Origin of the sequence: Ancylobacter sp. (assembly GCF_965249975.1) — a bacterium.
In the GTDB taxonomy this organism is placed as follows: domain Bacteria; phylum Pseudomonadota; class Alphaproteobacteria; order Rhizobiales; family Xanthobacteraceae; genus Ancylobacter.
The window spans coordinates 399,167-455,049 of record NZ_CBDFNE010000020.1; the positions used below are offsets into that span (position 1 = coordinate 399,167).

Here is a 55,883-nt window from a genome sequence, read left to right on the forward strand (position 1 = left end):
TCGCGCCCGAGGCTGGTGATGATGAGGTTCAGCACGTTGCGCGCGGCCTGCGCGCCGGTGTTGAACCGCATCATGATTTCGGCGGTGTGGCTGCCCGAGAAATAGGTCACGTCCTGCATCAGCAGGCGGTCGAGCACGCGCTTCTGGTTGTCGGCGACGATGCGATTGCCGACCTTGGCCAGCGCCACCGCCTGCCCATAGGCGGAAAATCCCTTGATGACCGACAGCGCGACGACGGCTCCGGAGAGAATCCAAATCGCGTTGGAATTCTGCTCGACGAAGATGCGGTTGATCACGTCGCCCATGAGATAGGCGAGGCCGGAGGTCGTGCCGGCCATGATGCCCATGAAGAGGAAGGAGATGGCGTACCCCTTCCAGTGGCGCCGCCCGTCCTGAAGGAACAGCCGGCTGACCGTGTCACGCGTCTCCGCGCTGATAATGTTGCGGAACGCATTTGCCATCTTCGGAGGCAGCATCGTCGAGAATCCTCTGCACGGGCCCGGCCGGATCGGGCGTCGCCCTTCGCTCCGCCTCTCCTGCGACGGAGCGCGGATCATCAACGACGATCATGGCTTGTTGTCAAACCCATGACGGCGGCTGGGCCGGCGGCCGATAAGGCGGTGACGACACCCGCCGCCGGCGCTTTTTTCAACGCCGGCGGCGGGTGCGTGAACTGGAGGCCACGCCCGGAATCGAACCGGGGTGCACGGATTTGCAGTCCGCTGCGTAACCACTCCGCCACGTGGCCCGACCCAGGCTACCCATAAGGCGCCTGACAGGGCCGGCGCGGCTCATAACAGAGCTCGGGCCGATGAGCAACGCGCGAGGCAGCGGAAGATGGGGATGATCGATGCGGGCAAGTGCCGGGAGGAAGGGCCGTCCAGCCCCCTGAAGCGGCATTCCGCCGCGCCATCACGCGCGTCCCCGGCGCCCGCAGGGGTGATGCGGGCCTCTAAGTGCGGGCCGTGAGTGCGACGTGGCTGCGCGCTGGCATGCCAGGCTGGAAATCTTCGAGGCTGCGCGCCGAGAAGGCTTGCAATGAGGGCGCCGCTGCCGCAATTCTGACGCCGTTCGCTCGCGCCTCCTGGGTGCGCGCCCGTCGCGCGATCCGCGCGCGGCCTTGCCTGTCTGCTTTCGAGGTTGTCGCCGAATGATCGATTTCGCCGAACTGCGCCGCGCCATGGTGGACGCCCAGGTGCGTGCCAACGACGTCACCGACCTGCGCATCGTCGCCGCCATGCTGGAGACGCCGCGCGAGCGCTTTGTTCCGGCCAGCCTGCGCAACTTCGCCTATATCGATGACGACGTGCTGGTGAAGGAAGGCGCGCCGGCGCGCTACCTGATGGAGCCGATGGTGCTGGCCAAGCTGCTGCAGGCGGCTGAGATCGGCCCGGACGCGCTGGTGCTCGATGTCGGTGCGGCGAGCGGCTATTCCACCGCGGTGCTGGCCAAGCTCGCGGGTCAGGTGGTGGCGCTGGAGGAGGATGCCGAACTCGCCGCGCGGGGCTCGTCGCTGCTCGTCGAACTCGGCCTGCTCAATGCCGCCTATGTGCAGGGGCCGATGGCCGCTGGCTGGCCCGGCGAGGCGCCCTATGACGTGATCCTGGTCAATGGCGGCGTCGATGCGGCGCCCGAATCGCTGCTCGCTCAGCTGAAGCCCGGTGGACGTCTCGTCGCCGTCGTCGGGCGCGGGCGCGCCGGGCGGGCAACGGTCTACACCCATACCTCTGGCGGCATCGGCTCGCGCGTGGTGTTCGACGCCGCCGTGCCGACCCTGCCGGGCTTCGAGGCGCGCCCAGGCTTTGTGTTCTAACGGTTTTTAGTACCCCTGTGGCTCATCTGCCGCGTGTGCGACGAAATCGTTCGCCGCACCAAACCGAGCGGTTCACAGTCCATCTTCGAGCACCTATCCTGCGTTCACGTCAGTAACAGAGTGAGAGAGTCGCCCGGGGGCAGGTGATTCCCATCAGATTAGCGTTCGCAGAGGTTGGACATGTGGCTGTCGGCTACCGGGGGTAAGGTCGTCGCGTGGGCGGCGGTCGCGTTTGTCGTTGGCATTTCGGTGCCGGCAACGGCTCAGACCCTCGATCAGGCGCTTGTGGCGGCCTATCGCAACAATCCCACATTGAACTCGCAGCGCGCCGCCACCCGCGCGACCGACGAGTATGTGCCGATCGCCCTGTCCGGCTATCGCCCCCAGATCTTCGGCACTGCCTATGCCGGAGCGCAATGGGCCGAGACCCGGGTCGATCCCGGCAGCGTGACGACGGGGACGGGTTCGCTCTCCGTCGCCAAGACCTATCCCACCGGCGTCGGCATCACCATCAGCCAGACCATCTATAATGGCCTGAAGACCGCCAATTCGGTGCGCAGCGCCGAATCGCAGGTGCGCGGTCAGCGTGAATTGCTGCGCAACACCGAGCAACTCGTGCTGCTCGATGCCGCCACCGCTTATATGAATGTGCTGCAGAACGCGGCGCTGGTGGAACTGCAGAAGCAGAATCTCGAAGCGCTGAAGGAAGAGCTTCGCGCCGCGCGCGACCGCTTCTCGGTCGGCGAGATCACCCGCACCGACGTCGCCCAGGCGGAAGCCAGCGTCGCCAATGCGCAGAGTGAACTCGCGCTCGCCGAATCGAACCTCAACACGGCCAATGCCGTGTTCTACCAGGTGATTGGCCTGCGCCCGACCAAGCTGAGCCCCGGCCGGCCGATCGATCGCCTGCTGCCCAAGAGCGAGAAAGCCGCCGTCGAATCCGGGATCACCAGCCACCCGGCGGTGAAGTCGGCCGAGTTCGCCGTCGATGCCGGCGTGTCGAATGTGAAGGTGGCCGAGGCGGCCCTGTCGCCGACGCTCACCCTCAATGGCGCGGCCTCGTCCGACTATAACAGCACGCTGAATATCGAGCGCCAGACCTCGGCCTCGGCGACGCTGAACCTCACCGTGCCGATCTACCAAGGTGGTGGCGAGTACGCGACGATCCGGCAGGCCAAGGAAACGCTCGGCCAGCTGCGGATCGAAGTGGACGTGAACCGCGAGCAGGTGCGCGCCAATGCGGTGCAGTACTGGGGCTCGCTGGAAGCGGCGAAGGCGGCCATCGAATCGGCGCAGGCTTCGGTTGCGGCCAACGAGATCGCGCTGCGCGGCGTGCGTGAGGAATGGCGTGTCGGTCAGCGCACCACGCTCGACGTGCTGAACGCGCAGACGGCGCTGTTCAACGCCCGCGCCAGCCTCGTCATCGCCCAGCGTGACCGCGTGGTCGCCTCCTACGCCGTGCTCTCGGCGTCGGGCCGTCTCAGCGCCACCACGCTCGGCCTCAAGGTTCCGGTCTACAACCCGCAGATCCACTACGATCAGGTCCGCGACGCCTGGATCGGCGTGCGCACTCCCGGCGGGCAGTAATGGCCTAAGCCGCCGCCGAGGGCCTTCACCGGCCGCCTCGGCGGTGATCAAGGCGAGAGGCGGCTTGCAGTGGCCGCGAACGCCGTTAACCTTAGATTGCGAACCTTGTTCATCCTCTCGGGTTGCATCTTGGCGTGCCGCCCCCGGCGGTCCAGACTTCATGAAGTGTTAACGGGTTGAAACGTGCGCTTCGGCCGAGCGCCTCAGCCCCGGGATCGGAAAACAGCGCATGCCGAATGCGAGAGGCAGTGAGCCGTCGATGGAGGAGATCCTGGCCTCCATCCGCCGCATCATTTCCGACGAGGTGGCCGGCGAGCCGGCGACCGCGCGCAATGAGGCGTCGCGTTCCGGGCGCGAGGCGCCCCCCGCCCGTGCGGCTTCGCCGACCCGTGAGGCCGCGCCGCGCCCCGCCGCTCCCGTTCCGCCGCGCCCGCAGGCGGCCCCGGCCGATGCGGAAACCCTGTCCTATGCGCCGCCCCCGTTTCGCGAGCGGGTCGAAAGCCCGGTGGATTATGCCCCGCGCGGGCGGGCGCCTGCCGCCGATCCCTTTGCGTCGCGTCCGGTGACCGTTGCTGCCGCTGCGCTGGCCGCTACACCCTTCTCGCCGCCCTCCGTTGTGAGCCGCGCGCCGGCAGGGGCGGTCTATTCCGGCGGTTCCGCTGCCCGGGCGCTGGACGTGCCGGCCCCCGCGCCGGTGGCGAGCGAGAACCGCCCGCCTGAGCCGCGCCGTACCGAGCCACGGCTGTTTCCCGATTCGCGGCCCATGCCCGATCTCCGGCCCTTGCCCGAGGTGCGCCCGCGTAGCGAGCCGCGTCTGGTCGAGCCGCGTGGCCCGGTGCCGGCGGCGGAATCGCGCGCGGCGGTCGCACCCGCGGCGCCCCGGCCGGCGTCGCCCCCTGCCGTGGCGGCGTCCGCCGCCGCCAGCATGGGCGCGCTGCCGCCCCTGCGTCCTTCCTATTCCCGCCCCTCAATGGTCAAGCCGCCGGCGCCGCTGGACAGCGATCTCGACAAGCCGCTGGCGGCGGCGCTGCTCGATCTTGCGCTGGTGGAGCAGGCGGTTCAGGCCGAACTGGCGAATGTGGCGCTCGCCGAGCCGGTGGCCCCGCCGGAGCGAGCGGCTCCGCCGGCCGCGCGCGCCCCCGAAGTGAAGCCCGTCTTTTCCACGCCCGCCAGGGTGGAGCCGGTGCGGGCCTCTTATGTGCCGGCACCCTCCGTCGCCGCTGAGGCGCCGGCGCCGGTGACCGTGGCGCCGACTGCGGTGGGGCCGTCTTCGGCTGCTCCGTCGAGCCCGGTGGCCTTCACCGCCGAGCCTGAAGCGAAGACAGCGGCGCCCGCCACCCCGGCGGCTGAGCCTGCGGCGACGGTCGTCGCGTCGCAGCCGGTGGCCGAGCCGAGCGAATTGCCGATGCCGGCGCCTGCCACACCTGCCGAGCCGGCCTCCGTGGAGCCGGCCCGTGACGCGCGGCCCCGCAACGCTGCGCCAGTGAACGAGCCACCCGCACCGCGCGCCGCCGAGCCTCGCCCGCTGGAGACCCGTCTCCCAGAAGTCCGTGCCCAGGAGCCCCGCTCCTACGAGCCGCGTGCTTATGAGGGGCGCGCCTTCGAGGGCCGGTCTTATGAGCCTCGCCCTTCCGAGCCGCGCGTTGTCGAAAGCAGCGGGGCCGAGGCCCGGCGCAGCGAGGCTTCGCCGGCGGAAAGCCGGCCGGCGGAAGCCCGCCCGGTCACCGGTAGCCGGCCGGCGCCTTCGACGGAAACCGCGGAGGCCGTGCGCGAGCGTCTGGTATCGGGGCCGGCGAGCAGCGCGGTGTCCGCCGCCTTCAGCTCCCTGCAGCGCACCATGAGCAGCCTGCCGCCGCGTTCGATCGACGACCTCGTCACCGACGCGCTGCGGCCGATGCTCAAGGAATGGCTGGACGAGAACCTGCCGGCGCTGGTCGAGCGGCTGGTGCGGGCGGAGATCGAGCGCGTCGCCCGTCACGGGCAATAGGCCGGGCACAATCGGCCCGATTCCGGGCTTTGCATCGCGCATTGCCTCTCGCGAGTTGACTTGAGGCATCCGCTCCGCTTTCTCTCGCGCCTGTTCAATTGAGGTGCCGGAGCCAACATGCTCGACAACAGGTTCGATCCCGCCGCCGTCGAAGACCGCATCTACCAGGGCTGGGTGGAGGCGGGCGCCTTCAAGGCCGGGCGTCCGGAGCGGGCAGGGGCCGAGCCCTGTTGCATCGTCATCCCCCCGCCCAACGTCACCGGCTCGCTCCATATGGGGCACGCGCTCAATAACACGCTGCAGGACATTCTCTGCCGCTTCGAGCGCATGCGCGGCAAGGACGTGCTCTGGCAGGTCGGCACCGACCACGCCGGCATCGCCACCCAGATGGTGGTGGAACGCCAGCTCGCCGAGCGCCAGCTGCCCGGCCGCCGCGACATGGGCCGCGCCGCCTTCGTCGAACGCATCTGGGCGTGGAAGGAAGAATCTGGCGGCACCATCATCAACCAACTGAAGAAGCTGGGCGCCTCCTGCGATTGGTCGCGCGAACGCTTCACCATGGATGAGGGCCTCTCGCGCGCCGTCCTCAAGGTGTTCGTGCGGCTCTACAAGGATGGGCTGATCTACAAGGACAAGCGGCTGGTGAACTGGGACCCGAAGTTCCAGTCCGCCATTTCAGATCTCGAAGTGCTGCAGGTGGAGGTGAAGGGCCATCTCTGGCACCTGCGCTACCCCTTGGCCGATGGCGTGACCTATCAGCACCCCATCGCTTTTGACGAGAACAACCAGCCCTACGAGTTCGAGACGCGCGACTATATCGTCGTCGCGACCACCCGCCCCGAGACCATGCTGGGCGACACGGCGGTCGCGGTGCATCCGGAAGACCCGCGCTATCAGGGCCTCGTCGCCGCGGGGGCCAAGGTGCGCCTGCCGCTGGTCGGCCGCCTGATCCCCATCGTGGCGGACGAGTATTCCGACCCGACCAAGGGCACCGGCGCGGTGAAGATCACCCCGGCGCACGACTTCAACGATTTCGAGGTCGGCCGCCGGCACAGCCTGCCGATGATCAACGTGCTCGACGCCGAGGCGCGCATCACGCTGGCCGGAAATGAGGATTTCCTCGCCGGGACCGCGCCGGGCGCCGAGCTTGACGCCGCGCTGGCGCTCGACGGGCTGTCGCGCGAGGCCGCGCGCAAGGCGATCGTCGCGCTGCTGGAAGAGCGCGGCGTGCTCGACCGCATCGAGCCGCACACGCACATGGTGCCGCATGGCGACCGTTCCAATGTCGTCATCGAGCCGTGGCTGACCGACCAGTGGTATGTCGACGCCCACACCCTCGCCCAGCCGGCGCTGGCCGCCGTGCGCGAGGGGCGGACGAACTTCGTGCCGAAGAACTGGGAGAAGACCTATTTCGAGTGGCTGGAGAACATCCAGCCCTGGTGCGTGTCGCGCCAGCTGTGGTGGGGCCACCAGATCCCGGCCTGGTACGGTCCGGACGGCTCGGTCTTCGTCGAGGAGACGGAAGAAGCCGCCGTCGCCGCCGCGCTCGCCCATTGCGTGCAGAACGGCATCATCACCGATGCCGAGGCGCAGGAGCTGGCCGCCGATCCGGAAAAGCGCGCGGCGCTGATCACCCGCGACGAGGACGTGCTCGACACCTGGTTCTCCTCCGCCCTATGGCCGTTCTCCACGCTCGGCTGGCCGGACGAGACGGCGGAGGTCGCGCGCTTCTACCCGACCACGGTGCTCATCACCGGCTTCGACATCATCTTCTTCTGGGTCGCCCGGATGATTATGATGGGCCTGCACTTCATGCCCGACGTGCCGTTCCGGGATGTGTACATCCATGCCCTCGTCCGTGACGAGAAGGGCGCCAAGATGTCGAAGTCCAAGGGCAACGTCATCGACCCGCTCGATCTCGTGGGCAAGTACGGTGCGGACGCGCTGCGCTTCACGCTCGCGGCGATGGCGGCGCAGGGGCGCGACATCAAGCTCGCCACCTCGCGCGTCGAGGGCTACCGCAATTTCGCGACCAAGCTGTGGAACGCCGCCCGCTTCGCCGAGATGAATGGCTGTGGGCGCGATCCCGCCTTCGTGCCGCGCAACGCCGAATCCCGGCTGAACCGCTGGATTCTCTCCGAGCTGCAGAAGGCCGGAACCGAGATCACCCAGGCGCTGGAAGCCTACAAGTTCAACGAAGCGGCCGGCGCGGCCTATCGCTTCGTCTGGAACATCTTCTGCGACTGGTATCTCGAACTCGCCAAGCCCGTGTTCAACGGCAATGGCGGCTGGAAGGAGGAGACGCGGGCCACCACTGCCTTCGTGCTCGACGAAATCCTCAAGCTGCTGCACCCGTTCATGCCCTTCCTCACCGAGGAACTGTGGGCGCGCACGGCCGAGACCGGCGCCCCGCGCGCCAGCCTGCTCACGCTGGCCGATTGGCCGGCGTTGCAGGGGCTGGAGGCCCCGGAGGCCGAGGCCGAAATCGGCTGGCTGGTCGACCTCATCACCGAAATCCGCTCCGTCCGCGCCGAGATGAACGTGCCGGCAGGGGCGCAGATTCCGCTGGTGCTGGTCGGCGTGCCGGAAGAGGTGCGGGCGCAGGTGGTGGTGTGGCTCGACACGCTGACGCGCCTTGCCCGCCTGTCTGGCATCACCTTCGAGGCAGAAGCCCCGGCGGGCTCGGTGCAGATCGTGGTGCGCGGCGAGACGGCGGCGCTGCCGCTTGTCGGCATCATCGACATGGACGCGGAAGCCGCGCGCCTCGCCAAGGAACTGGCCAAGGCGCGGGACGACATTGCCAAGGTCGATGCCAAGCTCGGCAATGCCGATTTCATCAAACGTGCACCCGAGGAAGTTATCGAGGAGCAGCGCGAGCGCCGCGAGGCGGCGTCGGAGCGCGCCGCCAAGATCGGTGAGGCTTTGACCCGGCTCGGCCGCGCCGGCTGAGGCCGGACGACCGGGCCGCAGCGGCGGCAGGGCAGGGGATCGGCATGCCGTTCATCGAATCGTTCCAGCCGGGCGATTTCCTCTCGACCATCATCAGCCTGGTGGTGGCCTTCGCCATGGGCACGCTGATCGGCGCCGAGCGGCAATACCGCCAGCGTACCGCCGGCCTGCGCACCAATGTGCTGGTGGCGCTCGGCGCCGCCCAGTTCGTCGACATGGCGATGCATCTCGCCGGGCCGGAAGGCGCGGTGCGGGTGGTCGCCTATGTCGTCTCCGGCATCGGCTTTCTCGGCGCCGGCGTCATCATGAAGGAAGGCACCAATATTCGCGGACTGAACACGGCGGCGACCCTGTGGTGCTCGGCGGCGGTGGGCGCCTGCGCGGGCGCCGACCTCATCGCCCAGTCGGTGCTGCTGACCGGGTTCGTGCTCGCCGGCAACACGCTGCTGCGTCCGCTGGTGGGGGCGCTGGAGCGTCTGCCGCGCAATGAGGAATCGACCGAGGCGACCTATGGGGTCAGTCTCATCGTGCCAGCGGCGCGCGCGGCCGACCTGCGCAGCAAGGTCTCGGCCGTGCTGGAGGCGGCGAAGTTTCCCGTCGAAGAGGTGGAAATGCAGGACCGCCCCGACGGCAGCAGCGAATTGCGGGCCACGCTGGTCAACACCTCGGTGCGGGTGGCGGAACTCGACGCCGCCGTCGCCCGCCTGCGCCACCTGCCGGGGGTGACATCCGCCGATTGGACGCGCTCCGCCGCCGACTGAGCCGGACGCGGACGGCGCGTCAGCCCTGCGGCGGTGCGGCGGCAGCCCGTGCCGATTCCAGCAGATTGTCCATGCGGTCGAGTTCCGCCCGCAGCCGCTCGATCACGTCGGCGGCTTCCGAGAGTTCGTCCTCGACCTTGTCGCGGCGGAACTGGTCGAGATTGGCCGCCATCGCCCGCAGGCGCTCCACGATATTGCCGCTCGACACGCTGCTCTCCCTTGTGTTGTCAAATACTTAAGGCGCGCCGCCGACGCCTTGGGCCGGCGGTTGGCCGCCACGTTTTTGTGACTGACCGGCAACAGTGTCACGCATTCGCAACCATAACGGAAGGCCACGGCGCCGACGCCGCGAAGCCGCCACAAACCGGCACGAAATCCGACGGATAGACGGGGGATAAAGGCGCCGGATGCGGTGCCGAGATAAGAGCCCCCGCGCCGGGATGCGTGAAGAAAATGGACGTCAGGACGATCATCGACAAGCGGAACCTGCCGAGCCGCCATGTGACGGAAGGCCCGGCGCGTGCGCCGCATCGGTCCTATCTCTACGCCATGGGCCTGACCCGCGAGCAGATTCACCAGCCGCTGGTCGGCGTCGCCTCTTGCTGGAATGAGGCCGCGCCCTGCAACATCTCGCTGATGCGTCAGGCGCAGGCGGTGAAGAAGGGCGTGGCCAGTGCCAATGGCACGCCGCGCGAATTCTGCACCATCACCGTCACCGATGGCATCGCCATGGGCCATGACGGCATGAAGGCCTCGCTCGCCTCGCGCGAGGTCATCGCCGACTCGGTCGAACTGACCATTCGCGGCCATTCCTATGACGCGCTGGTCGGCTTGGCGGGTTGCGACAAGTCGCTGCCGGGCATGATGATGGCGATGCTGCGGCTCAACGTGCCGTCGATCTTCATCTATGGCGGCTCGATCCTGCCGGGCTCCTTCCGGGGCCAGCCGGTGACGGTGCAGGACATGTTCGAGGCGGTCGGCAAGCACTCGGTCGGGCTGATGTCCGACGATGACCTCGACGAGCTCGAACAGGTCGCGTGCCCCTCGGCCGGCGCCTGCGGCGCGCAGTTCACCGCCAACACCATGGCGACCGTCTCGGAGGCGATCGGCCTCGCGCTACCCTATTCGGCCGGCGCGCCGGCGCCTTACGAGATCCGCGACCGGTTCTGCATGGCGGCCGGCGAGCAGATCATGGATCTCGTCGCCCGCAACATCCGCCCGCGCGACATCGTCACGTTGAAGGCGCTGGAGAACGCCGCCACCGTGGTCGCCGCCTCGGGCGGGTCGACCAATGCCGCGCTGCACCTGCCGGCCATGGCGCATGAAGCCGGCATCAAGTTCGACCTGTTCGACGTGGCCGAGATCTTCAAGCGCACGCCCTATATCGCCGATCTCAAGCCCGGCGGACGCTATGTCGCCAAGGACATGTTCGAGGCCGGCGGCATTCCGCTGCTGATGAAGACGCTGCTCGAGCACGGCTTCCTGCATGGCGACTGCCTTACCGTGACCGGCCGCACCATCGCGGAGAACCTCGCCTCGGTGAAGTGGAACCCGCATCAGGACGTGGTGCGCCCGGCCAATGACCCGATCACCGCCACTGGCGGCGTGGTCGGCCTGCAGGGCAATCTCGCCCCCGAAGGCGCCATCGTGAAGGTGGCGGGCCTCAAGAACCAGAAATTCACCGGCCCGGCCCGCTGCTTCGACGGCGAGGAAGCCTGCTTCGAGGCCGTGACCCACCGCGCCTATAATGAAGGCGACGTGCTGGTCATCCGCTATGAGGGGCCGAAGGGCGGCCCGGGCATGCGGGAAATGCTGTCGACCACCGCCGCCCTTTACGGGCAGGGGGCGGGCGACAAGGTGGCGCTGATCACCGACGGACGTTTTTCCGGCGCGACGCGCGGCTTCTGCATTGGCCATGTCGGGCCGGAAGCGGCGGTTGGCGGCCCGATCGGGCTGATCCGCGACGGCGACATCATCACTATCGACGCGATCGAGGGCACGCTTGACGTGGCGCTTTCGGACGAGGAACTCGCCGCCCGCCGGGCGGAGTGGAAGCCGCGTCCGTCGCCCGTCGGCTCGGGGGCCATCTGGAAGTTCGCGCAGGCCGTGGGACCCGCCCGTGATGGCGCGGTCACTCACCCCGGCGGCGCGGCCGAGACGGCGTGCTATGCGGATATCTGATCTCACGGGCGCTCGCCCGCTCCCCCTCCCGCGCACCGCGCTTGTCTGCGCGGCGCTGCTGGCCGCGCTGCTGGCCGCACCGACCTCGCATGCCTTCGATGGTACGCCCGGTGCGGACGCGCCTGCCGTGGCGACGCCCGGCAAGCCCCGCACCATTGAAGAATCCGTGCGCTTCGGCGCGCAGGCACTGCGCTCCGGCCAGACCGAGAAGGGTATCGATTCCCTGCGCTATGCCGCCGAGCAGGGCCATGCCGGCGCGCAGTGGAAGCTCGGCCGCATGTACGCGGAAGGCGAGGGCGTCGAGCGCAACGACATCAAGGCGTTCGAATATTTCAGCCAGATCGCCAACATGCACGCCGACGACAACCCGGCGACGCCGGAGGCGCGCTTCGTGGCGGACGCCTTCGTGGCGCTCGGGGCCTATTATCTCGTCGGCATCCCCAACACCAAGGTGCGCCGCGACGCCACGCGGGCGCGCGACATGTTCGCCTATGCCGCCTCCTATTTCGGCGATCCCGGCGCGCAGTACCATCTGGCGCGGCTCTATATCGATGGCGATGGCGTCGACCGCGACCCGCGCTTTGCCGCGCGCTGGCTCGGTCTGGCGGCGCAGAAGGGCCAGTATCAGGCGCAGGCGGCGCTGGGCGGCCTGCTGTTCAAGGGCGATGACGGCATTCCGCGCCAGGCGGCGCGCGGCCTGATGTGGCTCACCCTCGCCCGTGATGCCGCCGCCGGCCCGCAGGACAAGTGGGTGGTGGACCTCTATGAGGACGCCTTCGCCAATGCGAGTTCGGACGAGCGCGCCATGGCGCTGGTCTATCTCGAACAGTACATGAAGACGGCGCGCTGAGGCCCGGAGCGGTCTTCGGGAGCGCTCTCCCTCATATGCGATCCCGGATCGGCCTGCGCCGCCCGGGATCACCGCCCCTGGAGAGGCGCCTTTACGACTTGAAGGCCAGCTCCGCCCAGACAGGCACATGGTCGGAGGGCTTCTCCCAGCCGCGCACATGCTTGTCGATGCCCACGGCCTTCAGCCGGTCGGTGGCCTGCGGCGAGAGCAGCAGATGGTCGATGCGGATGCCGTTGTTCCGCTGCCAGGCGCCGGCCTGATAGTCCCAGAAGCTGTAGAGGCCAGCGTCCTGTGAGGTAGCGCGCAGCGCGTCGGTCATGCCGAGATTGAGGATTTCCCGGAACGCCGCCCGCGTCTGCGGCAGGAAAAGCGCATCCTCGGTCCAAGCCTCGGGATGAGCGGCGTCTTCCGGTTCGGGGATGACGTTGTAGTCACCGCATACGATCAGCGGCTCCTCGAAGGTCAGCCTTGCCGCGATATGCGCCTTCAGCCGCTGCATCCATGAGAGCTTGTAGGGATATTTCTCCGTGCCCACCGGATTGCCATTGGGCAGGTAGATGCCGCACACGCGCAGCGAGCCTTCCGGGGTCGAGACCACCACCTCGATGAAGCGCGACTGCACGTCCGCCTCATCGCCCGGCAGGCCGGATGTCACTTCATCGAAGGGCAGGCGGGAGAGCACGGCGACGCCGTTAAAGCCCTTCTGGCCATGCACGGCGACATTGTAGCCCAGCGCCTCGAACGCCTCGCGCGGGAACGCCTCGTCGGCGCATTTCAGCTCCTGCAGGCACACCACGTCCGGGCGGGTCTCGGTGAGCCACGCCACGGCGTGCTCCTGGCGTTGCCGGATCGAATTGACGTTCCAGGTGGCGATGCGCATCGGCGTCTCACGGAAGGCGAAGGGAAGGGCGAGTCGCGGCCAGTCTACAGCACCGGCAGCAGCCGGCGCACGATGAGGGCGGAGGACAGCGCCACCTCATCGACGAACTGGCGGAAATCGAAATGCGAATCGCGGCCGGCGAGGTCGGAAAGCGTGCGCACCACCAGCCAGGGCACGCCAAAGGCGGTGGCGGCCTGCGCCATCGCCGCGCCCTCCATTTCGACCGCGGCCCCGCCCAGTTCGCGGAACAGCCGCTCGCGCAGCGTCTCGGAATTGATGAACTGGTCGCCGGTCAGGATGCGGCCAAAATGCAGCCGGGGCGGGCGCTCGCCGCCGGCGGCGGAGAGCGGGGCGAGCGAGAGTTCCCGCAGCGCCGAACGCACCCGCCCGATCAGATCGCCATCGGCGCTATGGCCGAGTTCTTCCTGCGGGTTGAAAAATGGCAGATGGCCGGCCTGATAGACGACGAAGCCCTCATCCGCGCCGTAATAGCCGGCATCGTGCTGCACCACATGGTCGGCGATCACCACATCGCCGATGGAAAGCGCCGGATCGAGCCCGCCGGCGATGCCGGAGAACAGCAGCAGCCGGCAGCCGAACCGTTCCAGCAGCAGGGTGGCGGCGATGGCGGCGTTGACCTTGCCCATTCCGGCGCGCGCCAGCACCACCTGATGCCCGTCGAGCCGGCCGGCGTGAAACACCATGCCGGCGCGCTCGGTGATCTCCGTCGCCGTCAGATTGTCGGCGAGAAAGGCGAATTCCTGCGGAATGGCGCAGAGAACGCCAATCGGGCGCATCAGAGGGCGAAGCTGGTGCCGCAGCCGCAGGAAGCGGTGGCGTGCGGATTGGCGATGCGGAACGAGGCGCCGATCAGGTCGTCGACGAAGTCGATATGCGAGCCCGACATATATTCCAGCGACACGGGGTCGATGACCACGCTCGCCCCGCCCTCGGCGATAACGATGTCGTCCGCCTCGCGCTCGCGGGTGATGTCGAACTTGTACTGGAAGCCCGAGCAGCCGCCGCCCTCCACGCTGACGCGCAGCATGGTCTCCGGCGGTTCGCCCTTGAGGATTTCCGCGATGCGCCGCGCCGCGCTGGCGGTGACGCCGACGGATGGGGCTGCGATGTCGGGCGATGGACCTGCGCTCATGTCGCACACTTCCCGTTGAATATGACCTGCCCGGATAGTTAAGTGCTGCAGCCCCCGAGTCAAAGGGGGCTTCTCGCAGAATGGGCAGGAGAGACGCGCATGGCGGTGGCCGGGGCGCAGCCGCGGGCGCCATGGGCGTCGAAGGCTGAGGAAAGCCGGGGACGCCTCTACCCCGAGGCTGGCGGCGATGCGCGCAGCGCCTTCCGCCGCGATGCCGACCGCATCATCCATTCCAGCGCCTTCCGCCGGCTGGCCTACAAGACGCAGGTGTTCTCCTATCACGAGGGCGACCATTACCGCACAAGACTGACCCATACGCTGGAGGTGGTGCAGGTGGCGCGCTCGGTGGCGCGGGCGCTCGGCCTCGATGAGGATCTGAGCGAGGCGCTGGCGCTGGCGCATGATCTCGGTCACCCGCCCTTCGCCCATGCCGGCGAGCGCGTGCTCGACGCCTGCATGGCGGCCTATGGCGGCTTCGATCACAATGCGCAGTCGCTGCGCGTGGTGACGCGGCTGGAGAACCGCTATCCGGATTTCGACGGGCTGAACCTGTGCTGGGAGGCGCATGAGGGTATCGTCAAGCACAACGGCCCCCAGCACGCGCCGCTGCCGCACGCCATCGAGGTGCATGCCGAGCGGCAGGACCTCTGGCTGTGGAGCTGGCCCTCCGCCGAGGCGCAGGTCGCCGCCCTTGCCGACGACATCGCCTATGACGTGCACGACCTCGATGACGGGCTGCGTGCCGGCCTGTTCGGTCTCGACGAACTGGCCGAGCTGCCGCTTGTCGGGTCGATCCTCACGGATATCCGCGCCAGCTGGCCGAATCTCGACCGCGCCCGGCTGTTCCATGAGCTGGGCCGGCGGATGATCACCGTGCTGATCGGCGACGTGGTTGCCGAGAGCCGCCGGCGGATCGCCCTCGCGCAGCCCGCGGACGCCGACGCCCTGCGCCGGCTCGGTCATGCCGTGGTGGCATTCTCAGGGGAGACGGCGGCGGCGGAAAAGGCGATCAAGGCGTTCCTGTTTCCGCGCATGTACCGGCATCCCCGGGTGATGGAGGCCATGGACGCGGCGGGGGCGGTGGTGCGTGATCTGTTCGCCCGCTACATGGCCGATACCGCCGCCCTGCCGGAGGAATGGCGGGCCAGCGTCGAGGGCCGCAGCGAGGTGGCGCGCGCCCGGCGGATTGCCGATTTCCTCGCCGGCCAGACCGACCGCTACGCCCTCGCCGAGCATGCCCGGCTCTTTGACAGGGCACCGGAACTGCGGTAGCGGCAGCGGCCCCTTTGGGTCTGGCCGCGCCGGGAGTCTTCCGTCATGAACCTTTTCGCCCTGTTCGCCGATCACGTCCGCGAGGCCCTTGCCGGGCTCGCGCGCGAAGGGGTGGTGCCCGCCGGGGTCGATACGGCGCGAGTCGTGGTGGAGCCGCCGCGCGACGCCTCCCATGGCGACCTTTCCACCAATGCGGCGATGGTGCTCGCCAAGGAAGCCGGCGTGAAGCCGCGCGACCTCGCGGAGAAACTGTCGGCCAAGCTCGCGGCGCTGCCGGGTGTCGCTAAGGTGGACGTGGCCGGCCCGGGCTTCATCAATCTGACGCTGGACGGTTCCTACTGGCCGCAGGTGCTTGCCGCCGTGCTGGTTCAGGGCCGCGACTACGGCCGCTCGCAGGCGGGTGGCGGCCAGCCGATCAATGTCGAATATGTCTCCGCCAACCCCACCGGGCCGATGCATGTCGGCCATTGCCGCGGCGCCGTGTTCGGCGACGCGCTGGCGAATCTGCTGGCCTTCGCCGGCTGGAAGGTGACGCGCGAATATTACATCAACGATGCCGGCGCGCAGGTGGACGTGCTCGCCCGCTCCGCCTTCCTGCGTTACCGCGAGGCGCTGGGCGAGACGATCACCATTCCCGAGGGGCTCTATCCCGGCGATTATCTCGTCCCCGTCGGCAAGGCGCTGGTGACGAAATACGGCCGCACGCTGCTCGATAAGCCGGAAGAGGAATGGCTGCCGGCGGTGCGGATCATCGCCATCGACGCGATGATGGCGATGATCCGCACCGATCTCGCTGCCCTCAACATCCATCACGAGACCTTCTTTTCCGAGCGCACGCTGCATGCCCGGCCGGACGGCGCGCCGAGCATCATCGACCGGCTGCTGGAGACGCTGCGGGCGCGCGATCTCGTCTATGAGGGCCGCCTGGCGCCGCCCAAGGGGCAGCCGGTGGAGGATTGGGAGGATCGCGAGCAGACGCTGTTCCGCGCCACGCAGTTTGGCGACGATGTCGACCGCCCGCTGATGAAGTCCGACGGCGCCTATACCTATTTCGCCGCCGACATCGCCTATCACAAGGACAAGTTCGACCGCGGCTTCAAGCGGATGATCGACATCTGGGGTGCCGACCATGGCGGCTATGTCAAGCGCATGCAGGCGGCGGTGAAGGCCGCTTCCGACGGCGAAGCCAGCCTTGATGTCGAGCTGTGTCAGCTGGTCCGGCTGCTGCGCAATGGCGAGCCGGTGAAGATGTCGAAGCGCGCCGGCGATTTCGTGACGCTGCGCGACGTGGTCGACGAGGTCGGCCGCGACGCGGTGCGGTTCATGATGATCAACCGCAAGAACGACGCCGTGCTCGACTTCGATCTCGCCAAGGTGATCGAGCAGTCGCGCGACAATCCGGTGTTCTATGTGCAGTACGCGCATGCCCGGGCCTGCTCCATCCTGCGCAACGCGGCGCAGGCTTTCGCCGACCTGCCGTCGGCGCCGGCCGAGTTCGCCGGCGCGGCGCTGGCGCGGCTCGACGACGAAGGGGAAGTCGGCCTCGCCCGCCTCATCGCCAATTATCCGCGCCTGATCGAGCAGGCGGCCCCGGCGCGCGAGCCGCACCGGCTCGCCTTTTATCTCTACGATCTCGCCAGCGCCCTGCACGGACAGTGGAATCGCGGAAAGGATCTGCCTCATTTACGCTTCATTATCGAAGATGATCGAGAGTTGACCTATGCGCGGCTGGCTTTGGTGCATGCCGTCGCGCTGATCATCGCTTCAGGACTTTCCATTCTTGGAGTCGATGCTCCCGAAGAAATGCGGTGAGCGCGTTCGCGACGGTTCGTTCGACCTGCCGCTCCCGTGATGCCGCCCGATGGGCGGTCCTGGTGTTGAACGTGGCGAACAGGTTCTGAAGATGGGCAATGAGAACATGCGTGACCGGCCGGAAAACGGCGCCGAGGACCCGCTTGCCGAACTTGCGCGTCTGATGGCCCAGGAAGACGATTTCGCCGAGCTGCTGCGCCAGTCGCCGCCCGCGCGGACGGCCGCCCCGCCCCAACCCCCGGCCGCCCCTTCGGGCCGGCCCATGTCTCCTCCGCCCACCCGGCCGCCGTTGACGGCGCGCCGTCCCACCGATGAAGCGCGTCCCGCGCCCGGTTCCTTCGCCGCGCTGGCGGCGGAAGTCTATGGTGAGGGCGTGTCGCGCGGAGCGCCGCCGCGTCCGGGTTCAGAGTATCAGGCGCCGGACGCTCATCGCGAACCTGCCCGTGGCGAACGGCCCGATCCGCGCGCTCCCTATGTGCCGCCGCGTCCGCAGGTGACCGAGGCCGGCCGCCGCATGCCGGCCCCGAATGCGGCCCCCTCGGCGCCGCCGCGTCCGCTGCCGACCCGGCCGGAGGCTCCCCGCCCCGAGGCGCCTCGTGCGCCTTCGCCGCGACCGCTGACGGCGGCGGACATGGCGCGCCAGGAAGCGCTGCGTCAGGAGGCCTTGCGCCAGGACGCTCTACGTCAGGAAGCTCTCCGCCAGGACGCCCTGCGCCAGGAGGCTTCCCGTCCTGATCTTGGTCGCCAGGAAGCGGCACGCCAGGAAGCACTGCGCCGTGAGGCGCTGCGTCAAGAAGCCGTGCGCCAGGATGCGGCACGCCAAGATGCTGCCCGTCAGGAAGCGGCCCGTCAGGAGGCCGCGCGCCAGCAGGCTGCGCGTCAGGAGAGTGCCCGTCGCGAGGCGGCCGCGCATGCTGCGGCGGCACCTTCCGCGAGTGGCGGGGATGAGGCCGCCGACACCCGCATTCCGGCCTGGATGACCCGCGCCACGGCCGCGGCACGCGCCGTCGACGCGCCGGCCCCCGCCGCTCCGCCGGCCAGCTCGGCGGCCCAAGGCCGTCCCACGAGCGCCCAGCACCCGGTCGATCTCGACGAGGATGCTTATGATTACGGGCGTTCCGCTGGCGACTACCCGCCGGAGGCCGACGCCTACGACGATTATGCGCCGGAGGAACAGGCGCCCAAGGGCCTCGACCGCAAGCGCCTGATGATGATCGGCGGGGCCGTGGTGGTGTTCATCGGTGCCGCCGCCATCGGCTATAGCCTGATGTCCGGCCGCTCGACCTCCACGGTCGCCGGCGCTCCGCCGGTCATTCGCGCCGATCAGGGGCCGAACAAGGTGGTTCCCAACCAGCCGGCGGCGGAGCAGGGCTCCGATGGCCAAAAGCTGATCTATGACCGCGTCGGCGGCGCCACTACCGGCAATGAACAGGTGGTGTCGAGCGAGGAGCAGCCGGTCGACGTGTCCCAGGCGGCGCAGCCGCAGCCGCGCGTCATCCAGACCTCGCCGTCGAACGCCTCGCAGCCCGGCTCCGGCGAGCCCAAGCGCGTGCGCACTCTCACCGTCCGCGCCGATGGCACGGTGGTGGAGGTGCCGGCCCCGGCCGCGCCGGTGCCTCCCGGCACTTCGGCCGCTCCCGCCGGGAATCCCGTCGCGCTGAACATGGGTGCGGGCGGCGCCGTGCCGACCTCACCCACGCCGCTCGCCGCGACGCCCTCCATCGTCGACAACATGCCTGCCGACGCGGCCCCCGCGCCGGCCCCGGCTGCCGCCCCGCGTGTCGCGACCCCCGCGCCGGCCGCGCCGCCGGCCCGTACAGCTGCAGCGCCTGCGGCGTCGTCGAGCGCGTCGTCCGTGCCGGCGGGTGCCTATGTCGTGCAGATCGCCTCGGTTCGCTCTGAGGCCGAAGCGCAGGCGACCTGGCGCAGCGCCCAGACCCGCTACGCCGACCTGCTGCGCGGCCAGCCCTTCAGCACCAAGCGGGCCGATCTCGGCGACAAGGGCATCTATTACCGGGCGCAGGTGGGAAATTTCAGCTCGCGGGACGGCGCGGTAAGCCTGTGCGAAGCCCTGCGCGCCCAGGGCACGACCTGCATGGTCACCCGCAACTGAGCCGCCGGAACCCCATGACCGCCTCGCCCGCGCCGCGCGCCTTCATCACCGGCTGCGCCGGCACCGCGCTCACCCCCGATGAGGTCGCCTTCCTGGAGGAGGCGGCGCCGTGGGGGCTGATCCTGTTCCGCCGCAATGTCGAGAGCCCCGCCCAGGTGGCGGCGCTTGTCGCCGCCTTTCGCGCTACGGTGGGCCGCCCCGACGCGCCGGTGCTGATCGACCAGGAAGGCGGCCGGGTTCAACGCCTCGCCCCGCCGCACTGGCCGGCCTATCCGCCGGCGGAAGTGTTCGCGCGCCGTGCCGAGGCGGGTGACACGGACGGCGCGGCCGAGGCCGCCCGGCTCGGTGCACGGCTGATGGCGGCCGATCTCGCGGCGCTCGGCATCACCGTCGACTGCGTGCCCTGCGCCGATCTGCGCCTGCCCGAAGGCCATGGCATCATCGGCGACCGCGCCTATGGCGCGACCCCGCCGCAGGTGGCGCATCTCGCCCGCGCCGCGGCCGAAGGGCTGATGAGCGGCGGCGTGCTGCCGGTGCTCAAGCACATTCCCGGCCATGGCCGCGCCCGTGCCGACAGCCATGAGAGCCTGCCGGTTGTCGAGACCTCCCGCGCCGAGCTGGAAGCGACCGATTTCGCCCCGTTCCGCGCCCTCGCCGACCTGCCGCTCGGCATGACGGCGCATGTCGTCTACACCGCTATCGATCCCGACCGCCCGGCGACGACCTCGCCCATGGTGATCGCCGAGATCATCCGCGGCCATATCGGCTTCGACGGCGCGCTGATGAGCGACGATCTCTCCATGGGCGCGCTGGCGGGGTCGCTCGCCCACCGCGCCGAGGCGTCCTTCGCCGCCGGCTGCGACCTCGCGCTTCACTGCAATGGCCGGCTGGACGAGATGGCCGAAGTGGCCTCCCGCACGCCGCTCCTCGCGGGCGAGGCGGCCCGGCGCTGCGCGGCGGCACTGGCGCGTCTGGCCGTGCCGGAGGAAATCGCCCTGGATGAGGCACGGACGCGTTTTTCGGCTATGATCGCGGCGTCCTGAACGTCGTTCGCGGTTCCTGATGGTCCAAAGCCAGTTCTCCTTCGATGCCGACGCCGCGCGCCAGGCGGGCGAGCCCGCGCTGGTCGTCGATGTCGACGGCTTCGAGGGGCCGCTCGACCTGCTGCTGGCGCTGGCGCGCACGCAGAAGGTGGACCTGCACCGCATTTCCATCCTCCAGCTTGCCGAGCAGTATCTGCACTTCGTCGAGGAGGCGCGCCGTATCCGGCTGGAGCTGGCGGCGGACTACCTCGTCATGGCGGCATGGCTCGCCTATCTCAAATCGCGCCTCCTGCTGCCCGATCCGCCAAAGGAAGAGGGGCCGAGCGCTTCCGATCTCGCCGCCGATCTCGCCGAACGGCTGCGCCGGCTGGAGCAGATCCGCGCTGCCGCCGCGCATCTCGCCACGCGCGACCGTGTTGGCCACGAGGTTTTCACGCGCGGGGCGCCGGAGCCGCTGCAGGCGGCTGGCCCCATCGTCTATGAGGCGACGCTCTATGATCTGCTCGCCGCTTACGGTGCCCAGCGGCAGAAAATGGCGCTGTCACAGGTGCGCTTTCCGCCGCGCAGCGTGATCTCGCTGGCCGAGGCGCGCGAGCGGCTGGAAAGGCTTCTCGGGCGGCTGGCGCTGCATGGCGAATGGTCCCGGCTCGATGGTTTCCTGCTCAACTGGATCGCCGATCCGAAGATGCGCGCGACGGCGCTCGCCTCCGGCTTCTCGGCGACGCTGGAAATGGTGCGCGAGGGACTGATCGACGTGCAGCAGGAGGAGAGTTTCGCGCCGATCTGGATCCGCAGCCGGCGCGACGTGCCGGGGGAGGGCGCATGAGCGCCGAGGCGGCCCGCAGCCCCCTGCCGGAGCCGGCGGAAGAGGCGCCGCGCGCGCCGGGACGCGACCCGGATCTGCGCCTGCTCGAAGCCATGCTGTTTGCCGCCGGCGAGCCGCTGGACGAAGCCACCATGGCCGCACGCCTGCCCGATGGCGCCGATGTACGGGCGCTGCTCGCCACTCTTTCGGCCGACTATGCCGACCGCGGCTTCAATCTCGCGCGGGTGGCCGGCAAATGGATGCTGCGCACGGCGCCCGATCTTGGCTTCCTGCTCGCTCGCGACAAGCCGGAGCCGCGCCGGCTCTCGCGCGCCGCGCTGGAGACGCTGGCGATCATCGCCTATCACCAGCCCGTCACCCGCGCCGAGATCGAGGAAATTCGCGGCGTTTCCACAAACAAGGGCACGCTCGACGTGCTGCTCGCCGCCGGCTGGGTGCGGCTGCGCGGGCGGCGGCGCAGCCCCGGGCGGCCGGTGACCTATGGCACCACCGAGACATTCCTCGTGCATTATGGGCTCGACACCATCCAGGACCTGCCGGGCCTCGACGAGTTGCGCGGCACCGGAATGATCGATTCGCGCGTCGCCGCCGGCCTTACCGTGCCGCTGCCCAGCGACGCGCCCGACCTGAAGGACGACGAAGACCCGCTCGAGCCGGAATTCGAACTGTCCTTCGCGCACGAACCGGATGGCGACGACGATCCGGACGACTGAAAGAGCCCCCATGCTGACAGAATCAGGTAGCGCCATGCCGTCCCAACCCTCCCGCACGCCGGTCTCGCTCGCCAGCCGGCTGGTGCTGGAAGAGGTGCGCCATGGCTATGGTGAGGTGGAAGCGGTGCGCGGCGTCAGCCTCACCGTGGAGCCGGGCGAGATCCTCTGCCTGCTCGGCCAGTCCGGCTGCGGCAAGACCACGCTGCTGCGGCTGATCGCCGGCATCGAGCGGCCGAGCCACGGGCGAATCCTGCTCGACCGGCAGGTGGTGGCCGGTCCCGACGCCTTCGTGCCGCCGGAAAAGCGCGCCATCGGACTGGTGTTCCAGGACTATGCGCTGTTCCCCCACCTCACCAATGTGGAAAACGTCGCCTTCGGCCTGCGCCGTCTGGGGCCTTCCGGGGCGCATGACGAGGCGATGCGGGCGCTGGAACGGGTGCGCCTTGCCGCCTATGCGGAAAACTATCCACATGCTTTGTCGGGCGGTGAGCAGCAGCGCGTGGCGCTCGCCCGCGCGCTCGTGCCGCGCCCCGGCATTCTCCTTATGGACGAACCGTTCTCCGGCCTCGACAGTCGGCTGCGGGGCAGTGTGCGCAGCGAAACGCTGAAGGTTCTGCGCGATGCCCGCGCCACCTGCATCATCGTCACCCACGACCCGGAAGAGGCGATGCGGCTCGGCGACCGCATCGCGCTGATGCGCAAGGGGCAGCTGGTGCAAATCGGCGCGCCGGAAGAACTCTACCGCCATCCCGCCGATCTCGAAGTGGCGCGTTTCTTCTGCGAAATCAATGAGGTGGAGGGTGTGGTGCGCCAAGGTCGGGTGGACACCCCGCTCGGCAGTTTCCCCGCTCCCGGCCTTGCCGAGGGGGAGGCGGCCACAGTGGCCATCCGTCCGCAGGGTGTCGAGCTGAAGGCGCCCGGCTCCGGCGTGCGGGGGCGAATCGTCCATCATCGCTTCCTGGGCGAACTCGACCTTTACGAGGTGGCGGTGGAGGGGCTGGACCGGCCATTGGTCGCACGGCGCCGCCCGACCGCCGGCCTATTACGTGGGCATGACGTCGGAGTGAACATCGAGCCGGCCGAGGTTCTTGTCTTCGCCACGGGCCGGCCCTAGTGTCCGGGTTGAGTTGCGATGCGCGGCTGCAAGGGGCCGGCGGCGCTTCGGGCAAGGGAGTTTTGTGATGGGTTCTCTCAGCATCTGGCACTGGATCATCGTGCTGGTGGTCGTGCTCCTCCTCTTCGGTCGCGGCAAGCTGTCCGAGCTGATGGGCGATGCCGCCAAGGGCATCAAGGCGTTCAAGAAGGGCATGGCGGACGAGGACGACACGGCGGCCAAGCCCGCCGAGCCGGCGCGCTCGCTCGATCACCAGCCGAAGGTGGAAGCCGAGCGGACCAAGGTCGGCTGATTTCCGGCCTCGGCTTCTCGATCGGGGAGGGTCGCGTTTCGCGGCCCCGCATGATGCATGCTTGATATCGGCTGGTCGGAATTTCTCGTCATCGGCGTGGTCGCCCTTGTGGTGATCGGGCCGAAGGAGTTGCCACGCGTGCTCCGCACCATGGGGCAGGGCGTGCGCAAGCTGCGCCATATGGCGGGCGAGTTCCAGGGACAGTTCAACGAGGCGTTGCGTGAGGCGGAGCTTTCCGACCTCAAGGACAGCGTCAGCGGGCTGCGCAACGATCTTTCCGGCCTCGCCAGCAATGCGCGCGAGTCGCTTGCCAAGGCGCTGCCGACCAATCCGCTGCAGGACATCGAAACCGAGCTGAAGGCGCCGACCGGCAGCGTGGAAGCCGGCAGCAGCCTGCCGCCCGCCGACACGGCCGAGGCGGCGCTGCCCGCGCCCGGCGACCTTGAGCCCCACCCGTTCGAGACGGTGGAGGACGAGGTACGCAGCGCGGCGGCGGGCCTTGAGGCCGTCTCGCCTTCCGCGCCGACACCCGTACCGTCCGCCGCTCCGGTGGCATCTGCTGCACCGGCGACGGCTGCGGCCCCGGCGACGGCCGCGACCCCGCCCGCCGCGACGCCGGGCGCACCCGCCCCGACGGTGCCACCGGCATCGGCCCCTGCCGCTGCGACGGCGCCCGCTCCCGTCGCGACCGCTCCTGCGGCCCCGCGTCCGCAGACAGCGGCCGAGCCTGCAAAGGCCAGCGAGGTCGCTCCCGCCGTCGTGCCCGCCGCGCCGAAGCCCAAGCGCGTGCGTGCGTCTGCGGCGAAGGCCGCTGTACCTCCGGTGGACGCGGTCCCGACGGACCCGGCACCGGTGGACGCGGCGCCGAAGCCCGCACCCCGCCGTCCGCGCAAGCCGGCTCCCGTCGCCGAAGTGGCCGAACCCGGGCTGTTCGAGGCCGTCGCCTCTCTCGATCAGCCCCCCGCCGCCCCGGCGGTCAAGCGGCCAGCCAAACCGCGCGTCAAGGTCAAGCCGGCCTCCGGCAATGAAGGGCCGGCCACATGAGCCAGGATGATATCGACGCGTCCAAGGCGCCGCTGATTGAACATCTGATCGAGCTGCGCGCCCGCCTGATCAAGTCGCTGATCGCGTTCTTCATCGCGTTCTTTGGCTGCTTCATGCTGGGCAAGTTCATCTACAACATCCTGCTCTGGCCCTATGAATTCGCGGCCGGCGGCACCGAGCACGTCAAGCTCATCTACACCGCGCCGCAGGAGTTCCTGTTCACCCAGATCAAGCTCGGCATGTTCGGGGCGGCGTTCATCTCCTTCCCCATCGTGGCGACGCAGATCTATATGTTCGTCGCACCGGGGCTCTACAGCCACGAGAAGAACGCCTTCAGGCCCTATCTGATCGCGACGCCGGTGTGCTTCCTCATCGGCGCGGCCTTCGTCTATTTCGTCGCCATGCCGCTGGCGATGACCTATTTCCTCTCCATGCAGCAGATGGCCGGGCCGGGCTCGCCGGAAATCTCCATGCTGCCGCAGGTGAGCGAATATCTCTCGCTTATCATGACGCTGATCTTCGCCTTCGGCATCTGCTTCCAGCTGCCGGTGATCCTCACCTTGCTGGCGCAGATCGGGGTGGTGACGTCCGACCAACTGAAGAAGGCGCGGCGCTACGCCATTGTCGGCGTGTTCATCCTCGCGGCGGTGCTCACCCCGCCCGACGTGGTGAGCCAGTTCGCCCTCGCCATCCCGACCCTGCTGCTCTACGAGGTCTCGGTCTTCCTGGTGCGCATGGTCGAGAAGAAGAAGCGCGCGGCGGAAGCGGCGGCCGACGCGGCCGCCTGATCCCGGGCGGCATCCTTCGAGGCCCGGCTTTGCCGGGCACCTCAGGATGACGTTTGCGAGCGAAGCGAGCCTCGAAGCACGCACCTACGCGCTTTCGGCGCTCCCGCCCTTGTCCCCGCCGTCCCGATTGGCTACGTCCCTCACGTTCCGGCGTGAGGCCGGGAGCGGCGCGTTTGAAGGCGAGACTGCCATGCACGACATCAAGTGGATCCGCGAAGAGCCGAACGGGCTCATCAACGCGCTGGTGCGGCGCGGCACCGACGCCTCAGAAGCGCAGGCACTGGTCGAAGGGCTGATCGCCCTCGACGAGACCCGCCGTTCCGGCATCGTCCGGCTGGAAGAGCTGCAGGCCCGCCGCAACGCCGCCTCCAAGGAGATCGGCGCCGCCAAGAAGGCGGGCGAGAACGACCGCGCCGAGGCGCTGATGGCCGAGGTCGGCGCGCTGAAGACCGACATTCCCGCGCTGGAAGAGCAGGTGAAGGCGGCCGAGGCCGAGCTGCACAACCGGCTTGCCGCCATTCCCAACGTGCCGCTCGATGTGGTGCCCGAGGGCAAGGACGAGCACGACAATGTCGAGATCGCGCTCGTCGGCCAGAAGATCGGCTTTCCCTTCGTGCCGAAGCAGCATTTCGAGATCGGCGAAGGCCTCGGCCAGATGGATTTCGAGGCGGCGGCGAAGCTCTCCGGCGCTCGCTTCGTGGTGCTGAAGAACAAGCTGGCCCGCCTGGAGCGCGCCATCGGCCAGTTCTTCATCAACACCCACACCGAGGAACACGGCTACACGGAAGTGGCGCCGCCGGTGCTGGTCAAGGACGAGGCGATGTTCGGCACCGCCCAGCTGCCGAAGTTCCGGGAGGATCAGTTCCGCGCCGGTGAGGACTTCTGGCTCATCCCCACCGCCGAAGTGCCGCTGACCAATCTCGTCGCCCAGTCCATCCTCTCCGAGGAAGAGCTGCCGCTGCGCTTCACCGCGCTCACCCCCTGCTTCCGCGCCGAGGCGGGGTCGGCGGGGCGCGATACGCGCGGCATGATCCGCCAGCACCAGTTCAACAAGGTGGAGATGGTCTCCATCACCACGCCGGAGCAATCGGCGGACGAGCATGAGCGCATGCTGGCCTGCGCGCAGGCGGTGCTGAAGAAGCTCGGCCTGCATTTCCGGGTGGTGACGCTCTGCACCGGCGACATGGGCTTCGCCTCGGCCAAGACCTATGACATCGAAGTCTGGCTGCCCGGCCAGAACGCCTTCCGCGAGATTTCCTCCTGCTCCACCTGCACCGATTTCCAGGCGCGGCGGATGAATGCGCGCTACCGCCCGGCGGGCGCCAAGGCGCCGCGCTACCTGCACACGCTCAACGGTTCGGGCGTCGCGGTCGGCCGGGCCATGGTGGCGATCCTGGAGAATTACCAGAACGAGGACGGTTCCGTCGCGGTGCCGGACGTGCTGGTGCCCTATATGGGCGGGCTGACGCGGATCGAGCGCGCCTGAACCGCCGTCATCCCGGACGGCCGAAGGCCGCTCCGGGATCGTGTGCCGAATGGAGAGCGAACCCGGCATGGCGGCTCCGCCGTCGGCCGGGAGAACGCCGAGTGAAGAACTGAGGAGCAGCATGCGCATTCTGGTGACGAATGACGACGGCATCCACGCGCCGGGATTGGACGCCTGCGCCCGCATTGCCCGGGCGCTGTCCGACGATGTGTGGGTGGTGGCGCCGGAGACCGACCAGTCCGGCGTGTCGCATTCGCTCTCGCTGTCCGATCCGCTGCGGCTGCGGCAGGTGGAGGAGAAGCGCTTCGCGGTGAAGGGCACCCCCACCGATTGCGTCATCATGGCGGTGCGGCACCTCCTCGCCGACCACAAGCCCGATCTCGTGCTCTCCGGCGTCAATCGCGGCCAGAACGTGGCCGAGGATGTCGGCTATTCCGGCACGGTGGCCGGCGCGATGGAAGGCACGGTGCTCGGTATCCCCTCCATCGCCCTGTCGCAGGCCTATGGCTTCGAGACCCGCAAGGCGCCGCCCTATGATGTCGCCGAACATTGGGGCCCGCAGGTGGTGCGCACGCTGCTGGAAGAGGGCATTCCGCCCGGCATCGTGGTCAATGTGAACTTCCCCAACCGCCCCGTGGACGAGGTGCGCGGCATCGCCGTCACCGCGCAGGGCCGGCGCGACCAGGACCTGCTGCGCATCGACGCGCGTCATGACGGAAGGGGAAACCCCTATTTCTGGATCGCCTTCGAGAAGCGTATCTTCGACACGGTCAACGGCTCGGACCTGCACGCGCTGGACGAGGGCTGCATTTCCGTCACGCCGCTGCGCCTCGACATGACCGACGAGCCGATGATGACGCGGCTGGCGCAGGTCTTCGCCAAGCCCTCCGCGGCCGCGAAGTTGCGCTGAGCCGGAGGCCCGGCGTTCCGGGCAGGGCAGGGGAGGTCGCCCGTGAGCGGCGCCGAGATAAGCGAGGATCTGCAGCGCGCCGAATTGCTGCTGGCGCTGCGCAAGCGCGGCATGCGCGAGTGGCAGGTCATGCGCGCCATGGAGCAGGTGCCGCGCGAACGCTTTGTCGAGCCGGCCTTCCGCCCCATCGCCTGGCGCGACCTCGCTCTGCCGCTCGATTGCGGCCAGACCATCAGCCAGCCCACCGTGGTGGCGCTGATGACCGAGGCGCTTGAACTGGGGCCCTCGCACAGTGTGCTGGAAATCGGCACCGGCTCCGGCTACCAGGCCGCCATCCTCGCCAGTATCGCCGGCCATGTGGTGACGCTGGAGCGCTTCCGCACCCTGGCGGACTCGGCGGCGCGGCGACTCGCCGCGCTCGGCTATGCCAATGTCGAGGTGCTGGTCGCCGACGGACGCGAGGGAGCCCCCCAACGCGCGCCGTTCGACCGCATCATCCTCACCGCTGCCGTGGAAGAAGTGCCCCCGGCGCTGTTCGAGCAACTGGCCATGGGGGGCATTCTGGTGGCCCCGGTCGGGCCGCCCGAGGCGACGCAGACTCTCATGCGCTATCGGCGCGGATTGCAGGGGCTGGAGACCCGCGAACTGGCGCGCGTGCGCTTCGTGCCGATGCTCGCGGGTGTCGCGGTAGTGCTCTGAGAATGCCGGGAATCCGCCATTTTTCCTGATGTGTACGGGTCCGCTTAAGCGGCTGTTTACCTGTACGCCGCATTAATCATCCCGAGTCCAGCGTTCGGGTGGGGTGCGATGCGTAAGTTTCTGAAGGTGTCCGGTGCCGGTCCCCTCATGCGGATTTCCGCCGTCGCTCTGATGGCAGCGGGAATGGCCGCGTGCAGTGCCGATTCCGCCAGGTTCAGCGCCAATCCGAACAGCAATCCTTTCGCCTCGCAGCCGACTTATACCGGCTCCGTCGCCGCGGCGCCGACCGGCGCGGTGCAGAGCGCGCCCATGGCGGCGGCGCCCGGCAATGGTGTGCCGCTGGCCCCGGTCGGTCAGCAGGCGAGCGCTTACCCCGCGCCCGGTGCCGCGCCGGCCCCCTATGGCGCGCAGTCCCCCTACGGTGCCCCCGCTTATGGCGCGCCGGTGGCGACCTCTCCCTATGGCGCGCCCGTCCAGCCGGCTCCCACCCAGGTTGCCGCGGCTCCGACGCATCTCTCCTCGCCCGTCCCCGCCCAGCCCGGCTATGGCGGAACGCAGCCGCTTTATGGCAGCCAGCCGCAGCCTCTCGCCGCCGCCACACCCGCCCCCGTCCGCACCCCGCAGGTCGCGGCTTCCGGCGGTTCGCATGTGGTGGCGCCGGGCGAGACGCTGAGCTCCATCGCCCGCAATTACGGCCTGACGCGCACCGAACTCGCCAATGCCAATGGCATCGACTTCAACACCATGGTGCGCATCGGCCAGAAGCTGACCATTCCGGGCGCCTCGGGCGGGGCGGTGATCGCCGCCGCGCCGAAGCCCGCCGCCACGCCGGCGGCGCCGAAGCCGACCCCCGTCGTCGCCACCGCGCCGGCCACGCCGGCCGCCACTCCCGCACCGGTCGCCCAGGCGAATGCGGCGCCGAAGCCGCAGACCATCGCCGCCGTCAAGCCCTCCGAGACCCCGGACGAAATCCGCACCGCCGCTGCGGGTCCGCAGTTCCGCTGGCCGGTGCGCGGGCGCGTCATCTCCGGCTTCGGGCCGAAGCCGGGCGGCCAGCAGAATGAAGGCATCAACATCTCGGTGCCGGAAGGCACGGCGGTGAAGGCCGCCGAGGACGGTGTCGTCGCCTATGCCGGCAGCGAGCTGAAGGGCTACGGCAATCTCGTCCTCATCAAGCACGCCGATGGCTGGGTGACCGCCTATGCCAATAACAGCGCGCTCGAGGTGAAGAAGGGCGACACGGTCAAGCGCGGGCAGGTGATCGCCAAGGCCGGCCAGACCGGCAACGTCTCCTCGCCGCAGCTGCATTTCGAGATCCGCAAGGGCTCGCAGCCGGTCGATCCGTCGCAGTACCTTGCCGGCCTCTGACCTGTCACCCCTCGCGTAAGACTAGATTTCATGGCGGAGCCGCAGCGCTCCGCCATTCGTTTCCGGCGCGACGTTTGGACCTTGGCGCCGGTCAGCGCGGGGCGGCCGGCGGTTCCGACAGGGACACGCCCAGCCGCCCCGCGACATCCTGCACATATTGCCAGGCCGTCCGCCCCGAACGCGCCCCGCGCGTGGTGGACCATTCCAGCGCCTCCTGCCGCAGAACTTCCGGCGCGATGGGAATCGCGAAATGCGCGACATAGCTGTCGATCATCGCGAGATAATCGTCCTGGCTGCATTTGTGGAAGCCGAGCCACAGGCCGAAACGGTCGGAGAGCGAAACCTTTTCCTCGACCGCCTCGCCCGGATTGATCGCGGTCGAGCGCTCGTTCTCCACCATCTCGCGCGCCAGGATGTGGCGGCGGTTTGAGGTGGCGTAGAAGATCACATTCTCCGGCCGGCCTTCGATACCGCCTTCCAGCACCGCTTTAAGCGACTTGTAGGAGGTGTCGTCGGCGTCGAAGGACAGGTCGTCGCAGAAGATGACGAATCGGAACGGCGCCGGCCGCACCAGGCTCATCAGCGCGGGCAGGGTCTCGATGTCCTCGCGGTGAATTTCCACCAGTTTGAGCGGCGGCTTACCTTCGCGGGCCATTTCGGCATTCACAGAGGCGTGGGCGGCCTTCACCAGCGAGCTCTTGCCCATGCCGCGCGCGCCCCACAGCAGCGCATTGTTGGCCGGCAGGTCCCGGGCGAAGCGTAGCGTGTTGTCGAGCAGCAGGTCGCGGGTGCGCTCGATGCCCTTGAGCAGGTCCATCTCGACCCGGCTGACACGCGGCACGGCCTCAAGCCGGCGTTCATCCGCGTGCCAGATGAAGGCGTCGGCCGCGTTGAAATCCGCCGTTGCCGGGCGGGCGGGGGCGATGCGTTCGAGCGCCTCGGCAATGCGGGTGAGAACGGCGCCGAGATCATCCGGTGTGTGCGTCATGGTGAGGCTCCTCCGCATGGGGGAATAGTCCGTGCCGAGGCGGGGGACAAGAAGAACCGTAACGCCGGGTACGCTTTGCCCGCCGGATGCCGCGCACAGTGCGGTGAGGGCGTTTGCAATCGCCGGGCGCCTCAGTATAGTCCGCGCCGCTTCGCCGGGCCTTTCGCCCGCCTTCGATCGACGGACAAGGAACCGACATGTTGATTACGCCCGCCTATGCGCAGGCCGCCTCCGCCGCCGGCGGTACCGACATGCTGATGTCGCTGCTGCCCTTCGTGCTGATTTTCGTGATCATGTACTTCCTGATTCTGCGTCCGCAGCAGAAGAAGGTGAAGGCGCATCAGGAAATGGTGAAGAGCGTGCGTCGTGGCGACACGGTCGTCACCTCGGGCGGTCTCATCGGCAAGGTCGCCCGGGTGATCGACGACAGCGAGATCGAGCTGCAGCTTTCTGAAGGCGTGAAGATCCGCCAGCTGCGTGGCATGATCTCCGAGGTTCGCGCCAAGGGCGAGCCGGCCAAGGAAGACACCGAGTCCTGAGCGCTGACCTCTTGCGGCCGTAGCCGTTCGCGCGGCCGGAAGGAACCCCATGCTTTACTTCTCGAAATGGAAGGCGTTCGCGATCCTGGCGGTCTCGGCCATCATCTGTCTGATGGCCGTGCCGAGCCTGTTGTCGCAATCCGCCTATGACAGCCTGCCGCATGTCCTCCAGCGCAAGATCGTGCTGGGCCTCGACCTTCAGGGCGGGTCCTACATCGTCCTGCAGGTCGACGCCCAGTCCGTGCGCAAGATCCGCCTTGAGCATCTGCGCGATGACGCCCGTCGCGTGCTTCGCGATGCCAAGATCGGCTACACCGGCCTCGCCATTCAGGGCGACGCGGTGCAGGTGCGCGTCCGCGATGGGCAGGATGTCGACGCGGCGCTGACCCAGTTGCGGGGCCTTGCCCAGCCGCTCGGCGGCGCGATGTCCACCAGCGGCCAGCTCGACACCGATGTCTCGCGCGATGGCAACACCATCTCGCTCTCGCCCACCGCGGCGGGCATCCAGTCGCGCACCATTCAGGCGGTGTCGCAGTCCATCGAGATCATCCGCAAGCGTATCGACCAGCTCGGCACCACAGAGCCGTCGATCCAGCGCCAGGGTGCCGACCGCATCCAGGTGCAGGTGCCCGGCCTGCAGGACCCGTCGCGCCTCAAGGCGCTGCTGGGCCAGACCGCGCAGCTGAGCTTCCGCCTCGTCGACAACACGATGAGCGCGCAGCAGGCGCTGCAGGGGCGCCCCCCGGCCGGCACTGACGTGCTTTATTCCCAGGACAACCCGCCGGTTCCCTATCTGATCGAGCAGCGCGTGCTGGTCGCCGGCGAGGACCTCACCGACGCGCAGCCGAGCTTCGATCCGACGACGCGCGAGCCGGTGGTCACCTTCCGCTTCAACACCAACGGCGCCCGCCGCTTCGCCGAGGCGACGCAGGCCAATGTCGGCCGGCCCTTCGCCATCATTCTCGACAACCACGTGATCTCCGCGCCGGTCATCCGCGAGCCGATCATGGGCGGTTCCGGCCAGATCAGCGGCAATTTCACCGTGCAGCAGGCGAATGATCTCGCCATCCTGCTGCGCGCCGGCGCGCTGCCGGTGCCGCTGCAGGTGGTGGAAGAGCGCACCGTCGGTCCCGGCCTCGGCGCGGACTCGATCCGGGCCGGCCTCATCGCCTCCATTGTCGGCGCGACCCTGGTGGCGCTGTTCATGGTGGCGACCTATGGGCTGTTCGGCGTCATCGCCAACATCGCTGTCGCGATCAATGTCGGCATGATCTTCGGCGTGCTGGCCATGCTGGGGGCGACGCTGACCCTGCCCGGCATTGCCGGCGTGGTGCTCACCGTCGGCATCGCAGTGGACTCAAACGTGCTGATCTATGAGCGCATCCGCGAGGAGGCGAGGGCCGGACGCTCGGCGATTTCCGCCATCGACGCGGGCTTCTCGCGCGCGCTGGCGACCATCCTCGACTCGAACATCACCACCTTCATCGCGGCGGCGGTGCTGTTCTATGTCGGTTCCGGTCCGGTGCGTGGCTTCGCCATCACCTTCGGCATCGGTATCATCACCACCGTGTTCACCGCCTTCACGCTGACCCGCCTTATGGTGGCGCTGTGGGTGCGCTGGCAGCGCCCCCAGCGCGTGCCGATCTGAGAAAGGCGAGCTTCCATGCGTCTGCTCCGCATCGTTCCGGACGACACGAATTTCGACTTCATCCGCTTCCGGCGGATCAGCTTCCCGATCTCGGCGCTGCTGTCGATCGTGGCGCTGTTGGCGTTCTTCTTCCTGGGCCTGAACTTCGGCATCGACTTCAAGGGCGGCACGCTGCTTGAGGTGCGCTACGCCAACAACACGCTGAACATCTCCGATGTCCGCTCCCGCCTTGAGTCGCTCGACCTTGGCGAAGTGCAGATCCAGGAGATCGGCAATGACGGCGAGGTGCTGATCCGCGTCGCCCAGCAGCCGGGCGGCGAGCAGGCGCAGCAGGCCGTGGTCGGCAAGGTGCGGGCCGCGCTCGGCGAGGGTGTGGAGTATCGCCGCGTCGAAGTGGTCGGCCCGCGCGTCTCTCAGGAATTGCTGAGCTACGGCATCGTCGGCCTGATGATGGCGGTGTTCTGCATCCTGGTTTACCTGTGGTTCCGCTTCGAGTGGCAGTTCGCCCTCGGCGCCTCCATCGCCAACTTCCACGACATCGTGCTCACCATCGGGTTCATGGCGATCTTCCAGATCGACTTCGACCTGACCAGCGTGGCCGCGCTGCTGACCATTCTCGGCTATTCGCTGAACGACACGATCGTCATTTACGACCGCATCCGTGAAATGCTGCGGCGCTACAAGAAGATGCCGACCGAGGAACTGCTCAACGCCTCGATCAACTCCACCTTGTCGCGCTCGGTCATCACCCATGTGACGGTGACGCTGGCGCTGCTGGCGCTGGTGCTGTTCGGCGGCCGGGCGATCCATTCCTTCTCGGTGACCATGATGTTCGGCGTGGTGCTGGTCGGCACCTACACCTCCATCTTCATCGCCTCGCCGCTGCTCATCTATCTCGGGGTCTCCACCCGGGCGATGGCGGAAAAGGCGGAGAAGGAAGCCAAGAGCGCCAACACCAAGGCGGAACGCCTCGCGCCGTGAGCGCGGGCGTCCGCAAGCGGAAGGCCGGCTGATGGCGACGCCCGACGCCCATCTCCCGTATCAGGTGCCGATCGACGGCTATGCGCGCGGCGCGTTCCACTTCGCCGGCATGGCCTCGGCCGGCTCCATCCTCGCGCTGCCCTCCGGCATCCATGCCTGGGCGCCGCTGGAGCCGCGCGAGATCGATGAGGCGGCTCTCGCCCGCGTCTTCGCGGAGGCGGGCAGCTTCCAATTGCTGCTGATCGGCACCGGCGTCGATCCCTGGCCGCTGCCCGAGGCGCTGCGCTGGCGGCTGCGCGATGCCGGGCTCTCGGTCGACACCCTCCCTACACGCTCGGCCGCCTCGACCTATAATGTGCTTCTGGCGGAAGGCCGCCCGGTCGCCGCCGCGCTGCTCGCGCTGCCCTGAGGCGCGGCCGCCTCACGCCAACCCTTCCGGACCCATCACATGAGCCGTCCGAGCCTGACCACGCCGACGGAGTATTGCGCGGCGCTGGTGCGCGACCTCGACCGCGACCGCTACGTCGCCGACCTGTTCGCCCCCGTCGAGCGGCGCGGCGCGCTGTTCGCACTGCACGCCTTCAACGCCGAAGTGGCGCGGGTGCGCGAGGCGATCACCAACCCGCTCGCCGGCGAGGTGCGGCTGCAATGGTGGCGGGACGCGCTGGCGGGCGAAGGGCAGGGCGAGGTGCAGGCCAACCCCGTGGCGGCGGCGCTGCTGGAAGCGATCGCCACCCACCGCCTGCCGCGCGCCAGCTTCGAGGCGCTGCTGGAGGCGCGGCATTTCGATCTCTATGACGACGCCATGCCGACGGTGAACGATCTCGAAGGCTATGCCGGGGAGACCTCCTCGGCGCTGATCCGCCTCGCGACGCTGGTACTGTCGCCGCAGGCGGGCGCCGCTTCGGCGGAAGCGGCCGGCCATGCCGGGGTGGCCTATGCCGTTACCGGGCTGCTGCGGGCCTTCCCCGTGCATGCGCGGCGCGGCCAGTGCTACCTGCCGCTCGATCTGCTTGCCGCCCACGGGCTAACCCGCGAGGACGCGGTGTCGGGGGTGGCCAGTCCCGCGCTCGGGGAGGTGCTCGCCGCGTTGCGGGCGCTGGCGCGCCGGCACCATCGGGCGGCGATGACGGCGCTCGCCGGTGTGCCGGCGGCGGAACTGCCGGCCTTCCTGCCGCTGACGCTGGTACCTAGCGATCTCGACCGGCTGGAGCGGCCGCACGATCCCTTCACCGGCGTGCCACCGGCGCCGGCCTTCCTGCGGCTGTGGCGGCTCTGGCGCGGCGCCGGCACGCTGGCCAAGGCCGCCCGCGCCGACCGGGCCGCGCGCTAGAGCACGTTCCGATCTGATTGCACCGCAATCAGATCGGTAAAACGTTCTCTATCAATCATTTAGAGACTGATTTGCCGATCAGGTTGATTCAACCTGATCGGATCAGGCTCTAGTTGGCGCGGTCCTTCGCCACCCGGTCGAAGGCCTGAAGCCGGGCGACGAGGTCCTCGAACTGGTTGAGCGGCACCATGTTGGGGCCGTCCGACGGCGCCTTGTCCGGGTCGGGATGGGTCTCGACGAACACGCCGGCAACGCCGACCGCCACCGCCGCCCGCGCCAGCACCGGCACGAATTCGCGCTGGCCGCCGGAAGAGGTGCCCTGTCCGCCCGGCTGCTGAACCGAATGGGTGGCGTCGAAAATGACCGGCGCGCCGGTGGTCTCGGCCATGATCGGCAGCGCCCGCATGTCGGTGACCAACGTGTTGTAGCCGAAGGACACGCCGCGCTCGGTCACCAGCACGTTCGGATTGCCGCTCTCGATCAGCTTGGCGACGACGTTCTTCATGTCCCAGGGGGCGAGAAACTGCCCCTTCTTCACATTGACCACCCGCCCCGTGGCGGCGGCGGCGATGAGAAGGTCGGTCTGGCGGCAGAGGAAGGCGGGAATCTGCAATATATCCACCACCTCGCCCACCGGCGCGCACTGGTCGTTCTCGTGCACGTCGGTCAGGACAGGCATGCCGTAGCGTTCGCGAATCTCGGCAAAGACGGGCAGAGCGGCCTTAAGGCCCATGCCGCGCGCGCCCTTGATCGAGGTGCGGTTGGCCTTGTCGAAGGAGGTCTTGAACACCACGCCGATGCCGCGGCGCGTGGCGATCTCCTTGATCGCGGCGGCGCATTCCAGCGCATGCGCGGCGCTTTCCATCTGGCAGGGGCCGGCGATCAGCGCCAGCGGCAGGTCATTGCCGAAGCGCACATCGCCAAGGGTAACCACGGAATTGGGGGTAACCACGGAATTGGCGCCTGAGCCGCTCATGAACTGTTCCTTGGGGTCGGGCACGGGGGTCAGACGACGCCAGCGCGCAGAATGTCGTGAATGTGGAGAATGCCGACCGGCTTGCCCTCCGCCACCGCGAAGACGACGGTGATCGGCACCGGGCGCCGGTTCATCAGCCCCAGCGCGGCACTGGCGAGTTCCAGCGGATCGACGACGAAGGGGGAGGCGGTCATCACCTTCTCCACCGGCGTGGCCAGCAAGTCGCGGCTCATATGCCGGCGCAGGTCGCCATCGGTGACGATGCCGGCGAGGCAGCCTTCGCCATCCACCACGCCGCAGCAGCCGAAGCGCTTGCCGGTGATTTCGATCAGCACCTCGCTCATCGGCGTGCCGAGCCGCACCAGCGGCATTTCCGCTTCCTGGTGCATGATGTCGGCCACTTTCAGCAGCCGGGCCCCGAGCTTGCCGCCGGGATGGAAGACGCGGAAATCGGACGCCGAGAAGCCCCGGCGCTCCAGCAACGCCACCGCCAGCGCGTCGCCGATCGCGAGCTGCATCAGTGTCGAGGTGGTGGGCGCGAGGCCGTTGGGGCAGGCCTCCTCCACGCGCGGCAGCACCAGCGCGACATCGGCGGCGCGGCCGAGCGTGCTCTCGGCATTGGAGGTGATGGCGAGCAGCGGCACAGCGAAGCGGCCGGCATAGTGAACGATGTCACCGAGCTCGGAGGTCTCGCCCGACCAGGAAATGGCGAGCAGCACGTCTTCCGGCGTCACCATGCCGAGATCGCCGTGGCTGGCTTCGGCGGCGTGCAGGAACAGCGCCGGCGTGCCGGTCGAGGCAAACGTGGCGGCGAGCTTGCGCCCGATATGGCCACTCTTTCCCATGCCGGTGACGATGACGCGCCCGCGCGCGCCTTCAATCAGCGCGATGGCGCTTTCCACCGCGTCGCCGAGTTCCGCCTCGATGGCGGCGCTGAGCGCGGCAAGGCCCTTGGATTCGATGGCGAGGGTGCGCAGCACCCGTTCGCGCAGCCGGTCGTCCCGCAGGGGCGCGGCGGCGGCATTTTTCTGAGGCTGGGCCGTGCCCAAGGTTCAACTCTCCCTTGCTCGGGACCGCAGGGCGCGCTGCGCCCGGCCGCCCGTCAGCGCCACGCCCGGCGTCAATAAGCGCCAAATGCCCGCGATGCAATGGAGGAGCCGGGGAACCGGCGATACCACCCGCACGTTGGGAGGCGCTGAGACGGGGTGGGAGGAGACGGTAATGGATATGGGGCGTGGCGTGGCCGGCTCGGCAGTGGCGCCTCGCCGGCCGCCGTCGGAGGGGCGGACGGAGCGACTGTGGCGGCGCTGCACCCAGATCGCGGTGATCGCCAGCGGCATCGTCATTCTCGCCGCCGCTCTCGTGATTGCCAGCGCGGTGCTCATCCCTATCGTCGCGGCCGTCATCATCGGCAGTGTCATCGGGCCGGCGATCGAGGGCCTGGCCAAGCGCGGCGTGCCCACCTGGCTCGGCGCGCTGCTGATGGTGATCGGCATCGCCGCGCTCATCTACGGGCTTGCCGTGACGCTTGCCGGCCCGCTGGCGGAGTGGAGCGCCCGTGCGCCGGAGATCGGCGCCATCATGAAGGAGCGATTCGCCGCGCTGAAGCCGGTGCTGCAGACCCTGGGCTCGGTGGTGAAGTCGATCCAGTCGTTCGGCCGTGCCACGGAGGCGGCGCCGATGGTTGTCGAGGTGGCTGATTCGAAGATGCTGGAAAGCGTCCTCAGCATGGTCACCCCGGTCATCGGCCAGTTCATCCTGTTCCTTGGCTCGCTGCTGTTCTTCCTCGCCGGCCGGGTGCAGATCAAGCGGCGGGTGGTGCAGGTGATGACGCCACGCCACACGCGGCTGGCGGCATTGCGGGTGTTCCGCGAGATCGAGGACCGGCTGGGCGCCTATCTGCTCACCGCGACCTTCATCAATATCGGCCTCGGCATCGCCACCACGCTGATGACCTGGGCGCTCGGCATGCCGAATCCGCCGCTGTGGGGCGTGCTGGCCTGCGTGCTGAACTATGTCCCCTATGTCGGGCCGGCGGTGACGACGCTGATTCTTGCCGTGGCGGGCGTGGTCACTTTTCCTGGAATCATTGAGGGTCTGCTCCCGGCGGCGGCGTTCTTGTTCATCACCAGCATTGAGGGGCAGATTCTGACGCCGATGATTGTCGGCCGGCGGGTCTCGCTCAATCCCTTCGCGGTGTTTCTGTCGATGGCGGTGTGGAGCTGGCTGTGGGGGCCGGCCGGAACTTTCCTTTCCGTGCCTTTGCTGATCGCGGCGATGGCGCTTGTGGATGGCGTGCTCGCCAAAAGCCGGCCGCACCTGCCGGGCTGAGACTATTCACAGGCTGTTCGGAGGGCGCGCTTGACACCCGCAAGAGCGTGCCTTAACACCCCGCTCACTCGCTGCGGGGCCCGGTGCTTCCGACCCGCGCAGGGGGGTGTAGCTCAGTTGGTTAGAGCGCCGGCCTGTCACGCCGGAGGTCGCGGGTTCGAGCCCCGTCACTCCCGCCATTCGCCACGAATGGCGGCGCCTGAGGGCGTCAAAACTCGTTCCATAACATTCCGCCTCGAATAGATTGCGCCGCCAACAGCGTGCCCTCGCTGCCACGCCGCGCGTGCGAGCGGGCTTTCGCGCCGATGCCGTCTTTTGCCGGGCGGGCGGGGCTGATAGTTTTGCCGCCGGTGATGAGTGTGAGGTAGGGCGCATGATCAAGGCATTCCCGTCGGCCATCCTTTTGGCCTCCGCGCTGCTGCTGGCGGGCACCGCCGCGCCGGTCCTGGCACAGGACGGTCTGAATCCGCCGCCGAACAACCAGGGCCAGAGTTCCTCGCCCAACCCCTTCGTCAATGATCTCGGTCCGGACGCGCCGCAGCCGCTGACGGGCGAACTCGTGCCGCTGCCGGGCCCGCCGCCGGAGGGCAAGGAAGCCGAGATCAAGCTGCCCGACTGCGCGCCGCCCAATTGCGGCACGCCGCAGATCATGGAGTAGGGCGCCCGCGCGCTCCCCGCATCGCCGTAGGGTGACCGACCGGGCCGCACAGCCCTCGTGCGCAGCGGCGCGCCCTGTGGACGCCGCAGGCCCGAGGCGGCAGGGGGCGAATGCCCGTGTGACAGCGGCATGAACGCCCGTGTAGCCTGGTAGCTTCTTACTGCGCTCCGGCGTGGTGATTCAGCGGGAGGGCGGGCATGGACACGATCATCGACTTTCTGAACACCATCTTCTGGGGCTACGTGCTGATCTACGGCCTGCTGGCGGTCGGCATCTATTTCACGATCCGGCTGAAATTCCTCCAGATCCTGCATTTCCCGGAGATGATCCGCTCGGTAATGGGGTCCAGCGAGACCGACCATGCCGGCATCACGCCGTTCCAGGCGTTGTGTACCAGCCTTGCCTCGCGGGTCGGCACCGGCAACATCGCCGGCGTGGCCGTCGCGCTCTATCTCGGCGGGCCGGGGGCGATCTTCTGGATGTGGGTGGTCGCCTCGCTCGGCATGGCCACCGCCTTCGCCGAGAGCACGCTCGCGCAGCTCTACAAGATCAAGGATGAGGACGGCCAATATCGCGGCGGCCCGGCCTTCTATATGGCCAAGGGCCTGAAGGCGCCGTGGGCGGGCTCGGTGTTCTCCGTCTGCCTCATCCTCTCCTTCGGCCTCGTCTTCAACGCGGTGCAAGCCAATTCCATCGCCGACGCGATGGAAGGCGCCTTCGGCTTCCCCAAGCTCGGCACCGGCGTCGCCATCGCCGCGCTCACCGGCATCATCATTTTCGGCGGCATCGCCGCCATCGCCCGGGTGGCGGAAATCGTCGTGCCGTTCATGGCGGTCGGCTATCTCGGCATGGCGCTGTTCGCGGTGGCGATCAATATCGGCGAGGTGCCTTCCATGTTCTCGCTGATCATCGCCAGCGCCTTCGGCTTCGCGCCGGCGGCGGGCGGCGTCGCCGGCTCTGTGGCGGCGGCGATGCTCAACGGGGTGAAGCGCGGCCTGTTCTCCAACGAGGCCGGCATGGGCTCGGCGCCGAACATCGCCGCCGTCGCCACGCCCGACCCGCATCACCCGGTGAGCCAGGGCTTCGTGCAGTCGCTCGGCGTGTTCATCGACACCATTCTCATCTGCACCGCGACGGCGTTCCTGATCCTGCTCTCCGGCCTGCTGGAGCCCGGTTCCGGCCTCACCGGCACCCAGCTCACCCAGGCGGCGATGAACCACCATATCGGCTGGGCCGGCACCTATTTCGTCGCGGTGGCGATCTTCTTCTTCGCCTTCACCTCGATCATCGGCAACTACTCCTATGCCGAAGGCGCGCTGGTCTATCTCGGCATCGGCGGCCATGTCGGCCGCGCGGTGCTGCGGGTGGCTGTGCTCGGCATGGTGGTCTGGGGCGCCTACGAATCGGTGGCGACGGTGTTCAATGCCGCCGACGCCTCGATGGGGCTGATGGCCACGGTCAATCTCGTCGCCATCGTGCTGCTGTCCGGCCTTGTGGCGCGGTTGACCCGTGATTATCTGCAGCAGCGTCGGGCGGGGAAAAAGCCTCGCTTCACCGCCGCCTCCATGCCGGAACTCGCCGGCGAGATCGACACCGACATCTGGAGCCGGTGAACCCGGGCGGGCAGGGCGCCGGGGTGGACCAAGTGTCTCACCCCGGAGATTCTCGGCCCCCTCCGCGCCCGCCGTTTCGGAAGAAACGGGCCGTCTCGTACCAGGGCTGCGGCTGGCCCTGCCGATCCGGCCGCCTCACGGGAACGCCTCGTCCGCGCGCTTGGGGCCTCCGGTATCAGGAGGCTCAAGGCGGTGCGGGCAATTGAGCGAAATCCGCTGTTATTCGCGCGATTTCACGGGTTTGCGCGGGGGATCGCCGCGCCGCGCGGGGCAGCTTCCGCAAGGTGTGAATTCTGTATACCAGACCTGCGCGATTGCCGAGCGATGCCCTTGCCTCGGTCAGGTCCGTGCGATAAGCCTGCCGCGTGCTTTGAATATTTCGCAACTGCGACGCCAAGGCCGACGACCCATCCTGTTCCGGGAGGATCCCATCCATGAGCAGCCTGCTTCAGGATTATCTGCCCGTCGTGATCTTCATCGGCGTCTCGGCCTTCATCGGCCTCGCCCTTCTGGTGGCGCCGTTCCTGGTCGCCTTCGGCCGGCCCGATCCGGAGAAGATGTCGGCCTATGAATGTGGCTTCAATGCGTTCGACGACGCGCGCATGAAGTTCGACGTGCGGTTCTATCTGGTCGCCATTCTCTTCATCATCTTCGATCTCGAAGTCGCCTTCCTGTTCCCCTGGGCGATCACGTTCGGGGAGCTGGGCAATTTCGGCTTCTGGTCGATGATGGTGTTCCTGGCCGTGCTGACCATCGGCTTCGTCTACGAGTGGAAGAAGGGAGCGCTCGAATGGGATTGAGCGCGAATAGCCCTCTCGTCGCCCCGGCGGCCAAGGGTATCATCGACCCCAATACCGGGCGTCCGGTCGGTGCCACCGATCCGTTCTTCGTCGAGGTCAATGCGGAGCTCGCCGATAAGGGCTTCCTCGTCACCGCGACCGACGATCTGATCAACTGGGCCCGCACCGGCTCGCTGATGTGGATGACCTTCGGCCTCGCCTGTTGCGCGGTCGAAATGATGCAGACATCCATGCCGCGCTACGATGTGGAGCGGTTCGGCTTCGCGCCGCGCGCCTCCCCGCGTCAGTCCGACGTGATGATCGTCGCCGGTACGCTGACCAACAAGATGGCGCCGGCGCTGCGCAAGGTCTACGACCAGATGCCGGAGCCGCGCTACGTCATCTCCATGGGCTCCTGCGCCAATGGCGGCGGCTATTACCACTATTCCTATTCGGTCGTGCGCGGCTGCGACCGCATCGTGCCGGTGGATATCTACATTCCCGGCTGCCCGCCGACCGCAGAGGCTCTGCTCTACGGCGTGCTGCTGCTGCAGAAGAAGATCCGCCGTACCGGAACGATCGAGCGCTGAGGGTTCGAGGCGAAATGGACGAGACGCTGAAAGAGCTGGGCGCGCATGTGAAGGAAGCGCTTCCCGACGCGGTCGAGGAAGTGCTCGTGGCCTATGGCGAGCTGACGCTGGTGGCGTCGGCTGCCGAGGTCATCAAGGTGCTGCGCTTCCTGCGTGACGACCCGTCCTGCCGCTTTGTGAGCTTCATCGACATTTGCGGTGTCGACTGGCCGCAGCGCGAGAAGCGCTTCGACGTGGTCTATCACCTGCTCTCGCCGACGCTGAACGCCCGCATCCGCATCCGCGTCGAGACCGACGAGACGACGCCGGTGGCCTCCGCCACCGCCGTGTTCCCCGGCGCCTTCTGGTTCGAGCGCGAGGCGTTCGACATGTACGGCATCCTGTTCTCCGGCCACCCGGAGCTGCGCCGCATCCTCACGGATTACGGCTTCGACGGCTATCCGCTGCGCAAGGACTTCCCGACCACCGGCCTCGTCGAGGTGCGCTATGACGACGAGCGCAAGCGTGTGGTCTACGAGCCGGTGAAGCTCGCGCAGGAATTCCGCAGCTTCGACTTCCTCTCGCCCTGGGAGGGGCCCGACTACGTGCTCCCCGGCGACGAGAAGGCAACGCCCCCGAAGGCGGGCTGAGGTGAGGTCCGAGCGATGAACGCACCCGGCAAGATCGACCCCAAGGTCCGCAACTTCCAGATCAATTTCGGCCCGCAGCATCCGGCGGCGCATGGCGTGCTGCGCCTCATCCTCGAACTCGACGGCGAAATCGTCGAGCGCGTCGATCCGCATATCGGCCTGCTGCATCGCGGCACCGAGAAGCTGATCGAGGCGAAGACCTATCTGCAGGCCGTGCCCTATTTCGACCGGCTCGACTATGTCGCGCCGATGAATCAGGAGCACGCCTTCTGCCTCGCCATCGAGCGCCTGCTCGGCGTCACCGTGCCCAAGCGCGGGCAGCTGATCCGCGTGCTCTATTCCGAGATCGGCCGCATCCTCTCCCACATGCTGAACGTGACCACGCAGGCGCTCGACGTCGGCGCGCTCACCCCGCCGCTGTGGGGCTTCGAGGAACGCGAAAAGCTGATGATGTTCTATGAGCGGGCCTCCGGCTCGCGCATGCACGCGGCTTATTTCCGTCCCGGCGGCGTGCATCAGGATCTGCCCCGTCAGCTGGTCGAGGACATCCTCGCCTGGACCAAGACCTTCCCGGCCTTCATGGACGACCTCGAGGGCCTGCTCACCGACAACCGCATCTTCAAGCAGCGCAATGTCGATATCGGCATTGTCAGCCTTGAGGACGCCTGGGCCTGGGGCTTCTCCGGCGTCATGGTGCGCGGTTCGGGCGCGGCCTGGGACCTGCGCAAGTCGCAGCCCTATGAGTGCTATGACGAGCTGGAATTCGACATTCCGATCGGCAAGAACTGCGACAATTACGACCGCTACTGCATCCGTATGGAAGAGATGCGGCAGTCGGCCGACATCATGCGCCAGTGCTGCGAGCGGCTGCTGAAGGAAGCGGGTCCGGTCTCGGCGGTCGACAACAAGATCGTCCCGCCCAAGCGCGGCGAGATGAAGCGCTCGATGGAAGCGCTCATCCACCACTTCAAGCTCTACACGGAAGGCTTCCACGTTCCCGCCGGCGAAGCCTATGCCGCCGTGGAAGCCCCGAAGGGTGAGTTCGGCGTCTACGTCGTCGCCGACGGCACCAACAAGCCCTATCGCTGCAAGATCCGCGCACCCGGTTTCGCGCATCTTCAGGCGATGGATTTCCTCTGCCGCGGCTACATGCTCGCGGATATTTCGGCGATCCTCGGGTCGCTGGATATCGTGTTCGGTGAAGTGGACCGCTGATCCCTGAGGGGAGGCGGTTCGATCGGAAGGGTACGGCATGTCTGTCCGTAGGCTTGCGCCAAAAGAGGTTCAGCCCGAGAGCTTCGCGTTCACGGCCGAGAATCTCGCCTGGGCCGAGAAGACCATCGCGAAGTATCCGCCGGGCCGTCAGGCCAGCGCGGTGATTCCGCTGCTCATGCGCGCGCAGGAGCAGGCGGGCGGCTGGGTGTCCGAGCCGGCGATGCGCTATGTCGGTGACATGCTCGGCATGGCGCCGATCCGTGTCTATGAGGTCGCGACCTTCTACACCCAGTTCCAGCTACAGCCGGTGGGCAAGCGCGCGCACATCCAGGTGTGCGGCACCACGCCCTGCATGCTGCGCGGCGCGGGCGACCTCATGAAGGTGTGCAAGAGCCGCATTCATGAAGAGCCCTTCCATCTCTCGGCCAATGGCGACTTCTCCTGGGAAGAGGTCGAGTGCGCCGGCACCTGCGTGAACGCGCCGATGGTGCAGGTGTGGAAGGATGTCTATGAGGATCTGACGCCGGCGGATCTGGAGAAGATCCTCGACGCGTTCGAGCGCGGCGAGCATCCCGCCTCCGGCCCGCAGAACGGCCGCGTCACCTCCGCGCCCGTCACCGGGCTGCGCGTGCTGACCTCGCCGGAGCTGTTCGACGGCTCGATGGTCGGGCAGGGCGCCGGTCTGGCGCTGGCCCGCGAGGCGCTGGCCGCCAAGGCCAAGGGCGAGACGGCGCCGGCCGCGCCGCCCCCGGCTGCCGCTGCGGCTGCGCCGCCGGCCCCGCCGAAGAGCGATCCGGCTCCTGCCGCCGCCCCCGCCGCCAAGGCGGTCGAGGCTGCCGGCGAGGCCGACAAGGAGAAGCCGAAGAAGCCCGTCGCCCCGCCGCCCGGCGGCACGGCGGACACCAAGGCGGAATGAGGAGCGAACCATGCTTGCCGACAAGGATCGCATCTTCACCAATATTTACGGCCACCATGACTGGGGGCTGCAGGGCGCGCTGAAGCGCGGCTCGTGGGACGGCACCAAGCTGTTCCTCGACGCCGGCCGCGATTTCATCATCGAGCATATGAAAGCCTCGGGCCTGCGCGGGCGCGGCGGCGCCGGCTTCCCGACCGGCCTCAAATGGTCGTTCATGCCCAAGAACAATGACGGGCGCCCGCACTACCTCGTCGTCAATGCCGACGAATCCGAGCCGGGCACCTGCAAGGACCGTGAAATCCTGCGCCACGACCCGCACCATCTGGTCGAAGGCTGCCTGATCGCGGGCTTCGCCATGGGCGCGCACACCGCCTATATCTATGTGCGCGGCGAGTTTATCCAGGAGCGTGAGCACCTGCAGGCAGCGATCGACCAGGCCTATGAGGCCCGGCTGATCGGCAAGAACAACGTGCATGGCTGGGACTTCGACATCTATGTCCACCATGGCGCCGGCGCCTATATCTGCGGCGAGGAAACCGCGCTGCTGGAAAGCCTTGAGGGCAAGAAGGGCCAGCCGCGGCTGAAGCCGCCTTTCCCGGCCAATGTCGGCCTCTATGGCTGCCCGACGACGGTGAACAACGTCGAATCCATCGCGGTTGCCCCCACCATCCTGCGGCGCGGCGCGGCCTGGTTCTCGTCCATCGGCCGCGCCAACAATGTCGGCACCAAGCTGTTCGGCATTTCCGGCCATGTGAACACGCCCTGCATCGTCGAAGAGGCGATGAGCATCCCGTTCAAGGAATTGATCGAGAAGCATGGCGGCGGCGTGCGCGGCGGCTGGGATAATCTGCTCGCCATCATCCCCGGCGGCGCCTCCTGCCCGATCATCCCGGCGGACCAGTGCGAAGACCTGATCATGGACTTCGACGGCTGCCGCGCGGTGAAGTCCAGCTTCGGCACCGCCGGCGTGCTGGTCATGGACAAGTCCACCGACGTGGTGAGGGCGATTGCCCGCATCTCCTATTTCTTCCGGCACGAGAGCTGCGGCCAGTGCACCCCCTGCCGCGAAGGCACGGGCTGGATGTGGCGCGTGCTCGACCGCATGGTCGAGGGCCGGGCGCAGAAGCGCGAGATCGATCTACTGCTGCAGGTCACCACCCAGGTCGAGGGCCACACCATCTGTGCGCTCGGCGATGCGGCGGCGTGGCCGGTGCAGGGCCTGATCCGGCATTTCCGTCCCGAGATCGAAAAGCGGATCGACCAGTATTCGGCGAACCCGCATTCCGACCCGGTGCCGGTGGCGGCGGAGTAAGAGAGCATCATGGCCAAGATCATCGTCGACGACATCGAGCTGGATGTTCCGCCGGAGTTCACGCTGCTCCAGGCCTGCGAGGCCGCGGGCGCGGAAATCCCGCGCTTCTGCTTCCATGAGCGCCTGTCCATCGCCGGCAATTGCCGCATGTGTCTCGTTGAGGTGAAGGGCGGCCCGCCCAAGCCGACGGCGAGCTGCGCGCAGAATGTCCGCGATCTGCGCCCCGGCCCGAATGGCGAGCCGCCGGTCATCCTCACCAAGTCGCCGATGGTGAAGAAGGCGCGCGAAGGGGTGATGGAGTTCCTGCTCATCAACCACCCGCTCGACTGCCCGATCTGCGACCAGGGCGGCGAGTGCGACCTGCAGGACCAGGCCATGGCCTATGGCGTGGACACGTCCCGCTATGCCGAGAACAAGCGCGCGGTCGAAGACAAGTATATCGGCCCGCTGATCAAGACCTCCATGACCCGGTGCATCCAGTGCACCCGCTGCGTGCGCTTCACCACCGAAGTGGCAGGCGTGGCCGAACTCGGCGCCATCGGGCGCGGCGAGGACATGGAAATCACCACCTATCTGGAAGCGGCGCTGTCCTCGGAGCTGCAGGGCAATGTGGCCGATCTCTGCCCGGTCGGCGCGCTGACTCAGCGCCCCTATGCCTATCACGCCCGCCCGTGGGAGCTGTCGAAGACCGAATCCATCGACGTGATGGACGCTGTCGGCTCGAACATCCGTGTCGACACCCGCGGCCGCGAAGTGATGCGCGTCCTCCCGCGTCTGAATGAAGACGTGAACGAGGAGTGGATCTCCGACAAGACCCGCTACATCTGGGACGGCCTCAAGACCCAGCGCCTCGACCGCCCCTATGTGCGCGTCGGCGGCAAGCTGAAGGTCGCGAGCTGGCCGGAGGCCTTCGCCGCCATCGCGGCCAAGGTGAAGGCCGTGCCGGGCCATCGCATCGGCGGTCTGGTCGGCGATCTCGCCTCGGTGGAAGAGGCATTCGCGCTGAAGTCGCTGCTCGCCTCGCTCGGCTCGGCGAACATTGATTGCCGGCAGGACGGCGCGAAGCTCGATCCCGCGCTCGGCCGCGCCAGCTATCTGTTCAACGCGACCATCGCCGGCATCGAGCAGGCCGATGCGCTGCTCATCATCGGCTCCAACCCGCGCCTTGAGGCGAGCGTGCTCAATGCCCGCATCCGCAAGCGCTGGCTGCAGGGCAATTTCCGCATCGGCCTGGTCGGCCCGCATGTCGACCTGACCTACCCCTATGACTATCTCGGCGCCGGTTCCGACACGCTGGCCGACCTCGCCAAGGACGGCGGCTTCGCCGAGGTGCTGAAGGGCGCGCAGCGTCCGTTGATCCTGATCGGGCAGGGCGCTCTCGCCCGTCCGGACGGCGCGGCGGTGCTGGCGCAGGCGGCGCGGCTGGCGGTCTCCGTCGGCGCGGTGAAGGAGGGCTGGAACGGCTTCTCCGTCCTGCACACGGCGGCGTCGCGCGTCGGCGCGCTCGATATCGGCGCGGTGCCGGGCGAGGGCGGGCTCGACGCGGTGGCGATGACCAATCCCGGCGGGGTGGACGTTCTGTTCGCGCTCGGCGCGGACGAGATCGACATCGCGCCCGGCGCCTTCGTCGTCTATCTCGGCACGCATGGCGACCGCGGCGCCCATCGCGCCGACGTCATCCTGCCGGGCGCGGCCTATACCGAGAAGTCCGGCACCTATGTGAACACGGAAGGGCGGGTGCAGGTCGCCAACCGCGCCGCTTTCCCGCCCGGGGAAGCGCGCGAGGACTGGGCAGTGCTGCGTGCGCTGTCCGATGTCGTCGGCCACCGCCTGCCCTTCGACAGCCTGGCGCAGCTGCGCGCCGCGCTCTATGCGGCGTATCCGCATCTCGCCCGGCTTGACCATGTCACGCCGGCCGATGCGGCGGCCGTCAATGCGCTGGCCTCGGCCGGTGGCACCCCGGCGAGCGGGCCTTTCGCCGTCGCCGTCACCGATTTCTACCTCACCAATCCGATCGCCCGCGCCTCCGCCGTGATGGCCGAATGCTCCGCGCTCGCGTCCAGCCGCCACGCGGCGGCGGCCGAGTGAGGGGAGGGAGCACATGACCGAAACGACCTGGTTCGACACGCTGATACAGGTGCTCATCATCGTCGCCCAGAGCCTCGGGCTTCTGGTCGGCCTGCTGATCATCGTCGCCTATGTGCTGCTGGCCGACCGCAAGATCTGGGCGGCGGTGCAGCTGCGTCGCGGCCCCAACGTGGTCGGGCCGTTCGGCCTGTTCCAGTCCTTCGCCGACCTGATCAAGTTCGTGCTGAAGGAGCCGGTCATTCCCGACGGCGCCAATAAGGGCGTGTTCCTGCTCGCGCCCTTCGTCACCTGCCTGCTGGCGCTCGCCGCCTGGGCCGTGGTGCCGATCGACGCCGGCTGGGTCGTGGCCGACATCAATGTCGGTGTGCTCTACATCTTCGCCATTTCCTCGCTCGGCGTGTACGGCACCATCATGGCCGGCTGGGCGTCGAACTCAAAGTACCCGTTCCTGTCGGCGCTGCGCGCGGCGGCGCAGATGGTGTCCTATGAGGTCTCCATCGGCTTCGTCATCGTCACCGTGCTGCTGTGCGCCGGCTCGTTGAACCTCTCGGCCATCGTCGAGGCGCAGAACACCTCCTGGGGCATCCTGGGCTGGTACTGGCTGCCGCTGTTCCCGATGTTCGTGATCTTCTTCATCTCGGCGCTGGCCGAGACCAACCGCCCGCCCTTCGATCTCGGCGAAGCGGAATCCGAGCTCGTCGCCGGCTTCATGGTGGAGTACGGCTCCACCCCGTACATGATGTTCATGCTCGGCGAGTATGTGGCGATCATGACCATGTGCGCGCTGACCGCCATCCTGTTCATGGGCGGCTGGCTGCCGCCGGTGCCAATCGCGCCCTTCACCTGGGTGCCGGGCATCGTCTGGTTCCTGCTGAAGGTGCTGCTGGTGTTCTTCATGTTCGCCATGGTGAAGGCGATGGTCCCGCGCTACCGCTACGACCAGCTTATGCGGCTCGGCTGGAAGGTGTTCCTGCCGATCTCGCTGGCGATGGTGGTGATCGTGGCCTCCGTCCTGCACTTCACCGGCCTTGCGGCGGCGGGGGGATGAGATGGATGAGGGCACGCTCCACGCCCTGATGGAAGCCTCCGCTGTCGGTTGGGCCGGCGCGGCTGCGGGTGCGGTGTTTGGCGCACTCGAATGGTTCATACTGCCGCGGGTCGTCGAAACCTCGATCCGCGGTTCAAGGGAAGCCCGCAAGCTGAGCGCTGATCAGCTGGCGGGAGTGATTTCATGGTGGAAGACGGCGATCCGCGTCTTCGCCGTTTCGATGCCGCTGGTGGGCTTTGGGCTTGCCGCGGCCCTGGCCGATTGAGGAGAGCGACATGAGATTGGATCTGGCCGCACGCCAGCTGCTGCTCACCGAGTTCGTCTCGGCGTTCTTCCTGGCGATGCGCTATTTCTTCAAGCCGAAGGCGACGATCAACTATCCCTTCGAGAAGAACCCGGTGTCGCCGCGTTTCCGTGGCGAGCACGCGCTGCGCCGCTATCCCAACGGGGAAGAGCGCTGCATCGCCTGCAAGCTGTGCGAGGCGATCTGCCCGGCGCAGGCCATCACCATCGAGGCCGGTCCGCGCCGCAATGACGGCACGCGCCGCACCACCCGTTACGACATCGACATGGTGAAGTGCATCTATTGCGGCTTCTGCCAGGAAGCCTGCCCGGTCGATGCCATCGTCGAGGGGCCGAACTTCGAGTTCGCCACCGAGACGCGCGAAGAACTCTATTACGACAAGGCCAAGCTGCTCGCGAATGGCGACCGCTGGGAGCGCGAGATCGCGCGCAACATGGCGCTTGACGCGCCGTATCGTTGAGCGCTGGGGGCTGGGAACGTGAAGACCGAAACGATAAGGGCCGCTAGGGCCGTTCGCGCTGCGCCCGCCGCAACGGCGGGCGCCGGAATGACTGGGGGGTGCCGGGCATGAGCCTCGCCGCGCTGTTCTTCTATCTCTTCGCCGGGGTCGCCGTGGCCTCGGCCTTCATGGTCATTGCGTCGCGGAACCCGGTCCATTCGGTGCTGTTCCTGATCCTGACCTTCGTCAACGCCTCGGGCCTGTTCATCCTGATCGGCGCCGAATACATCGCGATGCTGCTCATCGTGGTCTATGTCGGCGCGGTCGCGGTGCTGTTCCTGTTCGTGGTCATGATGCTGGACGTGGACTTCGTCGAGCTGCGCCAGGGCTTCCTGCAGTATCTGCCGGTCGGCGTGCTGATCGGCATGGTGTTCCTCGCCGAGCTGGTGCTGGTCGTCGGCTCGTGGACCTTCGGCGCCGGCGTCACCGGTGCGGTCACCTCCGCCGCGCCCGGCGTGTCGAACGCGGTCGCCATCGGCCGGGTGCTGTACACGGATTACGTCTATTTCTTCCAGGCGGCGGGCTTCATCCTGCTGGTCGCCATGATCGGTGCCATCGTGCTGACCCTCCGCCACAAGGAGAATGTGAAGCGCCAGAGCATTCCGGTCCAGAACGCGCGCACCAAGGCTATGGCGATCGACGTCGTCAAGGTGCCTTCCGGCAAGGGGCTCTGAGCCATGGCGATCGGCCTTCCGCACTATCTGACCGTCGCGGCGATCCTGTTCACGCTCGGCACGCTCGGCATCTTCCTCAACCGGAAGAACGTCATCGTCATCCTGATGTCGGTGGAGCTCATCCTGCTGGCGGTGAACATCAACCTCGTCGCCTTCTCCGTCTTCCTCGGCAACATCGTCGGACAGGTCTTTGCCCTGTTCGTGCTGACGGTCGCCGCCGCCGAGGCCGCCATCGGCCTCGCCATCCTCGTGGTGTTCTACCGCAATCGCGGGTCGATCGCCGTCGAGGACATCAACACCATGAAGGGCTGAGCGGGCTTCATGTACCAGGCGATCGTATTTCTTCCCCTCGTCGGCTTTCTCATCGCCGGCCTGTTCGGCCGGCTGATCGGCGCCCGCGCCTCGGAGCTGGTGACCACCGGTCTGCTCATGATCTCCGCCTTCTTCGCGTGGATCGTGTTCTTCCAGACCGCCTTTGGCGGTCATGACGGCACGGTGGAGCTGTTCACCTGGTTCGCGTCGGGCAAGCTCGATGTCAGCTGGGCGATCCGCGTCGACACGCTGACCGCGGTGATGCTCATCCTCGTCACCACCGTGTCCTCGCTCGTGCACCTCTACTCCATGGGGTACATGCACGAGGACCCCAGCCGCCCGCGCTTCTTCGCCTATCTCTCGCTGTTCACCTTCGCCATGCTGATGCTGGTGACGAGCGACAACCTCGTGCAGCTGTTCTTCGGCTGGGAGGGTGTCGGTCTCGCTTCCTACCTGCTCATCGGCTTCTGGTACGACAAGCCGTCGGCCTGCGCGGCGGCGATGAAGGCGTTCATCGTCAACCGCGTCGGCGATTTCGGCTTCGCGCTCGGCATCTTCGCGGTCTATCTCATGACCGGCTCGGTGGCTTTCGAGCAGGTCTTCGCGGCCGCGCCCTCGCTGATGGACAAGAACATCCTGTTCCTCGGCCATGAGTGGCACGCGCCCACGGTGATCTGCCTGCTGCTGTTCATCGGCGCCATGGGCAAGTCGGCGCAGCTCGGCCTGCACACCTGGCTGCCCGACGCCATGGAAGGCCCGACGCCGGTCTCGGCGCTCATCCACGCCGCCACCATGGTGACGGCCGGCGTGTTCATGGTGGCGCGCCTGTCGCCGCTGTTCGAACTGTCGGACACGGCGCTGAACGTGGTGCTGTTCGTCGGTGCGTCCACCGCCTTCTTCGCGGCGACGGTTGGCTGCGTGCAGAACGACATCAAGCGCGTGATCGCCTATTCCACCTGCTCGCAGCTCGGCTACATGTTCGTCGCGCTCGGCACCGGCGCCTATTCCGTCGGCGTGTTCCACCTGCTCACCCACGGCTTCTTCAAGGCGCTGCTGTTCCTTGCCGCCGGCTCGGTCATCCATGCGATGCACCATGAGCAGGACATGCGCCACATGGGCGGCCTGTGGCGGAAGATCCCCTTCACCTACGCCACCATGATGATCGGTGGCCTGGCGCTGACGGGCTTCCCCTTCACCGCCGGCTACTTCTCCAAGGACGCGATCATCGAGACCGCCTTCGTCAGCCACAGCCCCGCCGCCACCTATGCCTGGGTGATGACGGTCGCGGCGGCGGCGCTCACCGCCTTCTACACCTGGCGGCAGATGTTCATGACCTTCCACGGCAAGACGCGCGCGGATCACCACACCTACGACCACGCGCATGAATCGCCGCTGACCATGCTCATCCCGCTCGGCGTGCTCTCGCTCGGCGCTCTGTTCGCCGGCATGATCCTCTACCCGTACTTCGTCGGGCACGATGTCGATCACTTCTTCCGGGAGTCGATCTTCATGGCGTCGGACAACAAGATCCTGGAAGAGATGCATCACATTCCCGGCTGGGCGAAGTGGGCCCCGACGGTGATGATGGCGCTCGGCTTCGCCGTCGCCTACTGGATGTACATCGCCAACACCGCCGTGCCGAAGGCGCTCGCCAAGCAGAACGACGTTCTGTACCGCTTCCTGCTCAACAAGTGGTACTTCGACGAGCTGTATGACTTCCTGTTCGTCCGTCCGACCATGTGGCTCGGCCGCTTCCTGTGGAAGCAGGGCGACGTGCGGGTCATTGACGGCTACGGCCCGAACGGCGTCTCGGCCCGCGTCATCGATGTGACCAACCGCGTCGTGCGGCTGCAGACCGGCTATCTCTACCACTATGCGTTCGTGATGCTGGTGGGCGTCGCGGCCCTCATCACCTGGTTCATGTTCGGGGGCGCGCACTGATGTATGAGTGGCCCATTCTCTCCGTCGTCACCTTCCTGCCGCTCGTCGGCGCGCTGCTGATCGTCCTGATGATCCGCGGCGACGATGAGGTCGCCAAGCGCAACGCCCGCTGGGTGGCGCTGTGGGCGACCCTCGTCACCTTCGTCATCTCGCTGCTGCTGCTGGTCGGCTTCGATCCGTCGAACCCGGACTTCCAGTTCACCGAATACCAGCCCTGGCTCGGCGATGTCGCCGCCTACCGCATGGGCGTGGACGGCATTTCGCTGCCCTTCATCGTGCTGACCACGCTCCTGATGCCGATGTGCATCCTGGCGAGCTGGGAGTCGATCCAGCACCGCGTGAAGGAGTACATGATCTGCTTCCTGGTGCTCGAAACGCTGATGATCGGCACCTTCGCTGCGCTGGACCTGCTGCAGTTCTACTTCTTCTTCGAAGGCGGCCTGATCCCGATGTTCCTCATCATCGGCATCTGGGGCGGCAAGCGGCGCATCTACGCGACGTTCAAGTTCTTCCTCTACACCCTCGCCGGTTCGGTGCTGATGATGCTCGCCATCATGGCGATGTACTGGCAGGCCGGCACCACCGACATCACCCAGTTGCTGACCTTCAACTTCCCCTCGGGGATGCAGCACTGGCTCTGGCTTGCCTTCTTCGCCTCCTTCGCGGTGAAGATGCCGATGTGGCCGGTGCACACCTGGCTGCCCGACGCGCATGTCGAGGCGCCGACCGCCGGCTCGGTCATTCTGGCGGGCATCCTCTTGAAGATGGGCGGCTACGGCCTGCTGCGCTTCTCCCTGCCCATGTTCCCGGAGGCGTCGGCCTATTTCGCGCCCTTCGTTTTCACGCTCTCGGTGATCGCGATCGTCTACACTTCGCTGGTCGCCCTGATGCAGGAGGACATGAAGAAGCTGATCGCCTACTCCTCCGTCGCCCATATGGGCTATGTGACGATGGGCATCTTCACCCTGACCCAGGAAGGCATCCAGGGCGCGGTGTTCCAGATGGTCAGCCACGGCTTCGTCTCGGGCGCGCTGTTCCTGTGCGTCGGCGTGGTCTATGACCGCATGCACACCCGCGAGATTTCCGCCTATGGCGGCCTCGTCTTCCGCATGCCGATCTACGCCACGCTGTTCATGGTGTTCACCATGGCCAATGTCGGCCTGCCGGGCACGTCGGGCTTCATCGGTGAGTTCCTCACCCTGCTCGCCACTTTCGGTCGCAACACCTGGGTCGCCTTCTTCGCCACCACGGGCGTGATCCTCTCGGCGGCCTATGCGCTCTGGCTCTACCGGCGGATCATTTTCGGTCCGCTGGAAAAGGACAGCCTGAAGGGTCTCGGCGACGTGAACGCGCGCGAGATGGCCTCGCTCGTGCCGCTGCTGTTCTTCACCATCCTGTTCGGCGTCTGGCCGCAGCCGATCCTCGACGCCTGCAATGTCGCGGTGAACGCGATCGTTGCCCGCGCCGACATCGCCGTCGGCGCCGTCAAGGCCGCCGCGCTGGTGCTGCCTTGATCCGACCCATGACCATCGCGGAGCCCGTCCAATGACCCTCTCCCTCGCCGCGCTCGGCCCCGCGCTGCCCGAACTGCTGCTGGCGCTGTCCGCGCTGGCGCTGCTCATGCTCGGCGCCTTCGCCGGGCCGAAGTCGACCGACACGGTGAACGGGCTGGCGCTCGCCGCCCTGTTCGGCGCGCTGGTGCTGGTGCTCATAGGCCCTGCCGATTCGACGCTGTTCAACGGCGCCTTCCAGGTCGACGCTTTTGGCCGCTTCATGAAGGTGCTGGCGCTGATCGGTGCCGGCGGCACGCTGGCCATGTCGGTGGACTGGTTGAAGATCGAGAAGCAGGACCGTTTCGAGTACCCGGTTCTGGTGCTGCTCTCGACCCTCGGCATGATGGTGCTGATCTCGGCCGGCGATCTGATCGCGCTCTATATGGGCCTCGAAATGATGAGCCTCGCCCTCTACGTGATCGCCGCCAATAACCGCGATTCCGTGCGCTCCACCGAGGCCGGCCTGAAGTATTTCGTGCTCGGCGCGCTCTCCTCCGGCATGCTGCTCTACGGCGCCTCGCTGATCTATGGCTTCACCGGCTCGGTGAATTTCGCCCAGATCGCCCAGGCCGCGCGCGAGCCGTCGCTCGGGCTGATCTTCGGCATCGTGTTCACCTTCGCGGGCCTGTGCTTCAAGGTCTCGGCCGTGCCGTTCCACATGTGGACGCCGGACGTGTACGAAGGCGCGCCCGCTCCGGTGACGGCCTTCTTCGCCTCGGCGCCGAAGGTGGCGGCGATGGCGGTGTTCGTGCGCTTCGCCATGGAGGCGCTGCCCAACGTCGCCCATCAGTGGCAGCAGATCATCGTTTTCGTCTCCATCGCCTCGATGGCGCTCGGCTCCTTCGCCGCCATCGGTCAGCGCAACTTCAAGCGCCTGATGGCCTATTCGTCCATCGGCCATATGGGCTTCGCCCTGGTCGGCCTCGCTGCCGGCACGGAGCAGGGCGTGCAGGGCGTGCTGGTCTACATGGCGGTCTATCTCGTCATGACGCTCGGCACCTTCGCCTGCATCCTGTCGATGCGGCGCAAGGACGGTATGGTCGAGAGCTATGACGAACTCGCCGGTCTCGCCCGCACCAGCCCGGTGAAGGCGTTCATGCTGGCGGTGCTGATGTTCTCGCTCGCCGGCATTCCCCCGCTGGCCGGCTTCCTCGCCAAGTACTACGTGTTCCTGGCGGCGATCGAAGCCGGGCTGTATGCGCTCGCCGTCATCGGCGTGCTCACCAGCGTGGTCGGCGCGTTCTACTATCTGCGCATCGTCAAGATCATGTATTTCGACGAGCCGGCGGCGGCCTTCGAGCCGATGCGTTCGGAG

The 55,883-nt window shown here is 67.8% G+C and carries 52 protein-coding genes and 2 tRNA genes (2 of these 54 running past the window's edge); 45 read left to right on the plus strand and 9 right to left on the minus strand.

The window, feature by feature from the left end; translation table 11 throughout:
• Both ACP2AH_RS19860 and ACP2AH_RS19865 read right to left on the minus strand, forming a co-directional pair.
• Window positions 1-476, minus strand: the 5' portion of a protein-coding gene (locus ACP2AH_RS19860) for an ABC transporter ATP-binding protein (protein ID WP_425107383.1). The gene continues 1,324 nt to the left of window position 1, outside the view; only the first 476 of its 1,800 coding nucleotides appear in the window; the start codon lies at window positions 474-476; the stop codon falls past the left edge of the window.
• Window positions 477-674: 198 nt separating this feature from the next.
• Window positions 675-748: transfer RNA gene (locus ACP2AH_RS19865), tRNA-Cys, on the minus strand.
• A gap of 402 nt (window positions 749-1,150) precedes the next feature.
• Between ACP2AH_RS19865 and ACP2AH_RS19870 the strand changes: the two genes are divergently transcribed.
• The 5 genes from ACP2AH_RS19870 (at window position 1,151) to ACP2AH_RS19890 (ending at window position 9,097) form a co-directional block, all read left to right on the plus strand.
• On the plus strand, window positions 1,151-1,813 hold the full coding sequence (locus ACP2AH_RS19870; RefSeq protein WP_425107384.1) for a protein-L-isoaspartate O-methyltransferase family protein: 663 nt from the start codon (window positions 1,151-1,153) through the stop codon (window positions 1,811-1,813).
• Window positions 1,814-1,993: 180 nt separating this feature from the next.
• The gene (locus tag ACP2AH_RS19875; RefSeq protein WP_425107385.1) at window positions 1,994-3,400 is read left to right on the plus strand and encodes a TolC family outer membrane protein; all 1,407 of its coding nucleotides are present in this window, start codon (window positions 1,994-1,996) and stop codon (window positions 3,398-3,400) included.
• Between the two features lie 259 nt (window positions 3,401-3,659).
• Window positions 3,660-5,387, plus strand: a complete 1,728-nt coding sequence (locus ACP2AH_RS19880; RefSeq protein ID WP_425107386.1) for a DUF2497 domain-containing protein — start codon at window positions 3,660-3,662, stop codon at window positions 5,385-5,387.
• Between the two features lie 117 nt (window positions 5,388-5,504).
• On the plus strand, window positions 5,505-8,336 hold the full coding sequence (locus ACP2AH_RS19885) for a valine--tRNA ligase (RefSeq protein WP_425107387.1): 2,832 nt from the start codon (window positions 5,505-5,507) through the stop codon (window positions 8,334-8,336).
• Window positions 8,337-8,380: 44 nt separating this feature from the next.
• Complete coding sequence (locus ACP2AH_RS19890) at window positions 8,381-9,097, plus strand: MgtC/SapB family protein (RefSeq protein WP_425107388.1); 717 nt, start codon at window positions 8,381-8,383, stop codon at window positions 9,095-9,097.
• A gap of 19 nt (window positions 9,098-9,116) precedes the next feature.
• Here the strand turns inward: ACP2AH_RS19890 and ACP2AH_RS19895 are convergent, their stop codons facing one another.
• Complete coding sequence (locus ACP2AH_RS19895) at window positions 9,117-9,305, minus strand: hypothetical protein (protein ID WP_425107389.1); 189 nt, start codon at window positions 9,303-9,305, stop codon at window positions 9,117-9,119.
• A 245-nt stretch (window positions 9,306-9,550) separates the two neighbouring features.
• Between ACP2AH_RS19895 and ilvD the strand changes: the two genes are divergently transcribed.
• Complete coding sequence (ilvD, locus tag ACP2AH_RS19900; protein WP_425107390.1) at window positions 9,551-11,278, plus strand: dihydroxy-acid dehydratase; 1,728 nt, start codon at window positions 9,551-9,553, stop codon at window positions 11,276-11,278.
• Window positions 11,265-12,128: a tetratricopeptide repeat protein gene (locus ACP2AH_RS19905; protein WP_425107391.1), complete on the plus strand. Its 864-nt coding sequence runs from the start codon at window positions 11,265-11,267 to the stop codon at window positions 12,126-12,128. The genes ilvD and ACP2AH_RS19905 overlap by 14 nt, the downstream gene beginning before the upstream one ends.
• 91 nt (window positions 12,129-12,219) lie before the next feature.
• On the opposite strand, the gene xth is transcribed toward ACP2AH_RS19905, so the two are convergent.
• The 3 genes from xth to ACP2AH_RS19920 are packed head-to-tail and all read right to left on the minus strand — an operon-like array spanning window position 12,220 to window position 14,161.
• On the minus strand, window positions 12,220-13,008 hold the full coding sequence (gene xth / locus ACP2AH_RS19910; RefSeq protein WP_425107392.1) for an exodeoxyribonuclease III: 789 nt from the start codon (window positions 13,006-13,008) through the stop codon (window positions 12,220-12,222).
• Window positions 13,009-13,052: 44 nt separating this feature from the next.
• A complete protein-coding gene (locus tag ACP2AH_RS19915) occupies window positions 13,053-13,805 on the minus strand; it encodes a 5'-methylthioadenosine/adenosylhomocysteine nucleosidase (protein WP_425107393.1) in 753 nt (250 codons plus the stop codon).
• Entirely contained in the window at window positions 13,805-14,161 is a 357-nt protein-coding gene (locus tag ACP2AH_RS19920) for a HesB/IscA family protein (protein ID WP_307018147.1), read from the minus strand. Before ACP2AH_RS19920 ends, ACP2AH_RS19915 begins: the two co-directional genes overlap by 1 nt.
• Before the next feature lie 99 nt (window positions 14,162-14,260).
• Between ACP2AH_RS19920 and ACP2AH_RS19925 the strand changes: the two genes are divergently transcribed.
• The 14 genes from ACP2AH_RS19925 (at window position 14,261) to ACP2AH_RS19990 (ending at window position 29,641) form a co-directional block, all read left to right on the plus strand.
• Complete coding sequence (locus tag ACP2AH_RS19925; RefSeq protein WP_425107394.1) at window positions 14,261-15,433, plus strand: deoxyguanosinetriphosphate triphosphohydrolase; 1,173 nt, start codon at window positions 14,261-14,263, stop codon at window positions 15,431-15,433.
• A 45-nt stretch (window positions 15,434-15,478) separates the two neighbouring features.
• Window positions 15,479-17,245, plus strand: a complete 1,767-nt coding sequence (argS, locus tag ACP2AH_RS19930; protein WP_425107395.1) for an arginine--tRNA ligase — start codon at window positions 15,479-15,481, stop codon at window positions 17,243-17,245.
• A gap of 91 nt (window positions 17,246-17,336) precedes the next feature.
• Window positions 17,337-19,358, plus strand: a complete 2,022-nt coding sequence (locus tag ACP2AH_RS19935; protein WP_425107396.1) for an SPOR domain-containing protein — start codon at window positions 17,337-17,339, stop codon at window positions 19,356-19,358.
• A gap of 14 nt (window positions 19,359-19,372) precedes the next feature.
• The gene (gene nagZ, locus ACP2AH_RS19940; RefSeq protein ID WP_425107397.1) at window positions 19,373-20,401 is read left to right on the plus strand and encodes a beta-N-acetylhexosaminidase; all 1,029 of its coding nucleotides are present in this window, start codon (window positions 19,373-19,375) and stop codon (window positions 20,399-20,401) included.
• 19 nt (window positions 20,402-20,420) lie between these two features.
• On the plus strand, window positions 20,421-21,227 hold the full coding sequence (locus ACP2AH_RS19945; RefSeq protein ID WP_425107398.1) for a segregation and condensation protein A: 807 nt from the start codon (window positions 20,421-20,423) through the stop codon (window positions 21,225-21,227).
• Entirely contained in the window at window positions 21,224-21,940 is a 717-nt protein-coding gene (gene scpB, locus ACP2AH_RS19950; protein ID WP_425107399.1) for an SMC-Scp complex subunit ScpB, read from the plus strand. Before ACP2AH_RS19945 ends, scpB begins: the two co-directional genes overlap by 4 nt.
• Before the next feature lie 34 nt (window positions 21,941-21,974).
• Window positions 21,975-23,054, plus strand: a complete 1,080-nt coding sequence (locus tag ACP2AH_RS19955; protein WP_425107504.1) for an ABC transporter ATP-binding protein — start codon at window positions 21,975-21,977, stop codon at window positions 23,052-23,054.
• 67 nt (window positions 23,055-23,121) lie between these two features.
• Complete coding sequence (locus tag ACP2AH_RS19960; RefSeq protein ID WP_425107400.1) at window positions 23,122-23,346, plus strand: twin-arginine translocase TatA/TatE family subunit; 225 nt, start codon at window positions 23,122-23,124, stop codon at window positions 23,344-23,346.
• A 57-nt stretch (window positions 23,347-23,403) separates the two neighbouring features.
• Window positions 23,404-24,390, plus strand: a complete 987-nt coding sequence (tatB, locus tag ACP2AH_RS19965) for a Sec-independent protein translocase protein TatB (protein WP_425107401.1) — start codon at window positions 23,404-23,406, stop codon at window positions 24,388-24,390.
• On the plus strand, window positions 24,387-25,178 hold the full coding sequence (gene tatC / locus ACP2AH_RS19970) for a twin-arginine translocase subunit TatC (protein WP_425107402.1): 792 nt from the start codon (window positions 24,387-24,389) through the stop codon (window positions 25,176-25,178). Before tatB ends, tatC begins: the two co-directional genes overlap by 4 nt.
• A 190-nt stretch (window positions 25,179-25,368) precedes the next feature.
• Window positions 25,369-26,664 carry a serine--tRNA ligase gene (serS, locus tag ACP2AH_RS19975; RefSeq protein WP_425107403.1) on the plus strand — a complete coding sequence of 432 codons (1,296 nt, stop codon included), beginning with the start codon at window positions 25,369-25,371 and terminating at the stop codon, window positions 26,662-26,664.
• A gap of 121 nt (window positions 26,665-26,785) precedes the next feature.
• A complete protein-coding gene (gene surE / locus ACP2AH_RS19980; protein WP_425107404.1) occupies window positions 26,786-27,574 on the plus strand; it encodes a 5'/3'-nucleotidase SurE in 789 nt (262 codons plus the stop codon).
• Between the two features lie 42 nt (window positions 27,575-27,616).
• Window positions 27,617-28,273: a protein-L-isoaspartate(D-aspartate) O-methyltransferase gene (locus tag ACP2AH_RS19985; protein ID WP_244376375.1), complete on the plus strand. Its 657-nt coding sequence runs from the start codon at window positions 27,617-27,619 to the stop codon at window positions 28,271-28,273.
• A gap of 108 nt (window positions 28,274-28,381) precedes the next feature.
• Window positions 28,382-29,641 carry a peptidoglycan DD-metalloendopeptidase family protein gene (locus ACP2AH_RS19990; protein ID WP_425107406.1) on the plus strand — a complete coding sequence of 420 codons (1,260 nt, stop codon included), beginning with the start codon at window positions 28,382-28,384 and terminating at the stop codon, window positions 29,639-29,641.
• Window positions 29,642-29,732: 91 nt separating this feature from the next.
• Here ACP2AH_RS19990 and ACP2AH_RS19995 read toward each other — a convergent pair whose 3' ends face one another.
• Window positions 29,733-30,629 carry an ATP-binding protein gene (locus ACP2AH_RS19995; RefSeq protein ID WP_425107407.1) on the minus strand — a complete coding sequence of 299 codons (897 nt, stop codon included), beginning with the start codon at window positions 30,627-30,629 and terminating at the stop codon, window positions 29,733-29,735.
• A 197-nt stretch (window positions 30,630-30,826) separates the two neighbouring features.
• Between ACP2AH_RS19995 and yajC the strand changes: the two genes are divergently transcribed.
• From yajC to ACP2AH_RS20020, 5 genes are read left to right on the plus strand one after another with little or no spacing between them, the layout of a single operon-like run.
• Window positions 30,827-31,168 carry a preprotein translocase subunit YajC gene (gene yajC, locus ACP2AH_RS20000; protein WP_425107408.1) on the plus strand — a complete coding sequence of 114 codons (342 nt, stop codon included), beginning with the start codon at window positions 30,827-30,829 and terminating at the stop codon, window positions 31,166-31,168.
• Window positions 31,169-31,217: 49 nt separating this feature from the next.
• The gene (gene secD / locus ACP2AH_RS20005) at window positions 31,218-32,816 is read left to right on the plus strand and encodes a protein translocase subunit SecD (protein WP_425107409.1); all 1,599 of its coding nucleotides are present in this window, start codon (window positions 31,218-31,220) and stop codon (window positions 32,814-32,816) included.
• Window positions 32,817-32,831: 15 nt separating this feature from the next.
• Window positions 32,832-33,797: a protein translocase subunit SecF gene (secF, locus tag ACP2AH_RS20010; RefSeq protein WP_425107410.1), complete on the plus strand. Its 966-nt coding sequence runs from the start codon at window positions 32,832-32,834 to the stop codon at window positions 33,795-33,797.
• A gap of 31 nt (window positions 33,798-33,828) precedes the next feature.
• Complete coding sequence (locus ACP2AH_RS20015) at window positions 33,829-34,206, plus strand: Mth938-like domain-containing protein (RefSeq protein ID WP_425107411.1); 378 nt, start codon at window positions 33,829-33,831, stop codon at window positions 34,204-34,206.
• Between the two features lie 39 nt (window positions 34,207-34,245).
• Window positions 34,246-35,130 carry a phytoene/squalene synthase family protein gene (locus ACP2AH_RS20020; RefSeq protein WP_425107412.1) on the plus strand — a complete coding sequence of 295 codons (885 nt, stop codon included), beginning with the start codon at window positions 34,246-34,248 and terminating at the stop codon, window positions 35,128-35,130.
• A 109-nt stretch (window positions 35,131-35,239) separates the two neighbouring features.
• On the opposite strand, the gene kdsA is transcribed toward ACP2AH_RS20020, so the two are convergent.
• Together kdsA and ACP2AH_RS20030 are read right to left on the minus strand one after the other, a co-directional pair.
• Entirely contained in the window at window positions 35,240-36,106 is an 867-nt protein-coding gene (kdsA, locus tag ACP2AH_RS20025) for a 3-deoxy-8-phosphooctulonate synthase (protein WP_425107413.1), read from the minus strand.
• Window positions 36,107-36,135: 29 nt separating this feature from the next.
• Complete coding sequence (locus ACP2AH_RS20030) at window positions 36,136-37,155, minus strand: KpsF/GutQ family sugar-phosphate isomerase (protein ID WP_425107414.1); 1,020 nt, start codon at window positions 37,153-37,155, stop codon at window positions 36,136-36,138.
• A gap of 172 nt (window positions 37,156-37,327) precedes the next feature.
• Between ACP2AH_RS20030 and ACP2AH_RS20035 the strand changes: the two genes are divergently transcribed.
• The 19 genes from ACP2AH_RS20035 to nuoN form a co-directional block, all read left to right on the plus strand.
• Window positions 37,328-38,437: an AI-2E family transporter gene (locus tag ACP2AH_RS20035; RefSeq protein WP_425107415.1), complete on the plus strand. Its 1,110-nt coding sequence runs from the start codon at window positions 37,328-37,330 to the stop codon at window positions 38,435-38,437.
• 102 nt (window positions 38,438-38,539) lie between these two features.
• Window positions 38,540-38,616: transfer RNA gene (locus tag ACP2AH_RS20040), tRNA-Asp, on the plus strand.
• Window positions 38,617-38,810: 194 nt separating this feature from the next.
• Window positions 38,811-39,095 (plus strand): hypothetical protein, encoded by a 285-nt coding sequence (locus tag ACP2AH_RS20045; protein ID WP_425107416.1) that lies wholly within the window; start codon window positions 38,811-38,813, stop codon window positions 39,093-39,095.
• Between the two features lie 197 nt (window positions 39,096-39,292).
• Window positions 39,293-40,708: an alanine/glycine:cation symporter family protein gene (locus ACP2AH_RS20050; protein ID WP_425107417.1), complete on the plus strand. Its 1,416-nt coding sequence runs from the start codon at window positions 39,293-39,295 to the stop codon at window positions 40,706-40,708.
• A gap of 434 nt (window positions 40,709-41,142) precedes the next feature.
• The gene (locus ACP2AH_RS20055; RefSeq protein ID WP_244376387.1) at window positions 41,143-41,508 is read left to right on the plus strand and encodes an NADH-quinone oxidoreductase subunit A; all 366 of its coding nucleotides are present in this window, start codon (window positions 41,143-41,145) and stop codon (window positions 41,506-41,508) included.
• Window positions 41,499-42,077: a NuoB/complex I 20 kDa subunit family protein gene (locus ACP2AH_RS20060; RefSeq protein WP_213372402.1), complete on the plus strand. Its 579-nt coding sequence runs from the start codon at window positions 41,499-41,501 to the stop codon at window positions 42,075-42,077. The genes ACP2AH_RS20055 and ACP2AH_RS20060 overlap by 10 nt, the downstream gene beginning before the upstream one ends.
• Window positions 42,078-42,091: 14 nt before the next feature.
• Window positions 42,092-42,706 carry an NADH-quinone oxidoreductase subunit C gene (locus ACP2AH_RS20065; RefSeq protein WP_307018086.1) on the plus strand — a complete coding sequence of 205 codons (615 nt, stop codon included), beginning with the start codon at window positions 42,092-42,094 and terminating at the stop codon, window positions 42,704-42,706.
• A 15-nt stretch (window positions 42,707-42,721) separates the two neighbouring features.
• Window positions 42,722-43,921: an NADH-quinone oxidoreductase subunit D gene (locus ACP2AH_RS20070; protein WP_425107418.1), complete on the plus strand. Its 1,200-nt coding sequence runs from the start codon at window positions 42,722-42,724 to the stop codon at window positions 43,919-43,921.
• Between the two features lie 37 nt (window positions 43,922-43,958).
• Window positions 43,959-44,837 (plus strand): NADH-quinone oxidoreductase subunit NuoE, encoded by an 879-nt coding sequence (gene nuoE / locus ACP2AH_RS20075; RefSeq protein WP_425107420.1) that lies wholly within the window; start codon window positions 43,959-43,961, stop codon window positions 44,835-44,837.
• 10 nt (window positions 44,838-44,847) lie between these two features.
• The gene (gene nuoF, locus ACP2AH_RS20080; RefSeq protein WP_244376391.1) at window positions 44,848-46,149 is read left to right on the plus strand and encodes an NADH-quinone oxidoreductase subunit NuoF; all 1,302 of its coding nucleotides are present in this window, start codon (window positions 44,848-44,850) and stop codon (window positions 46,147-46,149) included.
• Between the two features lie 9 nt (window positions 46,150-46,158).
• The gene (gene nuoG / locus ACP2AH_RS20085) at window positions 46,159-48,237 is read left to right on the plus strand and encodes an NADH-quinone oxidoreductase subunit NuoG (protein WP_425107421.1); all 2,079 of its coding nucleotides are present in this window, start codon (window positions 46,159-46,161) and stop codon (window positions 48,235-48,237) included.
• A 13-nt stretch (window positions 48,238-48,250) separates the two neighbouring features.
• Window positions 48,251-49,285 carry an NADH-quinone oxidoreductase subunit NuoH gene (gene nuoH, locus ACP2AH_RS20090; RefSeq protein WP_244376393.1) on the plus strand — a complete coding sequence of 345 codons (1,035 nt, stop codon included), beginning with the start codon at window positions 48,251-48,253 and terminating at the stop codon, window positions 49,283-49,285.
• 1 nt (window position 49,286) lies between these two features.
• The gene (locus ACP2AH_RS20095; RefSeq protein ID WP_425107422.1) at window positions 49,287-49,550 is read left to right on the plus strand and encodes a hypothetical protein; all 264 of its coding nucleotides are present in this window, start codon (window positions 49,287-49,289) and stop codon (window positions 49,548-49,550) included.
• Between the two features lie 10 nt (window positions 49,551-49,560).
• Entirely contained in the window at window positions 49,561-50,049 is a 489-nt protein-coding gene (gene nuoI / locus ACP2AH_RS20100) for an NADH-quinone oxidoreductase subunit NuoI (protein WP_018963955.1), read from the plus strand.
• A gap of 107 nt (window positions 50,050-50,156) precedes the next feature.
• Window positions 50,157-50,762 (plus strand): NADH-quinone oxidoreductase subunit J, encoded by a 606-nt coding sequence (locus ACP2AH_RS20105; RefSeq protein WP_307018072.1) that lies wholly within the window; start codon window positions 50,157-50,159, stop codon window positions 50,760-50,762.
• Window positions 50,763-50,765: 3 nt separating this feature from the next.
• On the plus strand, window positions 50,766-51,074 hold the full coding sequence (gene nuoK, locus ACP2AH_RS20110) for an NADH-quinone oxidoreductase subunit NuoK (RefSeq protein ID WP_244376396.1): 309 nt from the start codon (window positions 50,766-50,768) through the stop codon (window positions 51,072-51,074).
• Window positions 51,075-51,083: 9 nt separating this feature from the next.
• Complete coding sequence (gene nuoL / locus ACP2AH_RS20115; protein WP_425107423.1) at window positions 51,084-53,015, plus strand: NADH-quinone oxidoreductase subunit L; 1,932 nt, start codon at window positions 51,084-51,086, stop codon at window positions 53,013-53,015.
• Window positions 53,015-54,529, plus strand: coding sequence for an NADH-quinone oxidoreductase subunit M (locus tag ACP2AH_RS20120; RefSeq protein WP_425107424.1), 1,515 nt, complete (start codon window positions 53,015-53,017; stop codon window positions 54,527-54,529). The genes nuoL and ACP2AH_RS20120 overlap by 1 nt, the downstream gene beginning before the upstream one ends.
• A gap of 31 nt (window positions 54,530-54,560) precedes the next feature.
• Window positions 54,561-55,883 carry the 5' portion of an NADH-quinone oxidoreductase subunit NuoN gene (gene nuoN / locus ACP2AH_RS20125; protein ID WP_425107425.1) on the plus strand. Its footprint extends 105 nt past the window's final position, so only the first 1,323 of its 1,428 coding nucleotides appear in the window; the start codon lies at window positions 54,561-54,563; the stop codon falls past the right edge of the window.

Bases quoted from the DNA above. Each gene is read 5' to 3' on its own strand.
- ACP2AH_RS19890 (WP_425107388.1), top strand. From the start codon at position 8,381: ATGCCGTTCATCGAATCGTTCCAGCCGGGCGATTTCCTCTCGACCATC.
- ACP2AH_RS20120 (WP_425107424.1), top strand. From the start codon at position 53,015: ATGTATGAGTGGCCCATTCTCTCCGTCGTCACCTTCCTGCCGCTCGTC.
- nuoK (WP_244376396.1), top strand. From the start codon at position 50,766: ATGGCGATCGGCCTTCCGCACTATCTGACCGTCGCGGCGATCCTGTTC.
- ACP2AH_RS20105 (WP_307018072.1), top strand. From the start codon at position 50,157: ATGAGCCTCGCCGCGCTGTTCTTCTATCTCTTCGCCGGGGTCGCCGTG.
- ACP2AH_RS19915 (WP_425107393.1), bottom strand. From the start codon at position 13,805: ATGCGCCCGATTGGCGTTCTCTGCGCCATTCCGCAGGAATTCGCCTTT.
- serS (WP_425107403.1), top strand. From the start codon at position 25,369: ATGCACGACATCAAGTGGATCCGCGAAGAGCCGAACGGGCTCATCAAC.
- secD (WP_425107409.1), top strand. From the start codon at position 31,218: ATGCTTTACTTCTCGAAATGGAAGGCGTTCGCGATCCTGGCGGTCTCG.
- secF (WP_425107410.1), top strand. From the start codon at position 32,832: ATGCGTCTGCTCCGCATCGTTCCGGACGACACGAATTTCGACTTCATC.
- ACP2AH_RS20020 (WP_425107412.1), top strand. From the start codon at position 34,246: ATGAGCCGTCCGAGCCTGACCACGCCGACGGAGTATTGCGCGGCGCTG.
- ACP2AH_RS19880 (WP_425107386.1), top strand. From the start codon at position 3,660: ATGGAGGAGATCCTGGCCTCCATCCGCCGCATCATTTCCGACGAGGTG.
- ACP2AH_RS20065 (WP_307018086.1), top strand. From the start codon at position 42,092: ATGGACGAGACGCTGAAAGAGCTGGGCGCGCATGTGAAGGAAGCGCTT.
- nuoL (WP_425107423.1), top strand. From the start codon at position 51,084: ATGTACCAGGCGATCGTATTTCTTCCCCTCGTCGGCTTTCTCATCGCC.
- nuoI (WP_018963955.1), top strand. From the start codon at position 49,561: ATGAGATTGGATCTGGCCGCACGCCAGCTGCTGCTCACCGAGTTCGTC.
- ACP2AH_RS19955 (WP_425107504.1), top strand. From the start codon at position 21,975: ATGCCGTCCCAACCCTCCCGCACGCCGGTCTCGCTCGCCAGCCGGCTG.
- ACP2AH_RS19945 (WP_425107398.1), top strand. From the start codon at position 20,421: ATGGTCCAAAGCCAGTTCTCCTTCGATGCCGACGCCGCGCGCCAGGCG.
- nuoG (WP_425107421.1), top strand. From the start codon at position 46,159: ATGGCCAAGATCATCGTCGACGACATCGAGCTGGATGTTCCGCCGGAG.
- argS (WP_425107395.1), top strand. From the start codon at position 15,479: ATGAACCTTTTCGCCCTGTTCGCCGATCACGTCCGCGAGGCCCTTGCC.
- ACP2AH_RS19920 (WP_307018147.1), bottom strand. From the start codon at position 14,161: ATGAGCGCAGGTCCATCGCCCGACATCGCAGCCCCATCCGTCGGCGTC.
- nagZ (WP_425107397.1), top strand. From the start codon at position 19,373: ATGACCGCCTCGCCCGCGCCGCGCGCCTTCATCACCGGCTGCGCCGGC.
- ACP2AH_RS19990 (WP_425107406.1), top strand. From the start codon at position 28,382: ATGCGTAAGTTTCTGAAGGTGTCCGGTGCCGGTCCCCTCATGCGGATT.
- ilvD (WP_425107390.1), top strand. From the start codon at position 9,551: ATGGACGTCAGGACGATCATCGACAAGCGGAACCTGCCGAGCCGCCAT.
- scpB (WP_425107399.1), top strand. From the start codon at position 21,224: ATGAGCGCCGAGGCGGCCCGCAGCCCCCTGCCGGAGCCGGCGGAAGAG.
- ACP2AH_RS20050 (WP_425107417.1), top strand. From the start codon at position 39,293: ATGGACACGATCATCGACTTTCTGAACACCATCTTCTGGGGCTACGTG.
- ACP2AH_RS19925 (WP_425107394.1), top strand. From the start codon at position 14,261: ATGGCGGTGGCCGGGGCGCAGCCGCGGGCGCCATGGGCGTCGAAGGCT.
- ACP2AH_RS19935 (WP_425107396.1), top strand. From the start codon at position 17,337: ATGGGCAATGAGAACATGCGTGACCGGCCGGAAAACGGCGCCGAGGAC.
- surE (WP_425107404.1), top strand. From the start codon at position 26,786: ATGCGCATTCTGGTGACGAATGACGACGGCATCCACGCGCCGGGATTG.
- xth (WP_425107392.1), bottom strand. From the start codon at position 13,008: ATGCGCATCGCCACCTGGAACGTCAATTCGATCCGGCAACGCCAGGAG.
- yajC (WP_425107408.1), top strand. From the start codon at position 30,827: ATGTTGATTACGCCCGCCTATGCGCAGGCCGCCTCCGCCGCCGGCGGT.
- nuoF (WP_244376391.1), top strand. From the start codon at position 44,848: ATGCTTGCCGACAAGGATCGCATCTTCACCAATATTTACGGCCACCAT.
- ACP2AH_RS20055 (WP_244376387.1), top strand. From the start codon at position 41,143: ATGAGCAGCCTGCTTCAGGATTATCTGCCCGTCGTGATCTTCATCGGC.
- ACP2AH_RS20015 (WP_425107411.1), top strand. From the start codon at position 33,829: ATGGCGACGCCCGACGCCCATCTCCCGTATCAGGTGCCGATCGACGGC.
- tatB (WP_425107401.1), top strand. From the start codon at position 23,404: ATGCTTGATATCGGCTGGTCGGAATTTCTCGTCATCGGCGTGGTCGCC.
- ACP2AH_RS20060 (WP_213372402.1), top strand. From the start codon at position 41,499: ATGGGATTGAGCGCGAATAGCCCTCTCGTCGCCCCGGCGGCCAAGGGT.
- ACP2AH_RS20045 (WP_425107416.1), top strand. From the start codon at position 38,811: ATGATCAAGGCATTCCCGTCGGCCATCCTTTTGGCCTCCGCGCTGCTG.
- ACP2AH_RS19875 (WP_425107385.1), top strand. From the start codon at position 1,994: ATGTGGCTGTCGGCTACCGGGGGTAAGGTCGTCGCGTGGGCGGCGGTC.
- ACP2AH_RS19885 (WP_425107387.1), top strand. From the start codon at position 5,505: ATGCTCGACAACAGGTTCGATCCCGCCGCCGTCGAAGACCGCATCTAC.
- ACP2AH_RS19870 (WP_425107384.1), top strand. From the start codon at position 1,151: ATGATCGATTTCGCCGAACTGCGCCGCGCCATGGTGGACGCCCAGGTG.
- ACP2AH_RS20035 (WP_425107415.1), top strand. From the start codon at position 37,328: ATGGATATGGGGCGTGGCGTGGCCGGCTCGGCAGTGGCGCCTCGCCGG.
- nuoE (WP_425107420.1), top strand. From the start codon at position 43,959: ATGTCTGTCCGTAGGCTTGCGCCAAAAGAGGTTCAGCCCGAGAGCTTC.
- ACP2AH_RS19995 (WP_425107407.1), bottom strand. From the start codon at position 30,629: ATGACGCACACACCGGATGATCTCGGCGCCGTTCTCACCCGCATTGCC.
- ACP2AH_RS20070 (WP_425107418.1), top strand. From the start codon at position 42,722: ATGAACGCACCCGGCAAGATCGACCCCAAGGTCCGCAACTTCCAGATC.
- kdsA (WP_425107413.1), bottom strand. From the start codon at position 36,106: ATGAGCGGCTCAGGCGCCAATTCCGTGGTTACCCCCAATTCCGTGGTT.
- tatC (WP_425107402.1), top strand. From the start codon at position 24,387: ATGAGCCAGGATGATATCGACGCGTCCAAGGCGCCGCTGATTGAACAT.
- ACP2AH_RS20095 (WP_425107422.1), top strand. From the start codon at position 49,287: ATGGATGAGGGCACGCTCCACGCCCTGATGGAAGCCTCCGCTGTCGGT.
- ACP2AH_RS19905 (WP_425107391.1), top strand. From the start codon at position 11,265: ATGCGGATATCTGATCTCACGGGCGCTCGCCCGCTCCCCCTCCCGCGC.
- ACP2AH_RS19960 (WP_425107400.1), top strand. From the start codon at position 23,122: ATGGGTTCTCTCAGCATCTGGCACTGGATCATCGTGCTGGTGGTCGTG.
- nuoH (WP_244376393.1), top strand. From the start codon at position 48,251: ATGACCGAAACGACCTGGTTCGACACGCTGATACAGGTGCTCATCATC.